The sequence below is a fragment of the Kitasatospora sp. NPDC086791 genome (genome assembly GCF_040685975.1).
GTDB lineage: Bacteria > Actinomycetota > Actinomycetes > Streptomycetales > Streptomycetaceae > Kitasatospora.
The window spans coordinates 1-55,464 of record NZ_JBFBOC010000014.1 but is presented as its reverse complement, the minus strand read 5'-3'; the positions used below and the strand labels follow the sequence as shown (position 1 = coordinate 55,464).

The window sequence follows — 55,464 nt, the reverse complement described above, 5'->3', positions numbered from 1 at the left end:
GGCACTCGGGCGGGAGAAGGACGCGGCGGACGACTTCGGCGCCCAGCTCGCCGAACTGCTCGGCTACTTCGACGGCTCGCAGCGGGCGCACCGCGGTGTGCGTGCCCGGCCCGCCGAGGGACTGCACGTCCCGGCCTTCGTGCTGGCCACCGGCGCGGGCGCCGACCTCGCCGCCGACGCCGGGCTGCCGCTGGTCATCGCCGCCGCGCACGGGGAGGACCGGATGCTCGAGGCGATCGACCGTTACCGTGCCCGGTTCCGGCCCTCGGCGCAGGCCGCCGAGCCGTACGTGGTGGTCTCGGGGACGGTCGCGGTCGCCGGGACCGCCGAGCGGGCCCGCGAGCTGCTCGTCCCGGAGGCCTGGTCCGGTGCGTACTCCCGCACCCACGGCGAGTTCCCGCCGCTGGCCCCCGCCGCCGAGATCCGCGCCCGGTCGATGACGGCACGGGAACGGACCGCGTACGAGCAGTCGCTCACGGGCCACATCGCGGGCACCCCGGAGCAGGCCGCCGCCGAACTGGCCGCACTGGTGGAGCGCAGCGGCGCGGACGAGTTCCTGGTCACCACCAGTACCTACGACCGCACCGCGCTGTTCGATTCCTACCGCCTGCTCGCCGAGGCGGTCGGCCAGGTCCGAGCCGGCGGTGATCTGCCCGGGCACGATTTCTGACCAGGCGTGATGACCTGCTACTGTTCTTCTTGTCGAGAGGGAGTGATCTTCCGGAGAGCGAATCTCTCGAACAGGCGTCAGCGGTGCTACCAGAGCACGTCCTACTTTCAGTAGGAAGAGTCCGTGCGACCCGGGCCTGGCGCTCCACCCGAAGGGGCTCGTTCCGTCCAGCGGAACGGGCCCCTTCGTCATGCCCGGCGTCCATGGCTGTCGTCCGTGGCTGCCGGCGATGAGCGTTCCTCATGGCGATTGCCATGAGCGCCTCTCATGTCGTGGTGCCCATGAGCGTTCCTCATGCGGCGCCCATGAGCGCCTCTCATGCCCTGGCGTCCATGAGTGTTCCTCGTGCCCGCCGCCATGAGCGCCCCTCATGGTCGGGCCCAGGTGTTCGCCTCTCGCGCGCCTGTCCCCTTATCGCATTTCGTGGCTCGAAACCTGCCGGCGCGGGCCGGTATCGGCCAAGGTCCCTGTGCCAGGTGGCCGAGGAGCGCCGTTCCCGAACGATCGACGGGCCAGCGGTTTTGCCTGTCGGCCGGATCTGATGCATCGTCATACCTTGGCCGGAACTAGCTGCTTCTGGTGTGAATATGCCATTGGAATGTTCGTCATACGTGATCCGGCAGTAGCCTTCCGTGTCGAACCTGCCACTGCTCGTGGCGATCCGGCCGGTGCCGCGCGGCGCCCGGCCGTCCAGACCCCGCGAAGGAGCCGGTGTGCCGGGTATCGACGAATGCCTCTCCGGAGCGATGGCGATCGCCGGAGCCCGGGCCGCGAGCCTGGTCGACTGGAGCAGCGGGCTCGCCCTCGGCAGCGTCGGAGACAGCCCGACGGGCGAGCACGAGACCTCCGCCGCCGAGGCAACGGACCTGGTGCGAGCGGCTGTTGAGAGCCAGACCTTCACGGTGGCGGAGGATCGGCGATCACCGCTGGAGGACATCATCGTCACTGCCGGCCGCAGTTACCACCTGATCCGCTTTATCGACACCGTCTTCGACAGCCGGCTGGTACTGCACCTCTGGCTCGACCGTACGGACGGCAATCTCGCCGTCGCCCGCTTCCGCCTCCAGGCGCTGGCCGAGGAACTGGTGCTGGGGTGAACCAGGCGACCGCGAGATCCGTTGACCGCCTGGCGCCCGTCGTGTTTCGGCCGTCGGCCCGCCCCTCCGCCGTCCTCAGATCCGACGCCCGAACCGAAGTCCGGCGGTGGCCCACATGACCACCGCTGCCACCGCTGCTACCGCCACCGCTGCTACCGCCACCGCTGGTACTGCCGCCACCGGTACCGTCCCGGCCCCGACCGAGTACGCCACGCCGCGGACGCCGGGTGAAGCGCTCGCCCTGCTCGCCGACCGCCGGGCCACCGGCGCGCTGCAGGGACCGCTCGGCACCATCCACCTCGTCGACGGCGAGGTGGCCGGCGCCGATTCCCCGCGCGCACCCGGCCTGGCCGACCTGCTCACCGGCTGCGGCCGGATCACCGCCGAGGACTGGGCGGAGCTCGTCCACGTCCACGGACCGCAGGCGCGGGTCGGCGACGAGCTGGTCGAACGGCGGCTGCTCACCCGGGGAGAGCTCGAACTCGGGCACCTGGGAACGCTGTTCGACGCGGCCTTCTTCGTCCTCGCCGATCCGGGCGGCGGCCTCTGGCGGTTCGAGCCCGATGTCTGGCACTGGCTCGGACCGGTCACGACCGTCGCCCCGGACCGGCTCTGCCGCGAGGTCGAACGCCGTCGCCGGCTCCTCGACCGGATCTGGCCCTGGGCACAGCTCGACACCGCACCGGTCCGCCCGGTCGAGCACAACCGTCGGCCCTCCCACCGGCCGCCGGGCCGCCGGCGGCGTGAGCTGCTCGACCACGCCGACGGCCGAAGAACCCCGGCGGACCTGGCCCGCCTGCTCGGTCGCTCCGGCTTCGGTGTCACGGCCGATGTCCGCCGTCTGGCCGCCGCCGGACTGCTCGACGCTCCGGGACCCGTCCTGCCGGGGCCCGTTGCGCCGGGGCCGGCCGCCCCGGGACCCGTCGTGCCAGGGCTCGTCGTCCCGGCTCCGGCCGCCGCGCAACCCGCCGCACGACCCGCCGAGACGCCGCCCGCCGAGGCCGGCCCGCCCGTCGAGACACCATCCGTCGAGACGCCGCCCGCCGTCCACCCGCCGCCCTCACCGCCGGCCGCCGATTCCACCGCCACGGCGGGAACGACGCCCGGCGGCCTGCACCGTCGGATTCCCGGCGCCACCCTGCGCGGCGTCCGGGCGACGAGCGTCACGGCGGCCGGTGCCGGGGCCACCGGTGCCGGGGCGGCCGGTGTCAGGACGACCGCTGCCACGGCCGCCTACGCCGCCTGGGCCGGCGCCGCGACCGCCCCGCCCCCGACGGAGTTCGCCGCGCCGACCGACGCCGGAACGTCGGCCCGCCCCGAACGCCAGCCCACCCCGGCAGCGGCCCACCCGCTGACCGTCCCCGACCCGGACATCGCGCTGCTGACCCGGGTCCGAGACCTTCTGGAGGCCCGACTTTGACCCATTCCCCGCCCACGACCCCGCCGTTCCGGCCATGAGGCGGGCGCTCAAGCAGCGTGTCGGAAGGAGACAACTGATCGCCTTGGAGACCGAGCTGCTCGCCGAACTCCGTGCCTGCAAGCACCGCGTCCCGCACCTCGCGGGCGGTCTGGTGGCCAGCGTGGACGGCTTGCTGGTCGCGCACGACACCCACGGGACCGAACCCACCGGCCTGGCCGCGATGACGGCGGCCTCGCTGTCGCTGGCCCAACGGCTCGCCGACACCACCGGCCAGGGTGAGTTCCGGGAGTCGTTGGTGCGCGGCGAGTACGGCTACGTCGCGACCTACGCGGCCGGCGGCAGCTGCGTGCTGACACTGCTGGCGCATCCGGACGTCAACGTCGGCCGCCTCCACCTGGAGGCGCGGCGCAGCGCCCGGCGCATCACGGGGCTACTCAACGACGCCCTCGTGTCCAAAGACCCGCGCGACGCGGGCTGACCCGAACCACCCATCTCATCGCACCACCACCCAACAACGAACGGGAGTTACCCAGATGACCGACGCACCCGGCGCACTCAAGCAGGCCATGACCAGCATCGAGGGCGCCATCGGCGCCGCCCTGGTCGATTACAACAGCGGCATGGCCCTCGCCACCCTGGACGGCCCCGGCGGCTTCGACCTCAACGTGGCCGCGGCGGGCAACACCGACGTGGTCCGCGCCAAGATGCGCACCATGGACATGCTCGGCCTGGGGGACGGGATCGAGGACATCCTGATCACCCTGTCCAGCCAGTACCACCTGATCCGCCCGCTCACCGGCCGCACCGGCAAGGGCCTGTTCCTCTACCTCGCCCTGGACAAGGTCCGCGCGAACCTGGCCATGGCCCGCCACCAGCTCACCAAGATCGAAGCCGATCTGGAGGTCTGACGCCCGCCCGGGCAGGAGGAGTCCCCGGCGGCGGCTCAGGCCCCGCCGGGCTCCCCCTCGCCTCCGGCGGCCACGGCGAGGCTCCCTCCGGCCTCCACCACGACCTCCACCACGGCCTCCACCACGACCTCCACCACGGCCTCCACCACGACGTTCACCGCGACGTTCACCGCGTCGTCCGCGGCTCCGGCCAGCGGACCTCGCCGCCCGCCAGGGCCTCGCACGCCACACCCCCCGCGGTCAGCACGCTCCACGGCGCGAGCTGCGCGTGCGGTGGGACGGACAGCGCGCCGCCCCCGGTGAAGCCCAGTTCCAGTCCGCCGGCCAGGGTGATCCGGGCGGTGGCGACGGTCCGCCCGACCAGGTCCAGCAGGGCGGCGCTCGGCTGGAAGGTCAGCGCCGGGAAGAAGTGCCCGACCTCCTCCGGCGCGGCGAACGACGGCGCCGCGAACCGGAATTCGTGCGACACCCGGACGGTCACCTCGCCGTCCAGCCGCAGGTCCAGCCGCCCGCCCCCGCTGACCGCCGCCACCCGACGACCGGCCAGCACCTGTGTGATCGCGTTCTGCATGCCCCCAGTCTGTCCCCACCGGAGCCCGGTCCGTTCACCTGTCGGGCAGCGCGTCCGCCCCGCCCTCCGGCGACCCGGCCGCCCCTCCGGCAACCAGGCTGCCCGCCCGGCTACCCGGCAGCGCGTCCGCGCACCAGCTCGACCGGCCCGCCCGACCCCTCCCGGTTGGCCAGCGCGGCGGCCGTGCGCTCCCAGGACGGCCCGGTCAGCAGTGCCCGCGCCTCGGCCGGATCGCAGAGCCGCCACTCCACCAGCTCCTCCTCCTGCAGCACGATCGAGTCGAGCATCCCGTCCGTCACCGTGCCCCCGTCGTACACGTACACCAGCACGGCGGTGTCCCGGCCGGTCGCCGGGTCCGCCCCCGGATCGGCCGCCGCCCCCGGCTGCCAGTCGAGGGCCAGCAGCGGCCCGGGCTCGACCTCCCACCCCAGCTCCTCGCGGGCCTCCCGCAGGGCGGCCGCCCGGGGCGTCTCCCGGTCCGCCTCGACCCCGCCGCCCGGCAGGGTCCAGTACGGTTCCTGCCCGCCCGGCCCGTCCCAGGGCCGCAGTCGCACCAGCAGCACCCGCCCGGCGGTGTCGGTGAACAGCGCCCGCGCCTTCGCCCGGATCCGCGGCAGGCGGGCGTAGTAGGTGTCCCGGTCCAGCGGCGGCTCCGACCGCTGCTCGACCTCCGGGTTCAGCCCCGGGGCGGCGGCCAGCCCGAGGTAGTCGGGCACCGGCCCGTCGGCGGGCAGCTCCCGCAGCGTGTGCCCGGCCGGCCGGCTGTCCTCCAGCTCCAGCGGCCCGGCCGTCCGCGGCACCCGCAGACAGGCCGTCACCCGGCGCGACAGCAGGGGCGGCAGCGCCTGGCCCGCCTGGTCCGCGGTCAGCCAGGTCCATCCGCCGATCTCGACGGCGTCCGGCCGGATCGCCGTCGCCTGCCGCTCCGTCAACGGCTCGGCCCAGTACAGGTACGCCACGATCGGCGGACGGTCCGGGTGCAGCGCCCAGTCGACGCAGGCGAGCGGCCCCAGCCGGGGAGTGAACCCGAGTTCCTCGCCGATCTCCCGCAGCGCGGTGTCCCGCGGCGACCGGTCCCTCGGCTCCCAGCCGCCGCCCGGGATCGCCACCGGATGCTCCCGGTCGTAGGGCAGCCGCACCACCAGCAGCCGCCCGCACCGGTCCGGGAACAGCACCCCGGCCGCCGCCAGGATCCCCCGACCATCCGGGCCAGTGCCCGCCACTCCGACCCCTGCCACGCCGACTCCCGCCACCCCGACTCCCTCCGCCGTGCGCTCTCCCCGGTCACGACAACCCGGGCCACCCCCATGGTTCCCAGCCGACGGCCGCGCCGATCACCACCGCCGGGTGACCAGGGGCGCCCCGCCCCCGTCGCGCGCCCGTCGTGCCCCCACCGCGCCCCACATCGCCCCCACCGCGCGCGCCGCGCCCCGCTGCCACGCGCCCCCCCGCCGCCTGGCCCGCCCGTCACCCCAGGGACGCCAGCGCCTGCGCCGCCGCCCGGGCCATCTGTTCGTCGTGCCGCCCGCTCGCGCCCCGCAGCCGGGCCGCCGCCTCGCCCGCCGCGAGCGCCAGCAGCCCGGGCAGCAGGTCGGTGCTGCGCGCCGCGACCCAGCGGGTGCCCTGGGTGGCCATCCACCACAGGTCGGCGCGCAGGCTCGGCGCCGGCTCGGCCGGTGCGGCGGTGGGCGGCGGGCCGAGCGGGTGTCCGGCCTCGGCGAGCAGTTCGTGGAAGCGGCGGGCGATCAGGTGGTGGCCCTCGGCGCTGGGGTGCAGCCGGTCCACGCTCAGCAGACGCCGTTCCTCCAGCCACGGCAGCTCGGCGAGGTGCAGGTGCACCGCCCGGTGGCGCACGGTGAGGGCGTGCACCACCGTGTTGACCGCCCGCATCCGCCGGGCCAGCGGACGGGTGAGCGCTGCCGGGAGCCCCAGCAGGGTGCCCGGGTCGGGCAGGCAGGCGGTCAGCAGGACGGCGCCGTGGCCGGACAGTTCGCCCAGGGTGGCGTCCAGTTCCAGCGTGGTGCGCCGGATGTCGAAGCCGCCCCGGAGGGTGTCGTTGCCGCCGACCACCACGGCCGCCAGCTGCGGCCGCAGTGCCAGCGCCCGCGGGAGTTGACGATCCGTCAAGTCGGTGGTCAGTGCGCCGCTGCACGCCAGGTTGGTGAACTCGACCGCCCGCCCGTCGGGCACCAGCGCGTGTGCCAGGACGGCCGCCCAGCCGCGCCAGCCCTCGCCCACCGCGTCCCCGACTCCCTCGGTCAGCGAGTCCCCGAGCGCGACGAACCGCGTCAACTCGCCCGCCGGTGAGCGATCCTCCGCCACCCGGTCAGGACCGGTGCCGAGCATGCTCATCCCAACCCCCTTCCACCGCGCCGCCGTTGCGGACACCGTCCACCGCGCCGCCGTTGCGGACACCGTCCGCCGCGCCGCCGTTGCGGACACCGTGCGCCGCGCCGCCGTAACGGACACCGTGCGCCGCCAGGAACGCCGCCACCGCAGCCGGCCAGCCGTAGCGCTCCGCCTGCGCCCGGGCGGTCGCGCGCCGCGCGCTCTCCGGCCGGCCCAGCAACTGGCGTACCGCGGAGGCGAATCCGCCTCCGGTGTCGGCCGCCGCCACACCGGCGAGCCCGACCAGCCCGGGCAGCGCGGAGGAGCGGCTGACCACGACCGGCGTCCCGCAGGCCAGTGCCTCCATCGCGGCCAGCCCGAAGGTCTCCACCGGCCCGGGTGCGAGCACCACGTCCGCGCAGCCCAGCAGCCGGGCCAGTGCCGCGCGCCCGCTCAGGTGCCCGAGGAAGCGCACCGGCAGCCGCAGCCGCGCGGCCCGCTCCGCCAGCCGCTCCCGCAGCGGACCGGTCCCGGCCACCACGAGGACGGCGGGCACCCGCCGGCCCCGCAGTACGGCCAGCGCCTCGATCGCCCGCTCGGGCCGCTTCTCCGCCGAGAGCCGCGAGCACAGCACCAGCAGCACCTCCTCCGGCGCGGCGTACCGGGCCCGCTCCGCCGCCCGGTCGTCCTGCGGCAGCGGCCGCATCGCCTCCAGGTCCACCCCGAGCGGCGCCCGGACCAGGTTCGGGGTGCCGATCCGCCGGAATTCCGCCGCCGCCCAGTCGGTGGTGCACAGCACCGAGTCGTACGCCCGGGCGGTCGCCGCGTTGAGCCGGTCGGCGGCCGCGTCCGCCAGCGGCCCGGGCACGCCCCGGGTGCGCAGCACCCCGGCGGCGCTCTCGTGCGACACCATCACCGAGCGCACCCCGTGCCGCCGGGCCCAGGCGCCGGTCCAGCGCAGCGTGGTGCGGTCGGACACCTCCAGCCGGTCGGGGGAGAGTCTGGTCAGCTCGGCGGCCACGGCCCGGCGGTCGGTGAGCAGCCGGTAGCCGCCGCTGGCCGGCAGCACCGGCCCCGGCAGGGTGAGCACGAGGCCCTGCTCGGTCTCCTCCGCGGAGCGCCGCTCGCCGGGCACGATCAGCACCGGCCGGTGCCCGGCCGCCCGGTAGCCGGTGCCGAGGTGGCGCAGCGCGGTGCGCAGGCCGCCGGAGACCGGGGTGACGAAGTTGGCCAGCCGCACGATGGTCAGCGCCTCGCCGGCCGGGGCGGAGGCCGGGCCGGCGGCTCCTCTCGGGGCGGAGATCATGCCGGCAACTCCTCCGGCAGGGCGGCCGCGGCCGCCGGGCCCTTCGGGAGCGGTCCGACCGGCGCCGGCGCGGGGGACGCCACCGGCACCCCCCGGTGCTCCGCCAGCACCTCGGCGTAGTGCCGCAGCAGCAGGTCCCCGACCGCCTCCCAGGTGCGCGCGGTCACCTCCGCCCGCCCCGACCGCCCGTACGCGGCCCGCCGCGCCGGGTCGGCGGCCAGCTCGGCGACCGCCCGGGCCACCGCGGCGCCGTCCCGGGGCGGCACCAGCAGCCCGGTGCGGCGGTGCGCCACCAGGTCCAGCGGACCGCCCGCGGCCGGGCCGATCACCGGCACCCCGCTCGCCATCGCCTCCTGGATGGTCTGACAGAAGGTCTCCAGCGGGCCGGTGTGCACGAACACGTCCAGCGTCGCGAAGCAGCGCGCCAGTTCCTCGCCGGTCCGGCGGCCCAGGAACACCGCGCCGGGCATCGAGGCCTTCAGCCCGGGCGCCGAGGGGCCGTCCCCGACGATCACCACCCGCACCCCGGGCAGCGCCGAGGCCGCCGTCAGCAGGTCGACCCGCTTCTCCGGCGCCAGCCGCCCGACGTACCCGACCAGCACCTCCCCGCCCGGCGCGAGCGCCCGGTGCAGCGCCTCGTCCCGGTGCCGGGGGTGGAACCGCACCGAGTCCACGCCGCGCGGCCACAGCTGCACCCGGGGCACCCCGTGTGCGGTCAGGTCCTGCGCGGCCGGGGTGGACGGCGCCAGGGTACGGGCGGCCGCCCGGTGCACGGCCCGGATCCGCCGCCACGCGGCGGCCTCGCCGAGCCCCCGCCCGGCCCGGTAGGCGTGCGCGTACCCGGCGAGGTCGGTCTGGTAGACGGCCACGGCGGGCACCCCGAGCCGCGCCGCCACCTGCCCGCCGCGCGCCCCGAGCACGAACGGACTGGCCAGGTGCACGATGTCCGGCCGGTGCCCGGCGACCGCGGCCGCCAGCTGCCGGCTCGGCAGCGCGATCCGCACCTGCGGATACCCCGGCAACGGCATCGACGGAATGCGCACCACGGGGATCTCCGCCGCCTCGGCAGTCCCGAAGGTCTCCGGCGGGCACTCCGCGCCCCGCGCCGGCGCGGGGGTGACGACGAGGGGCTGATGGCCCCGGCGGACCAGGTGCTCGGCCGTCCGCAGCACGCTGTGGGCGACCCCGTTGACCTCGGGCGGAAAGGACTCGGTGACGATGACGACACGCATGCCAGTGTTCTGTCCGCACCCGGCGTGCACCCGGCCAAAGGGATCTGTCGTACAAGCGAACGCGGGTCGGCGATTTGCACCACCGACCCGCGTCCCCTGCTGCCTGATGTCTGCTATCTGCTGTTCGACCTGCCGAGTGTCAACGGCCGACCGCTGCCGCCCCGGCCTCACACCGACCCGGCGGCCTCCTTGAGCTCCGCGTACGGCGCGAGCTTGCGGATCGACTCGATGCTCCTCAGGCAGTCGTCCTTGCTCTCCTCCGGGTCGCCGGTCACCACGACCGACCCGTTGCTCGCCTTGAGCCGGAACCGGTGCATCCCGGTCTCGTCCACGTACAGCTCGAACCTGCCCGCCATGTCAGCAACAGCCTTCCGCTCGGTTGACCCCCTGGCACCGCACCGTAGGCGCCGGCGCGGTGCGGGGCGCGCCGGAGGCGGCGTTCGAGTGGACTTCCCCTGGCGGCGCCCCGCGCCGGCCGCTCCGTTCCGACCGGTCCGGCCGGCGCGGGGCGCCGCCAAAGCGGCGGTGGTCAGCAGCCGTTGAGGATGCCGGTGAGCGCGGTCTTCTCGGCGCTGTCGACGCCGAGGCCGTAGTACTGCTTGACCTGGACCCAGGCGCGGGCGTAGGTGCAGCGGTAGGAGGCCTGGGGGAGCCACTCGGCGGGGTCGCGGTCGCCCTTGGAGCGGTTGCTGCCGGCGGACACCAGGAGCAGCTGGGGGCGGGTGACGTCGTTGGCGAAGGCCTGGCGCTGGGCGGTGGTCCAGGACCAGGCGCCGGAGGCCCAGGCCTCGGAGAGCGGCACCAGGTGGTCGACGTCGAAGGAGGAGGCGCTGGTGGTGGTGACGTTGTCGTACGGCGAGGACCAACTGCCGCTGGTGGCCTTGCAGGAGGTGTCGGTGGCGACGTCGGTGCCGTCCCGCTTGACCACCCACTCGCGGGTGTCGCAGGTGCCGCTGATGGTGATCCAGGCCGGGAACAGCGTCCGGTCGTAGGTGTTCCCGTGGGTCTCGGCGGTGGCGGGCATCGCGGCTAGGTAGGCGCGGGCGGTGGCCGCGGAGATCGGGGTCGGCAGGGCGGCCTGGGCCGGGGTGCCGGTTGTGAGCACGGTGGCGGCGGCGAGGGCGGCGGCGGCCGGGACGCAGGGCAGGAACCGGCGTATGGACGCGGTGGGGGCCATGGCGAACGCTCCATCATCTCATCGGATGAGCTGCTGAGTTGCGTGCGCCAGTGTGGCGAACCCGTCGGCTACGCGGGTAGACCCAGGAGGTGAAATCCTCGTGGATATCCGGTCTTTACCGGTCGATTGCCGGTCCATGGCCGGTGAATTGCTGACACGTGTCGGTCATTGCCGGGCAATTCCGGTATTCGGAAGAGGAGTTCGGGGCCGGCCCCGAACCGGCCCCGGGCATCGGCCGCCGCCGGGAGGTCAGTCGCGGCGGCGGCCCGCCATCCAGACGTAGACCAGGATCCCCGCGAAGAGGAACAACACGCCCTGGTAGACGGCGGCGTAGCCGGCCCCGGCCAACAGCCAGAGCGAGAAGGCGAAGCCGCCGAGCCCGAGGGCGGCGTCGCGGACGAGCCGGCCGTTGTCCACGGTGTCGGTGGCGCCGCGGACCAGCCAGTACAACTGGGCGGCGGTGGAGAGCAGATAAGGGACGGTGGCGGTGAAGGTGGTGACCAGCACCAGGATGTCGAAGGCACCCTTCGCCCCGCTGGCGAAGTTGAGGACGGTCAGCGCCGAGGCCAGGGCGACGCTCACCACCACGCCGAAGACCGGCACTCCGCGCCGTTCCTTCGCGAAGACCGCAGGGAAGAGGCCGTCCTTGGCGGCCGCGTACGGCGCCTGGGCGGCCAACAGGGTCCAGCCGTTGAGGGCGCCGGTCATCGAGACCAGTGCGGCGACGGCGATCGCCGTACCGCCCCAGGAGCCGCCGAACATGGCGTCCACGGCGTCCGAGAACGGCGCGGTGGAGTGGACGAGTCGCTCGTGGGCGACGCTGCCGAAGACCGCGAGGGTGCCCAGCAGGTAGACCACCGCCGCGCTGGCGGTGCCGAGCACGCTGGCTCGGCCGACGTTGCGCTCCGGGTCGCGGACCTTCCCCGCGCTCATCGCGGCCGACTCCACGCCCAGGTAACTGAACAGCAGGATCGCCGCGGCGGCGGTCATGCCGCCCGCCCAGCCCCGGCCGTTCCCGTCGAAGGGTCCGAGGTTCTTCGGGTCGAAGAAGCACAGGCCGCCCACCGAGACCAGTAGCAGCGGGATGAACTTCAGGACGGTGGAGACGAGTTGGACGGCTCCCACGTACCGCGTCCCGGCCAGGTTCGCCAGCGCGGGCAGCCACTGGAAGGCCAGCGCCGCGGTGATGCCGAACGCGGTGGAGTGGCCGACCGGCAGCAGCACGTCGAGGTAGCCGACGGCGGCGACGGCGAGCGCGGCGTTGCTGACCCAGGTGGTGATCCAGTACGACCAGGCGGACAGGAAGCCGGCGAAGTCCCCGAAGGCCTCCCGGGCGTAGACGTACGGCCCGCCGGTGCGCGGGTCGCGGCGGGCCAGTTGCCCGAAGACCAGCGCCAGCGCGATCGCGCCCACGGTGAGCACGGCGAAGGCGGCCAGGCTGACCGTCCCGTACGGGGCCACCGCGGCCGGGATCATGAAGATGCCGCCGCCGATGATGTTGCCCATCACCAGGGCGGTGGCGGTCGCCAGCCCGAAGCGGCCGTTCTTCGCGGGAGTCCGGTCGACCGGGGCCGGGGTCTCCGGGCCGTCCGGTCGGGTCGCCTGCCGGGGTGCGGCGGGACTGGTCTGCATGAGGGTGGTGCGCCTTTCGTGGTCCTGCTCAGGCTCCGGCGGCGCGCTCGGTGGAGCGTGCGGAGTGGGCGGAGCGACCGTTCATGCTCGGACCGGGCGGCATCGTGCACCAAATCGACGGGATTTGTTCAGTCGGTCCGGCGCTTCGCCGGAAGACTTGCGGTGGTACGGCGATCCGACGGGCACTCGTCCGGCGTGCTCCGACCGGCCGTTCGACCACGTACGCGAACGGGCCACCCGGTTCGTCCGGGAGGGGGAGTTGTGTCACCCGAATGCCTCAGCCGGGTTGCGATGGAGGCGGGTTCGTGCGGGTTCGTGTGCAAATCTGTGCCGGTGCCGCGGGGTGGCCGGGTGTGCTTGTGGCCGGCCCCGGGGCGCTTCTCCTCCCATGCCAGAGACCACCGACCACCCAAAGGACATCTGATGTCGTTTCGTGGAAACGCCCGCAAGCTCGCCGTGATCGCCGCCGTGACGGGCGCCGCCGCTCTCGCGGTGCCGGTGCCGGCGATGGCCGCTTGGCACGCGTCGGACTCGTCGACCTCGGCGAGCCTGGAGACGGGCTCGGCCGGTGTCGGCCTGTTCGGCCCGCACGCCCAGTGGCTCAACGCGCACGAGCACACCGACGACAAGTGCATCGGCGACTGCTGATCGACTGCTGATCGGCCGCTGATCGACGGGTGAGCCCGGGTGCCGCGCGGCGGCACCCGGGCTCACCCCTGCCCGCTCACCCCTGCCCGCTCGGCGGCGCCTGCGCGACCGCGCCGGGACGGGCCAGCCGCCCCGGCCACCACATGTGCCGGTCCAGGTCCATGGTGAGCGCGGTGACCAGCACCGAGCGCACGATCAGGGTGTCGAGCAGCACGCCGAGGGCCACCGCGAAGCCGATCTCGGCGAAGCCCACGATCGGCAGGGTGCCGAGCACGGCGAAGGTGCTGGCGAGGATCAGGCCGGCCGAGGTGATCACCCCGCCGGTGGCGGACAGCCCGTTCAACGCCCCCTGCCGGGTGCCGTACTGGGCGGACTCCTCCCGGATCCGGGTCATCAGGAAGATGTTGTAGTCGATTCCCAGCGCGACCAGGAAGACGAAGACGAACAGCGGGAACGCGTTGTCCTGCCCCTGGAAGTGGAAGACGTGCGCGAAGAAGAAGGCGCTGATCCCTAGCGCCGCCGCGTACGACAGCACCACGGTCGCGATCAGCACCAGCGGCGCCGTGACGGCTCGCAGCAGCACCGCCAGGATCAGCAGCACCACGCCGAGGACCAGCGGGATGATCGCCCGGTTGTCGTGCGCCGCGGCGCGTCCGGCGTCCAGCACCACGGCGGTGCTGCCGCCGACCTTGGCGTCCGCGCCCGGCACGGCGTGCACGGCGGCCCGCACCCGGTCGACGGTGTCCTTGGCGGCCCGGCTGTCCGGCGGATCGGCGAGGGTCGCCTGGAACAGGGCCTGCCCGCCGTGGACGACCGGTGGCGTGGTGGCCGCCACCCCGGCCGTCGTCCGGGCCGCCTCCCGGACGGCGGGGGCGCCGGCGTCGGTGGAGATGACGGTGAGCGGTGCGCCCGTTCCGCCGGGGAAGTGCTCCTCCAGCACCTGCTGGCCGACCACCGAGTCCGGTGTGCCGGTGAAGGTCCCGGCGGTGCTGAGGCCGTTGGCGTCGAGCGAGACCAGTCCGATGCAGCAGGCCGCGAGCGCCAGCGCCGTCGTCACCCACACCTTCCGGGGCCGACGGCCGATCCAGGTGCCGATGTGCGCCCAGCGGCCGGTCCTGGTCGGCTCCGGCGTGCCGTACCCGGGCCGGACCGGCCAGAACACCCAGCGGCCGACGATCACCAGCAGGGCGGGCAACAGGGTGAGCATCGCCACGAGGGCGACCAGGACGCCGATCGCGCAGACCGGGCCGAGGCCCCGGGTGGAGTTCATCTCGGCGACCAGCAGACAGAGCATGGAGACGATCACGGTCGCCGAGGAGGCGATGATGGCGGGCCCGGCCCGGTGCAGGGCGAAGGCCATCGCCTCGTGCCGGTCCTGGTGGCGGCGCAGCTCCTCCCGGTAGCGGGCGGTCAGCAGCAGCGCGTAGTCCGTCCCGGCGCCGAGCACCAGGACGATCAGGATGCCGGCGCTCTGCGCGTTGACGGTCAGTCCGGTGTGTTTCGCGAGCAGGTAGATGATCGCCTCGGCGACGGTCAGCGCCCCGGCCGCCGAGACCAGCGGCAGGATCCACAGCACCGGGCTGCGGTAGGTGAGCAGCAGCAGGATGATCACCACGCTGACGGTGGCGGTGAGCAGCGAGCTGTCGATGCCCGCGAAGGCCTCGGCCTGGTCGGCGCCGACACCGCCGGGGCCGGTCACGTGGGTGGTCATGCCGTTGCTGTCGGTGGCGGCGATCCGGCGCAGCTGGTCGACGGCGGGTTTGAGGTCGTTCCAGCCGTTGCTGCCGATGTCGATCGGCACGGTGGTCTGCATGGCCTGGCCGTCGGTCGAGACCACCGGTCCGTTCACCGGCCCGACGACGTGCGGCACGGCGGCGAACCGGACGGCGTCGCGGGTGGCCTCGGCCCGGTCGGCGGGGGTGATGCCGCTGGTCCGCTGGTACACCACGACGGCCTGGGCGGTGTCCACCGGCTGGAAGGCTCGCTGCTCGTCGAGCACCCGGGTGGACTCGGCGTTGCCGGGCAGCCAGCTGGACGCCTGGTTGTCCTCGGCGCCCATCAGCTTTCCGGCCAGCGGGCCGGCGGCCACCAGCAGCACCAGCCACAGGGCGAGCACCACCCACTTGCTGCGACGTCCGCACGGCAACTCGGCGAGTTTCCGGGTCGGAGACATGGAACGACCCCCATGGAAGGCAGGCGGCAGTGATCCGTACCAGCCTGCCACCGGCCCCGTCATCCGGCAGCTCCGGCGGCAGCTGCTCCGGCCCGCACGCGCGCGGTGCGGGCCGGGGGCCGCCGGCGCCCGGAGCCCTCAGGCGCGGACCTCGGCCCGCTCCCGCAGCCGCTTCAGCACGGCGATGTCCAGCGCGTGCCCGGTGCCGTCCCCGCCGTGCTTGCGGTCCGGGGTCTCCACCAGAAGGGGGACGCCGGCCGTCTCCGGGTGCTCGAACAGCTCGCGGAACGGCTCCGCGCCGATCATCCCGGCGCCGATGTTGGCGTGCCGGTCCTTGCGGGCGCCGACGACGTCCTCGGAGTCGTTGGCGTGGATCAGCCGCAGTCGGCCGGGGCCGGCGGCGGAGGCCAGGGCGTCCAGTGCGGCCGTCACCCCGCCGGGGACCGCCAGGTCGTGCCCGGCGGCGAAGGCGTGGCAGGTGTCCAGGCAGACTCCCACCTTCGGGTGACCGTCCAGGGCCTCCACGTACTCGGCCAGCTCCTCCAGCCGCGAGCAGAGCGAGCTGCCCTGACCGGCGGTCGGCTCCAGCAGCAGCCAGGGGGCGTCCGCGCCGAGCGCGTCGAGCTCGTCCAGCAGCGGCCGGACGTCCTCGCGGACCTGCGCCATCGCCTCGGTCCGGCGCGGGCCGCCGCCGGGTGCCGTACCGACCGCCGAGCCGGTGTGCAGGACCACCCCGAGCGCGCCGATGGCGTGTCCGCGGCGCAGCGAGTGCCGCAGCGAGTCGGCCGAGCGCTCGCGGGTGGCCGGGTTGTCCGAGCCGAAGTTGATCAGGTAGGGCGCGTGCACCCAGGCGGGGACGCCCTGTTCGGCGCAGGCGGTGCGGAACTGCTCGTCCTGCGCCGGGTTGCCCGGGGGAGTGGCCCAGCCGCGCGGGTTGGCGACGAACACCTGCACCGTCTCGGCGCCGACCCGCCGCGCGTACGCCAGACCCGTCCCGGCCAGCCCGCGGCCGGCCACCGGCACATGGGCGCCGATCGGGTTGCGGGCGGTGGCGACGGACGGTACGAGCGCGGTGGTCATGGCCCCGAGGATGTCACGCGCCGGGGCGACGGTGCGGGGCGGGGCGCGGCGGGCGCCCGACGGCAGGGCTTCCCGGCCCGGCGAAACCGCGCGCCACGCCGGGCCGTCCCCCGCCCGGCCGACGCCCCGTCAGTCCCGCAGCCCAGCCCTGGTGGCGACCCCACCCGGGCGACCGTACCGTCGACTCGGCCGCACCCACCGGCCGTCACCGCCCGCGCACAGCGCGTCAGCCCACACCGCCGCGCCGGGCCGGACACCCGACACCACCACGCACACCGCGACACACCACGAAGCACCCCGACACACCACCACGAACACCGCGCGCGCCGAAAGACAGGTCACCACTCATGCCCACGCGACGGGTCCACCACCTCGCCGCGGCCACCGCGGCCGCCACTGCCCTGACCACCGCCTTCGTCACCCTGGCCGCCGCGCCCGCGGCCCACGCCGTCGACCTCGGCCGACTGCACCTCGTCCAGTCGGGCGAATCGATTCAGCAGGCCGTCGACGCCGCCCGGCCCGGCGACACCGTCCTGGTGCTGCCCGGCACCTACCGGGGCAGCGTCCGCATCACCACCCCCCGCCTCACCCTGGTCGGCTCCGGCCCGGACAGCGTGATCACCCCCGGCACCGGCAAGGAGAACGCCTGCGCCACCGCCGGGCACGGCATCTGCGTCGACGGCACCGAGACGGACCCGCTGCCCGACGTCACGATCGAGGCCCTCGCCGTCACCGGCTTCGCCAAGAACGGCATCGACGCCAGCGGCACCACCGGCTTGACCGTCCGCCACACCTACGTCCACGACAACGCCCAGCAGGGCATCAGCCAGGAGATGTCCACCCGGGCCGCCATCCTCGACAACCGCTCCACCGACAACGGCCAGTCCGGCGTCTTCCTCGCCAACTACGCCTACCGCGAAGGCGGTTCGCCCGACACCGGCGGCACCGTGGTCGAGGGCAACGAGCTGACCGGCAACCGGGTCGGCGTCACCGTCCGCCGGCTGCGCGGACTGGCCGTCCAGGGCAACGACATCAGCGGCAACTGCAGCGGCGTCTTCGTGGTCGGCGACGAGGGCGTGCCCCGCGCCGGGAACCTGGACGTACGGCGCAACAAGGTCGTCGCCAACAACAAGTTCTGCCCGGCCAACCCGCGCCTGGGCGCCATCCAGGGCGCCGGCATCGTGCTCACCGGCACCGAGGACACCCGGGTCACCGACAACGAGGTCCGCGACAACACGGGCACCTCGGACTTCTCCGGCGGCATCGTCCTCTTCAAGAGCGTCGTCGGCATCTCCAACACCCGGGCCGTCGTCACCGACAACCGCCTGAGCGGCAACGGCCCGGCCGACCTCGCCGACCGCGACGCCGGCGCCGGCAACACCTTCGCCCGCAACACCTGCGAGCGCTCCGAGCCCTCCGGCCGCTGCTGAGCACCCCACCCCCTCGCCGCCCGACCCGCCCATCGTTTCCAGCCCCTCGCCGCCCACTCCCAAGGAACCGCGAATGACCACTGCACGCGTCCACACCGGCCCGCAGGCCGCGATGCGCCTGCGCGAACTCGTCTTCGGCGCCGCCTGCGCCGCCGCCGTCCGCGCGGCCGCCCGGCTCGGCGTCGCCGACGTGCTCGGCGACACCGCGACCACCGTCACCGACCTCGCGGTCGCGCTCGACACCGAACCCCGCCAGCTGCGCCGCCTGCTGCGCGCGCTCACCTGCTACGGAATCTTCGCCGAGAGCGGCGACGACCGCTTCGAGCACACCGAGATGTCCCGGCTGCTGCGCGAGGACGCCCCCAACTCCCTGCGCTACATCTCCCTCTGGTGCACCGAGCCGTGGACCTGGGAGGCCTGGCCGAAGCTGGACGAGGCGGTCCGCTCCGGCCGCAACGTGTTCCCGGAGCTGTTCGGGAAGGAGTTCTTCGACTACCTGCACAGCGAGGGCGGCGACTCGGCGAAGGTCTTCGACAAGGCGATGACCACCTCCAGCCGGCAGTCCGCCCGGGATCTCGCCGACTACCTGGACCTCACCGACGTCGACTCGGTGGTCGACATCGGCGGCGGCCAGGGCCACGTGCTGGCCAGCCTGCTGGAGAAGCACCCGGCGCTGCACGGCACCCTGCTCGACCTGCCCAAGGTCGTCGCCGGCGCCGATCCCCGGCTGCGGGAGGGCGGCGCCTTCGCCGCCCGGGCCCGGCTGGTGCCGGGCGACTGCCGGGTGGACATCCCGGTCCGCGCCGACCTGTACATCATCAAGAACATCCTGGAGTGGGACGACGAGAGCACCCGCCGCACCCTCGCCAACGTGGTGGCGGCGGCCCACCCCGGCGCCCGCGTCGTGGTGGTGGAGAACCTGGTCGACAACAGCCCGTCGATGCGCTTCACCACCGCCATGGACCTGATGCTGATGCTCAACGTGGGCGGCGCCAAGCACTCCGAGGAGAGCATGGTCCGGCTGATGGAGGAAGCCGGTCTGACGGTCACCGAGGTGTGCCCGGTCAACCCCTACCTGCACGCCTTCGAGGCCACCGTCCGCGGCTGACACCGACGTCCGGCGCAGGAGCCCGGCGCACGCGGCCGGTACGCGACGCCGCACACGACGACCGCCGGCCCCCGGGAGATCGGGGACCGGCGGTCGTTCGCGTGCGGGTGCCCCGCTCAGGCCGCCTTGGCGGAGGACTCCAGGTGCGCGAAGACCACCACGTTGTCCAGGTAGTCCCGCCGCTTCTTGTCGTACGTGCCGCCGCAGGTGATCAGGCGCAGCTGGGCGTCGGGGGTCTTGCCGTACACCCTCTTGTCGGGGAAGGCGTCCTTGGCGAAGGTCTCCACCGCGTCGACCGTGAACACCGCGACCGTGCCGTCCGCTCGGCTCACCTCGACCTTGTTCCCCGGCAGCAGCAGGCTCAGCAGCAGGAACACCGCCGGGCCCTTGGTGGTGTCCACGTGCCCGGCGACGACCGCGCTGCCGCGCTCGCCCGGGGTCACGCCGTCGCGGTACCAGCCGACCAGGTTCTTGTCGTCCGGCGGCGGCGCGTTGAGCTGGCCGGCCGGGCCGAGGGTCAGCTCGGTGAACGGCGCGTCCACGCCGATCTGCGGGATCCGCAGCCGGGTCGGCTTGGCGCGCTTGAGCGCCGGCGCACCCGGTGCGGCTGCCGCGGGCGGCGGGGAGGCGGCGGCCGACGGCCCGGGCACGGCCGGTGCGGCGGCCGCCGGGGGAGCGGCCTGGGTGGCCGCCGCGTCGGTGCTCGGCCCGGTGTCCACCGAGTTGTAGATCAGCAGCAGACCTACCGCTGCCGCGCCCATCCCGGCGCGCAGCAGCCGGGGCATTCCAGGGGTGGGACCGCCCGTCATTCCTGTCCTCCGCTCAACCGGTTCCGAACGGCCCGCCGCCCCCGAGGCGCCTCACCCCGGCCGGGGAGGCGCCCGGAGGCGGCGGAATCAGGGTGCGCGGTGTCAGGCGACCGCGCCGGAGGCACGGCGGCCGCGGCGCAGGGCGAAGGCGCCGGCCCCGAGGCCGCCGAGCAGCAGCACCGCGCCGGAGGCGAGCCCGCCGCCGGACAGTGCCAGACCGCCGCCGCCGGTGTGCACGCCGCCGTGCGGGGTCGTGTGGTCCTCGTCCTTGGCCTCGGTGCCCTTGTGTTCGCCGGAGCCCTTGTGCTCCTCGGAACCCTTGTGCTCCTCCGTGCCCTTGTGCTCCTCGGAACCCTTGTGCTCCTCGGAGGCGCCGCCCTTCTTGTCGTCGGCGGGCTTCGAACTGTCGGCAGCGCCCTTGTCGGGCTTGTCCTGCTTCTCCTGCCAGGTGAGGTTCTTGCCCTGGTCGGCGGCCCCGTCGGCGAAGGCCATGGGGGCACCGGCGGTGAGGACGGCGGCGACGGCCGCCCCGGCGAGCAGCGTGCGTGCAGAACGCATGAGGTTGTTCCTTCCGGCGCGCGGGCCCGCGACTGCCGGCACGGTGCCGGACAAGAGGACTCGCGGGGGGTGTGCGCCTGATCCACCGTCATCCACCGTGCCGCCGCCTGCCACCGGAGCGTGGCAGCGCCGGTACGGACCGTACGCCCTTCGGGTGGAGTCCCGGGTGTGTTCACCCGGCTGCCCGGGCGATCCGGGTGAAACCGCTCAAGGCGCCGGAGCGCCCGAGCCGTGCGTGTACGAGGCAGGGCGCTCGGGAGGCGGGGCGCTCGGGGGAACGGACCCGGGAAACGAGCCGGGCCCGCCCCCGGCACACGGCCGGGGACGGGCCCATCGGGGGCGCGCGGGTTCAGCGCTCCCAGCGGTAGAACTCCCGCGCCATCGCATCCTTCGGCTCACGCCAGGTGGCCGGGTCGTAGGCCTGCACGAAGGCGGTCAGGCGGTCACTCACGGAGCGGAACTCCGGGTGCCCGACGACCTTGGCGACGGCCGGGCCCGGCGGTCGGTCGGCCTCGATCAGGTGCAGGTAGACGTCGCCGAACTGGAAGAGGCTGCGACTGGTCACGCCGATCAGGTGCGGGAGTTCGCCCTGGTCGGACTCGGCGAACACCTCGGCGATGTCCGGCGCCGCCTCGGGCTTCATCCGGGCGACGATCAGGGCCCGGTGCATGCCGCTCACAGCTCGGCCGCCCGCTTCTCGACCTTCTCCCGGATCAGCTGCAGCTGGATCCGCGAGTTCTTGTTGATGTGGTCGACCATGCCGGCGTCGTCGACCGGGGCGGTGGGCTTCATCGCGAAGTCCTGGATCCAGCGCATCTTCGTGCCGGCCGGGACCTCCGCGTACTCCCAGCGGATGTCCATGAACTCGAACGGGCCGGGTTCGACCCGGCGGGCGCGCACCGCGAGCGAGGACTTGTCGGTGGTCCGCTCGGAGACCCAGCTCCACACCTGGCCGTTCTCGTCCGGGTGCATGGTGAGCCGGAACCGCACGCGGTCGCCGTCGCGCTCCAGGACGTCGACGGAGGCGTACTCGCTGAAGAGCTCCGGCCAGTTCTCCAGGTCGTTGGTGATCTCCCAGACCAGGTCGAGCGGCGCGGCGATGACGATCTCGTTGTCGGTGTGTCCGGGCATCTCAGGCACCGGCCTTCGCGGAGAGGGAGGAGTTGACCAGCGCGAGGAACTCGGCCGGGGTCTTGGCGGACTCGGCGCCGGAGGTGACCTTGAGGCCGTGCCGGTTCTCCAACTCGCCGACGACGCCGAGCAGTCCGAGTGAGTCGACGCCGAACGCGTCGAACTGCGCGCCCGGCTGCTCCAGGTCGGCCGGGGCGACGGTGACGCCGGCCCGGGCCTGCAGCAGGGTGGCGAGTTCCGGATAGCTGAGGGTGTTGCTCACGGGGTGTTCCCTTCGGAGGTGTGACGGAGCGGGGTGTGACGGAGCGGGGTGTGACGGAGTGGTCAGGACCGCTCGCCGCGCCGGAGCACCAGCGCGGAGTTGGAGCCCATCAGCCCGCGGCTGACCACCAGGGCGGTGCGCAGCTCGGCGGGGCGGGCGCGGTCGGTCACCAGCGCGAGGTCGTGGCAGACCTCGGTGACGTTGGGGGTGGGCGGTAGGACGCCGTCCTCCATGGCCAGTACGGCGGCGGTCACGTCCAACAGCGGGGCGCCGCAGTAGGCCCGCCCGGTACCGGTCTTGGGGGCGGTGACCGGGACCCGCTCGGCGGCCGGGCCGAGCGCGTCGGCCAGTGCCAGCGCCTCCGCCCGGTCGGCGGCCGGCACGCCCAGCGCGTCCGCGAAGACCACGTCGATCTCCTCGGCCGCGATCCGGGCCTCGTCCAGCGCGATCCGGATCGCGGCGGCCAGCCCGTCCCGGGACTCCTCCCAGCGGGAGGCCCCGGTGAAGGTGGCGCCGTGCCCGGTCAGGTACGCCCGGACGGTGGCACCGCGCCGTCGGGCGGTCTGCTCGTCCTCCAGCATCAGCATCGCGCCGCCCTCGGCGGGGGCGAAGCCGCAGGCCTTCGCGGTGAACGGCAGGTAGGCCTCCTCGGCCCGCTCGGCCAGGCTGAGTTCGGGGTAGCCGAGCTGGCAGACCATCGAGTACGGCGCCAGCGGAGCCTCGGCCGCGCCGACCACCACCGCGTCGGTGCCGCGCTCGATCGTGCGGGCGGCGTGCGCGAGGGCGTCCAGGCCGCCGGCCTCGTCGCTGGCGACCACCGCGCACGGGCCCTTGTAGCCGCCGCGGATCGAGATCTGGCCGGTGCTGGCCGCGTAGAACCAGGCGATGGACTGGTACGGACCGACGAACCTCGGGCCCTGGCCCCAGAGTTGCTGGAGCTCGCGCTGGCCGAACTCGCCGCCGCCGGAGCCCGCCGCGGTCACCACGCCGACCGCGAAGGGTTGTTCGGCGTCGGCGCGGAAGCCGGCGTCCTCCACCGCCAGATCGGCGGCGGCCATCGCGTAGTGCGTGAAGCGGTCGGTCTGCACCAGGTAGCGGTTGTCGATCGCCGACTGCGGCTCGAAGTCCTGTACCTGGCCGGCGATCCGGAGCGGCAGCCCGGTGCAGCCCTCGCGGGAGATCCGGTCGAGGACGCTCACGCCCTGGCGGGTGGCCTTCCAGAAGGCATCGGCCCCGACACCGTTCGGTGCCACCACGCCGAGGCCGGTGATCACCGCCCGGCGGCCCTGCTGACGTGACGTCATGGAACTCACCCCGTTCTGTTGAGCACGACGGCGGACTGGAATCCGCCGAATCCGCTGCCGACCGAGAGGATGTGGCTCAGCGGCAGCTCGCGCGCGGTGCGCGGCACGTAGTCGAGGTCGCACTCCGGGTCCGGAGTCTCGTAGTTGGCGGTCGGCGGCACGATGCCGTGGGCGAGCGCCAGGGTGCAGGCGACGACCTCGATCGCGCCGATCGCGCCGAGCGAGTGCCCGACCATCGACTTGATCGAGCTCATCGGCGTCCCGAAGGCGTGCGCGCCCAGCGAGCGCTTGACCGCGGCGGTCTCGTGCCGGTCGTTCTGCTTGGTGCCCGAGCCGTGCGCGTTGACGTAGTCGACGTCGGTGCGGTTGACCCGGGCGTGGTCGAGCGCGTGGTCGATCGCCCGGGACATCTCCAGCCCCTCCTTGGTGAGGCCGGTCATGTGGTACGCGTTGCCGAAGGTGGCGAAGCCGCCGACCTCGCCGTAGATCCGGGCGCCGCGGCGGCGGGCGTGCTCCAGCTCCTCCAGCACCAGGACGGCACCGCCCTCGCCGAGCACGAACCCGTCGCGGTCGGCGTCGAAGGGACGGGAGGCGTGCTGCGGGTCGTCGTTGCGCTCGCTGGTGGCCTTGATGGCGTCGAAGCAGGCGACCGTGATCGGCGAGATCGGGGAGTCGGAGGCGCCGGCGACGCAGATGTCGGCGCGGCCCTCCTCGACCGCCTGGAAGCCGTAGCCGATCGCGTCCAGACCGGAGGTGCAGCCGGTGGAGACGGTCTGCACCGGGCCGCGCGCGCCGGTCCGTTCGGCCACCGTGGAGGCCAGCGTGCTGGGGGCGAAAGCCCGGTGCAGCTGCGGCTGCGCCTGCCGGTGGTCCACGTCCCAGCGGGCGCCGGCGTCGCTGACCAGCGCGTAGTCGTGCTCCAGCCGGGTGGTGCCGCCGACGGCGGTCCCGAGCGAGACGGCGATCCGCCACGGGTCCTCGGCGGCGAGGTCCAAACCGGCGTCGGCGATCGCCTCGTCGGCCGCGACCATCGCGAACTGGACGTAGCGGTCGGCCCGTTGGACGTCCTCCGGGCCCAGCCCGTGGGCCGTCGGGTCGAAGTCGACCTCGGCGGCGATCCGGGAGCGGAACCCGGTGGGGTCGAAGAGCGTGATGCCCCGGGTCGCGGTGCGGCCGGCCGTGAGGAGGTTCCAGAACGCCGGGATCCCGACCCCGCCGGGCGCGACCACACCGATCCCCGTGACGGCGACGCGCCGGGTCACGAGGCCACCTTGGCGTGTTCCGGCGGGCCGGAGGTGGCGGACTCCTCGGTGGTCACGTGGCCCAGGTCGGGGCGCGGGGCGAGCGGGCCGAGGTGGAAGACCATCCGGGCCTCGGTGTCGCCGACGTTGCGGAAGCGGTGGCGCATGTTGATCGGGATCATCAGGCCCTGGTCGGGCTTGAGCGGGTGGGCCTTCCCGTCCAGGTCCACCTCCAGCTCGCCGGAGACGACGAACACGAACTCCTCGGAGTACGGGTGGTAGTGCTCGCCGATCCGCTCGCCGGGCCGCACGATCGCCAGGCCCATGAAGCCGCTGGTCGCCCCGCAGCTGGTCGGGGTGAGCATGGTGCGTAGCTCGGCGCCGTGCCGGCGGTTCTCCGGAGCCTCGTCGACGTTGACGATCCGTGGATACTGCGTGGTCATGGTGCTCTTCCTCCGGGAAATCGACGGGTGGTGACGGAGCGTCAGTTGGCACTGGGGTCGCTGGAACGGCGGTCGGTGACCGGGTTCATGGCGCGGGCGGCGAGGAAGGCGCTGAGCCCGGCGACGGTGCGCAGGTCGCCGTGCGGGCCGAGGTCGAGCAGCCGGGCGAGCTCGGCCGCGCCCTGCTCGTCCGCCACGCCGAGCGCCGCCGCCGGGTCGGCCTCGGCCGGCACCCGCAGGTCGACCAGGCGCACCACCACGTCCTCGCGCCGGAAGACGGTGCCCGCCGCGACGGGCCCGGTCGGGTCGGCGGTCGCCAGGTTGTCGTGCTCGGCCAGCAGCTCGGCCACCGCCTGTCCGGTGCCGGGGCGGACCGGGTAGAGCACGGCGTGCCGGTGCAGCCGGCCGGAGGCGGGCGAGCTGGCGATCGCCTGGTGCTTGGCGGGCAGCGCCGCCCTGGCGAAGAAGGCACGGGCCGCCTGCGGGTCGCCCAGCTGGCGGGCCTCCTCCAGGTACGGGTTGATCGCCTCCTCGACGGCCCGCACCTCGGGCTGCATCGCCACGTGGCGCAGCGCGTCGCCCAGGTTGCCGATCACCTCGACGGCCCGCACCACCCGGTTGCCGTGCATGAACAGCGAGGTGCGCCGCAGCCGGGTGTGCTGGTCCACCTCGGCCCGGGGGGAGGCGTAGCCGGAGAGGATCCGGGCCACCTCGGGCTCGCTGCCGGGCTTGACCGTGAAGGTCAGCGCGTGGCGGACCACGCCGTCCGGGCCCGGCTCGGCCTTCGGCGGGCCGACGTGGCCGGCGGGCGTGGTGGGCGGCAGCCCGGGCGGCACCTCCATCGGGGCCCGGGTGCCGGTGGAGCCGGCCGCCGAGGTCTCGCGCAGGACGGCGTAGCGCAGCGAGCGGAAGTTGTCGCTGACGCAGCCGTGCATCGGCTTGACCATCTCGCGGTGGGCCGGGCTGTCCACCCACTGCAGGAAGGTCTCCTGGTCCTCCCACTCGCTGGTGATCAGCCACTGGCGCGGGTCGTTGATCGACTGGCACAGCTGGTCGCTGACGTGGCCGGGGACCGAGGCCACCTGGTGCCGCAGCTGCTCGTAGACGTCGAGGAAGCGCTGCTGGGCGCCGTCCTGGATCTCCAGCATCAGCACGACCCGCAACCGGGTGTCGGACTCGGAGTGCTGCCTCGGCTGGGGTTCGGACAGAGTTGTCATGATCCACTTTCTGCTCTGGGCCGCACGCTGCGGGCCGTGTCGGCCGTGCCCGGCGGGCGCTCCCCGGCCTGGGATGGCGGTGCGACGGCGGTCGGCCCGGGCGGTCGGCGCCAGGCCTGAGGTCGATCGTGGGCGGCGCGGCGGGTGCGGCGCGAGATTTGCGGGCCATCCGGGCGAAGGGGCGGCACAGCCGGCCCCGGGCGGGGGATGGAAGAGCGGGGCCCCCGGCTGAGCGGGCCCGTCGAGGGCGGCGCCGACTCCAGTCGCCGGGCCGCGGAATCCCCTGACAGGGTGGAGCAACTGATGAATCCGAAGATCGACGACCGGGTGCCGGTCCTGATCGTGGGCGGCTCGCTGGTCGGGCTGTCGGCCTCACTCTTCCTCGGCCGGCTCGGGGTCGGACACCTGCTGGTCGAGAAGCACGCCGACACTTCGCACCACCCGCGCGGCCGCGGCAACAACGTCCGCACCATGGAGCTGTACCGGGTGGCCGGGATCGAGTCGGCGGTCCGCGAGGCCGCCTCGGTCCTCGCCCCCAACCACGGCATCCTGCAGGCACCCTCGCTGACCGGCAGCGAGCAGGAGTGGCTGTTCCGCGAGATCGACCCGGGCGGCCGGCTGGCCCGGTTCAGCCCCAGCTCGTGGTGCCTGTGCAGCCAGAACGACCTGGAGCCGGTGCTGCTGAGGGCGACCCGCGACCTGGGCGCGGACGTGCGGTTCGGCACCGAGCTGGTCTCCTTCGAGCAGGACGCCGACGGCGTGACCTCGGTGCTGCGCAGCCGGGAGGGCGGCGAGGAGCGGGTGGTCCGCTCGGAGTTCCTGATCGCGGCGGACGGCCCGCGCAGCCCGGTCCGCGAGCGGCTGGGCATCGGCCGGTCCGGCAAGGGCGAGCTGTTCCACAACGTCAGCATCACCTTCCGGGCCAAGCGGCTGGCGGAGGTGGTCGGCGACCGGCACTTCATCGCCTGCTACCTGACCAACCCGGAGGCGGACGGCGCGCTGCTGCCGGTGGACAACCAGGAGGAGTGGGTCTTCCACGCGCCCTGGCACCCCGAGCACGGCGAGCCGCTGGAGGCCTTCACCGACGAGCGCTGCGAGCGGCACATCCGCACCGCCGTCGGCCTGCCCGAGCTGGACGTCGAGGTGACCGGCCGGGCGCCCTGGCACGCCGCCGAGCGGGTGGCCGACCGGTACGGCGCCGGGCGGGTCTTCCTGGCCGGGGACTCCGCCCACGAGATGTCCCCGACCGGCGCCTTCGGCTCCAACACCGGCATCCAGGACGCCCACAACCTGGCCTGGAAGCTCGCCGCCGTGCTGTGCGGCTGGGCCGGGCCGCGGTTGCTGGAGACGTACGGGCAGGAGCGGCGTCCGGTCGCCCGGGTGACCAGCGAGCGCGCCTCGGCCCGTTCCGCCGAGCACAGCCACCCGGGCTACGCGGTGGTGCCGGGCGTCGGGCGGCAGGCCGGGGTGCTCGCGGTGGCGCTCGGCTACCGCTACCCGGTCGGCGCGGTGGTCGGCACGGACGGGGAGGGCGCCGTCGTCCCCGAGCAGTTCGAGTCGGCGGGCGAGCCGGGCAGCCGCGCCCCGCACCAGTGGCTGCTGCGGGCGGGCGTGAAGCTCTCCACCCTGGACCTGTACGAGCAGGCGATGGTGCTGCTCACCGGTCCGGAGGGCGGCGCCTGGCAGGCGGGCGCCCGGCGGGCGGCGGACCGGCTGGCCGTCCCGCTGGACGCCTACCGGATCGGCTCCGGCGCCGAGGACGACCTGGCCCCGGAGCCGGGCGCGGACTTCGCGGCGCTGCACGGCATCGGCCCGCAGGGCGCGGTGCTGGTCCGCCCGGACGGTTTCGTCGCCTGGCGCTCGCCCGGTCCGGCGCTGGACCCGGAGGCGGAGCTGGACGCGGTGCTGCGCGCGGTGCTGGGCCTCTGAGGCACGCGGAAGGGCCCGCCGGTCGTCCGGCGGGCCCTTCGGGTCAGGAGTGGGGTGCGGGGATCAGTGACCGCCCGCGTCGACCACCTCGACGTCGGCGACCTCACGCTGGATCGCCTCGGCCGGCAGGGCCACCCGGATCGCCCAGAAGTAGATGGCCAGCGAGAAGACCGCGACCAGGCCCATGTCCCACCACATCGGGATCCGGCCGGTGCCGTCGCCGAAGCCGCCCTGCCAGGAGACCAGGCCGAGGCCCAGCAGGTAGACCGGCAGCCACTGGGCGGACTTCCAGCTCAGCCGGGGCGCGTTCGGCAGTCCCTTGCGGATCGCGTAGGCCGCGTAGCCGCCGAGCAGGACGTAGCCGAGCACGATGGCCATGCCCAGGCGGGACAGGGTGTGCCAGCCGGACCAGTAGATGATCAGGCTGGAGACCACGAACGCGGCCGGGGAGATGACCCCGCCGAAGGGCAGCCGGTACGAGCGCTCGTGGTTCGGCAGCCGGCGGCGCAGGGCGCCGAAGGCCAGCGGGGCGCCGGCGTACATCAGCACGCTGGCGGAGGTGATGAAGCCGACCAGCTCCTGCCAGCTCGGGAAGGGCAGGAAGCAGATCACGCCGGTGATGAACGACATGACCAGGCCGAACCACGGCACGCCGTTCTTGTCCAGCTTCTCGAACGTCTGCGGCGCGTAGCCGTTCTTGCTCAGGCCGTAGGAGATGCGGGAGGTGGAGGTGGTGTAGATCAGGCCGGTGCCGCCGGGGGAGACGATGGCGTCGAAGTACAGCACCCAGGAGAGCCAGCCGAGGCCGACCAGGGTGGCGAGGCCGGCGAACGGACCCTCGATGCCCGGGAAGTCGAGCTTGTCCCAGCCGTTGATGAAGGAGCTGACCGGCAGCGAGCCGATGAAGGCGACCTGCAGCAGGACGTAGATCAGGGTGCCGATGGCGACCGAGCCGAGGACGGCGCGGGGGATGTCGCGCTTGGGGTTGCGGCTCTCACCGGAGATCTGGATGGCCTGCTCGAAGCCGAGCAGCGCGAAGATGATGCCGCTGGAGCTGATCGCGGCGAGGACGCCCTTGGCGCCGAACGGGGCGAAGCCGTGCGAGGTGAAGTTCGAGGCGTGGAAGTTGGTGATCGACAGCGCCAGGATCGTGAGCAGCGGGACGCCGATCTTGAGCCAGGTCGCGATCGAGTTGGTGGCCGCCAGGACCCGCACACCGAGGAAGTTGACCGCCACGAAGACGCCCATCAGCAGCACCGCGACGATGAAGCCGCTGGTGGTGAGGGTGCCGTTGGCGTTGAGGAAGCTCTTGGCGAACTGCCAGTGGCCCGCGTAGCCGATCATCGCCTCGACCTCGATCGGGGCGACGGTGGCGGCCTGGAGCCAGGAGAACCAGCCGAAGGACATGCCGGCGAGGCCACCGAAGGCGTAGTGCGGGTAGCGCGCGGTGCCACCGGCGACCGGGAACATTCCGCCGAGCTCGGCGTGCACGAAGGCGAGCAGCACGATCGCGACCGCGCCGATCCCCCAGGAGAGGAGGGCCGCTGGTCCGGCGGCGACGACGGCGTTCTTCGCGCCGAAGAGCCAGCCGGAGCCGATGATCGAGCCGACCGAGGCCCACATGAGGCCGATGAGGCCCACGTGGCGCTTGAGCGACCGGGTGCTGGTGCCGGATTCGGCGCCGGTGCTCTGTCCGGGCGGCGAGATCTGGTTGAGGGAAGCCATGGGCGATCTCTCTGTGTGTGGGGGCTCCGGGATGGGCGGAGCGCGGAGAGTTGCCACACAGTAGGGCTATTCATAGACCTCTGCACAGATTTCATTACTGAATGTTTACTTTCTTTGCCGGATATCCGTCCTGGTAGGAGGCATTCTGTTCAGTCGTCTGTTACGTTACTTGTGGGTAAGTTCAGGATTTGAGCCTCGATTGAGCTTCGCCCGTCGGGCCTGCATCATTGACACCCCCGGCCATTCATGGAAATGGCGTTCTCTGCATAGCGATGCGCCGGGGCCCCGGCGGCGCCGGAACGGTCCGAGTGGGGCGGGGTGGGTTCAGGCCCGGTCCACCAGGTCGGACGGGTCGGTGTTGGCGCCGCAGAGCAGGACGGCGACGCGCTCGCCCTCGGCCCGGTCGACGGCGGCGAGGGCGGTGGCGGCCGCGAACTCGACGGCGATCCGGCGGTCCTCCCACAGCCGGCGGCGGGCCCGCACGATGGCCTCGTCGTCCACCAGGACGGAACGCACGCCCTCGTGCCCGGCGGCCTCGACGGCAAGCGCGGTGGCGCGGCGGGCGCCGAGCGCGTCCTGTGCCACCGAGTCGACCGGGACGTCCACCGGGTGGCCGGCCGCCAGTGCGGCGTTCAGGGCGCGACTGCCGGTCGGCTCCACCGCGAGGACCCGGACGCCGTGCTCGCGTGCCGCCACCGCCACCCCGGCGAACAGGCCGCCGCCGCCCACCGACAGCACCACGGTGTCCAGTCCGGGCACCCGGGCGCGGATCTCCGCCAGTACCGTCCCGGCGCCGGCCGCGATCAACGGGTGGTCGTACGCGTGCGAGGACAGCGCGCCGCTGCCCGCCGCGAACTCCTCGCACGCGGCCAGCGCCTCCGCGTACTCCCGGCCCGCCAACCGCACCTCGGCGCCGTAGCGGCGCAGCCGGGCCAGCTTCACCGGGGAGGCCGTCTCCGGCAGGAACACCGTTGCCCGCACGCCGAGTTCGCGCGCCGCCCAGGCGCAGGCCAGCCCGGCGTTGCCGCCCGAGGCGATGGTCACCCCGGTGTCCGGGAGGGTGCCCGCCTCGGCGTGCGCGAGCAGGAAGTTCTGTGCCCCGCGGGCCTTGAAGCTGCCGGTGTGCTGCAGGAACTCCAGTGCCAGCCACGTCCGTTCGCCGTCGTCCCCCGGCGCCACCGCCACCGGGCGCACCCGTCCGGCGATCCGCCGCCCGGCGGCCTCGATCTGATCATGCGTCAGCTGGTCCATCGCGTTTGCTCCTTCGCCGAGAGGCGCCGAGAAGGGCGTTTCGGGGGCGTTGTGAGGGTGTTGAGACGGCGTTCCGTTCGGGCCCGACGGTACGTCGTGCGGCCGGCCGGACGGAAGATCACCGCCACCGCAGGCGTACCCTGGCCCCATGCGTCACGTGATCCTCCCCCCGCCGGCCCGCTAAGCGGGCGGCCCGCTCCACCCACCCCGGCCCGGCGGGACTCAGCCCGCCGCCGGGGCGATGACTGCCGCCCGCGCGCACCCCGCGGACCCGAACCGGCCCTTCATCGTGGAGTACCGACGCATGACCTCCTACGTCGCCGTGCCCTTCCGGCGTGGCCTGTTGTCCATTTCCGCCGCCGCCGTCGCCTGGGGTGCGGGCGGTGCCGTGGCCGCGCTGCTGATGCGCACCAGCGGCCTCGGTCCGGTGGCCGTCTCCTGCTGGCGCTTCGGCGTCGCGGCGCTCTGCCTGGCCCTGCTGCCGACCGGTGGCCGCCGGGCCGACGGGGGAGCCTCCCGGCCCGGTGCCGCCGTGCTGACCGGGCTCGGCCTGGCGATCAGCCAGTGCGCCTACTTCGGCTCCGTGCGCTACGCGGGTCTGGGGCTGGGCACCCTGATCACCATCGGTGCCGGCCCGGTGCTCACCAGCCTCGGGGCGCACCTGCTGCTCGGCGAGCGCCTGACCCGCCGCGCGCTCGCCGCCGTCGCGCTGGCCCTCGCCGGGCTGGCCCTGCTGGTCGCCGCCCCGGCAGCCGGCCCGCGCCCGGCGCTGGGCGTCGCGCTGGCCGTCCTCGCCGGCGCCGGGCAGAGCGGCCTCACCCTCTGGGCCCGGGGCGGCGGTTCGGCCCGGGCCGGTACCGGCGCCTTCGCCACCGGGCTGCTCTGCCTGCTCCCGCTCGCGGCCACCCAGGGCGTCCTGCCGACGGCCGGGGACCCGGCGGTGACCGGCGGCGCGCTGCTCTTCCTCGGCACGGTGCCCACGCTGTTCGCCTACCGCTGGTACTTCACCGGACTGACCGCCGTCCCGGGCGTGACGGCGGCGGTGCTGGTGCTGCTGGAGCCGGCCGCGGCGGCCGTGATCGGCGTGCTGTTCCTGGGCGAGCCCGTCACGGCAGGCCTGCTGGCGGGCTCGGCGCTGCTGCTCGGGGCGATCGCGGCGTTGGCCCGGGCGTAGCGCGCCCGGGTGGAGGGCACCGCGGCCGGTGCGGTCCGGCCGCACCGGCCGTTCCGGCGGCCACCCGGCCGGGCGTCCCGTGGTCGCAGCGGGCGCGCGGCCGTGCTGGGCTGGTCCGCATGAACCGCTCACGCCTGGCCCGGGTGGCCGCCACGACCGCGTCCGTCGTCCTGCTCACCACCGCCGCCGGGGCCGCGGCCGCCGCTGCCCCGGCGGCGGCGACCGGGCTCCGGGACGTCACCGCCGAGCAGTGCCGGGGCGCGGGCGGGCACGTCGAGGGCAGCGGCTACTGCACCGAAGCGGTCGGCGACGACGCCTGGGGCCAGCCCATCGACTACCAGGCGATCAACCCGGACCCGCGCCCCGGGGATGAGTGAGCGCCCGACCCGGCGGCCGGGCGCACCTCAGGGCACCGGCCGCAGGGTCACCGGGGCCGGGGTGAGGGCGCGCAGGACCAGGTCGATACGGACCGTGGCGGCGCCCGCGCGGTGCAGGGCCGCGGCGATCATCCGTAACTCCTCCGGGCCGGTGCAGGCGAGCCGGAGCTCCAGGTCGGCCTCGCCGGCGAGGGCGAGGCCGCTCTGGACGGCCGGGAACTCGGCCGCGAGCCGGTCGAAGTCGAGCGGGACCGGGCCGTAGCTGACCCGGGCGATCGCGTGCAGCGACCGGGCCGGCCGCAGGTGGCCCTCGGCGGCCAGGCCGCCCGGGACGAGCTGGAGCGGGGCCGTCACCGGTGCTGGAGCTGTGCGGTCGGGGCCGGGGCGGGCGGCGCGGCGGGGCCCGCGACGGGCGGGGCGACCAGCCTCGGGTCCAGCACCAGGGCGTCCACCCCGAGCGGGGCGGTGAGGTCGCGCAGGGCGGGTTCGCCGATCTCGGCGGAGGCCTGCTCCGGCCCGAGGAGGGCGGCGAGGGCCTCGGGGCTGGAGAATCCGACCGCGCAGCGGCGACCGTCGCGCAGGCGGAACAGCCGGAGTGCGGTGGTGCCGCGGGTGCCGGAGGTGGTGACCGGTACGTGCCAGACGCTGGCCATGCGGATGCTCCCGGGTGGGGTGGTGGTGCCTGCCGGAACTGCCTCCCTCGACGCTAGGTCGGCCAGCCCCCGGCGTCGCCGGTCCTGACGCGGCATTGACCGAATGGGGTGGTGCGTTGACGCACTCCTGACGTTCGGCTCACCCGGGTGGATCACGCCACCGGCCGGGGCGCTCCGGTTGCCGCCCGTCCCGGCTCGGACGACCGTGGATTCCGGCCCCCGGCCCGGCCGTGGGAGCGCCTCCGGCCCGGCCGCGGGAGCGCCCCCGGGGAGACCGGCGCGCGCTCCGGGGCGGGGGGAGGTGGAGCGAGGGGCCCGTGACGAGATATCTTGACGTCAAGACGTTGGAGACGTGAAGCGGAGTACCGATGACTGACTCGACCATCATCTATACGCACACCGACGAGGCTCCGGCCCTGGCGACCTACTCGTTCCTGCCGGTGGTGCAGGCGTACGCCTCGACCGCGGGTGTGCGGGTGGAGACCCGCGACATTTCCCTGGCCGGGCGGATCATCGCGAGCTTCCCGGAGCGTCTGACCGAGGCGCAGCGGATCGGCGACGCCCTGGCCGAGCTGGGTGAGCTGGCCAAGACCCCGAGCGCCAACATCATCAAGCTGCCGAACGTCTCGGCCTCCGTGCCGCAGCTGAAGGCCGCCGTCGCCGAGCTGCAGGCCCAGGGCTACGCCCTGCCGGACTACCCGGACGACCCGCAGACCGACGAGGACAAGGACGTCCGAGCCCGGTACGACAAGATCAAGGGCAGCGCCGTCAACCCGGTCCTGCGCGAGGGCAACTCCGACCGCCGCGCCCCGCAGTCGGTCAAGAACTACGCCAAGACCCACCCGCACCGCATGGGTGCCTGGAGCGCCGAGTCCAAGACCAACGTCGCCACCATGGGCGAGAACGACTTCCGGTCCACCGAGAAGTCCGCCGTGATCGAGGCCGACGGCGCCCTGCGCATCGAGCTGGTCGGCGAGGACGGCACCACCACGGTGCTGCGCGAGAAGGTGCCGGTGCTGGCCGGCGAGGTCGTCGACGCCTCGGTGATGCGCGCCGCCGCCCTGAACGAGTTCCTGGCCGCCCAGGTGGCCCGGGCCAAGGCCGAGGGCGTGCTGTTCTCGGTGCACCTCAAGGCCACCATGATGAAGGTCTCCGACCCGATCGTCTTCGGCCACGTCGTGCGCGCCTTCTTCCCGAAGACCTTCGCCGCCCACGGCGAGGCGCTGACCGCCGCGGGTCTGAACCCGAACAACGGCCTCGGCGGCATCCTGGCCGGCCTGGACGCGCTGCCGAACGGCGCCGAGGTCAAGGCCTCCTTCGAGGCCGAGCTGGCCGAGGGCCCGGCCCTGGCCATGGTCGACTCCGACAAGGGCATCACCAACCTGCACGTGCCGAGCGACGTCATCGTCGACGCCTCGATGCCGGCCATGATCCGCACCTCCGGCCACATGTGGGGCCCGGACGGCCAGGAGGCCGACACCCTCGCCGTGCTGCCGGACAGCAGCTACTCCGGCGTGTACCAGGCCGTCATCGACGACTGCCGCGCCAACGGCGCCCTCGACCCGGCCACCATCGGCTCGGTGCCGAACGTCGGCCTGATGGCGCAGAAGGCCGAGGAGTACGGCTCGCACGACAAGACCTTCGAGATCGAGGCCGCCGGCACCGTGCGCCTGGTCGACACCGAGGGCAACGTGGTGCTGGAGCAGGCCGTCCAGCCGGGCGACATCTTCCGCGCCTGCCAGACCAAGGACCTCCCGATCCAGGACTGGGTCAAGCTGGCCGTCACCCGCGCCCGCGCCACCGGCGACCCGGCGGTGTTCTGGCTGGACGAGACCCGCGCCCACGACGCGGTGCTGATCGAGAAGGTCAAGCAGTACCTGCCGGAGCACGACACCACCGGCCTGACGATCGAGATCAAGTCCCCGGTCGAGGCCACGAAGTTCTCGCTGGAGCGCATCCGCCGCGGCGAGAACACCATCTCGGTGACCGGCAACGTGCTGCGTGACTACCTGACCGACCTGTTCCCGATCCTGGAGCTGGGCACCAGCGCCAAGATGCTGTCGGTCGTCCCGCTGATGGCGGGCGGCGGCCTGTTCGAGACCGGCGCCGGCGGCTCCGCCCCGAAGCACGTGCAGCAGCTGGTCAAGGAGAACTACCTGCGCTGGGACAGCCTGGGCGAGTTCTTCGCGCTGGCCGCCAGCTTCGAGCACCTGGCCACCACCACCGGCAACGCCCGCGCCCAGGTGCTGGCCGACACCCTGGACCGCGCCACCGGCACCTTCCTCAACGAGGACAAGTCGCCGAGCCGTCGCCTCGGTGGCATCGACAACCGCGGCAGCCACTTCTACCTGGCCACCTACTGGGCCCAGGAGCTGGCCGGGCAGACCGCCGACGCCGAGCTGGCCCAGGCCTTCGCCGGCCTGGCCGAGGCGCTGACCGCGCAGGAGCAGGTCATCGTCGACGAGCTGATCGCCGTCCAGGGCTCGCCGGTCGACCTCGGCGGCTACTACCAGCCGGACCCGGCCAAGGCCGCGGCCGTGATGCGCCCGTCGAAGACCTTCAACGAGGCGCTCGCCAACCTCGGCTGAACCCGGCGGGGCCGAACCGGGCCCGGCCGAGCCGAAGTGCAGCACCGGGAGGCCCCCGGGTCCGTGCGAACGGACCCGGGGGCCTCCCCGTGTTCCCCCTGGCCGTCGCGGCCTTCCCGGCCTTCCCCGCTTCTCCCGGCCTTCCCTGCTTCTCCCGGCCCCGGGCGTTCGGCGGCGGGCCCGGTCAGGAGCGGCCGAGCACGGCCAGCGCGGTACCGACGGCCTCGCGCAGTAGCGGGTACGGGCCGTGCGCCAGCGGTCCGTCCGCGCCGAGCACCTCGGCGGGCGCGCCGGCCCGGCGGGCGGCGAGCGCGGAGCGGACGGTGTGGAAGCCGCTGGTGATCACCGTGCACCGGTAGCCGGGGCGCTCGGCGGCCATCAGGACGGCGCTGAACCGGAGGTTCTCGGCGGTGTTCGCGGCCCGCTCCTCGCGCCGGATCCGCTCGGCCGGGACGCCCCGGGCGGTCAGGTAGCGGGCCATCGCGGCGGCCTCGGTGCACTGCTCGTGCGGGCCCTTGCCACCGGTCACCAGCACCAGCGGGGCGTACCCGGCGGCCTCCTCGGCGGCGAGGCGTGCCAGCGCGGCGTCCAGCCGGGTCGCCAGGGTGGGCCCGGGCTCGCAGCCGTCCAGTGCGGCGCCCAGGACGACCAGGTAGTCGGCGCCGACCGGCGCGGGCCGGTGGTGCCGGCGCACGGCCAGGCCGAGGAAGCCGAGCAGCCAGAGCAGGACGTACCCGCAGAGCAGGGCGACGACGGTCAGCAGGGCGCGCATACCCGTTCGAACGCGTACGGCGGAACCCCCGTTCCGGAGGTGGAACGGGGGTCCTCGGGAACGGGGGTTCCGGTGCGGCGCCGTAGGTCAGCCGGCCTCGGCGGCCGGTGCGCCGGGAGCGACCGCGGGAGTAACGGCCGGAGCGGTTGCGGGAGCGGCCGCCGGGGTGCCCGGGGCCGTGCCCGTCCCGCGGGGCCGGTCGCGCTTGTGCAGCGAGGCCAGGTAGGCGTTGTAGGCCTCCAGCTCGGCGTCGCCCGAGCGCTCCTCGGCCCGGTCGCGGCGGCGGGCCTGCCGCTGCTCGGAGCCCATCCACTGGTAGACCAGGGCGATCAGCACGATCGCGGTCGGGATCTCGCCGAACGCCCAGGTGATGCCGCCCGCCAGCTTCTGGTCCTCCAGCAGGTTCGTCCCGGGCGGCGACCCCTCCGCGGTGAAGGTGGTGACCAGCGGGTGGCTCGCCATCATCACCGCCACGCCGAAGAAGGCGTGGAACGGCATCCCCATGAACAGCTCGATGATCCGCATCACGTGGCCGGGGCGGTGCGGGCCAGGGTCCACGCCCATGATCGGCCAGAAGAAGGCCAGCCCGGTGAGCAGGAAGTGCACCATCATGAAGATGTGCCCGAGGCGGTACTGCATCAGGAAGTCGAACAGCGGGGTGAAGTAGACCCCGTAGAGGCTCGCGATGAACATCGGGATGGTGAACGCCGGGTGCGAGACGACCCGGACGTACCGGCTGTGCAGCAGCGCCACCAGCAGCTCGCGCGGCCCGCGCGGGCGGCCCTTGCCGGCCGGGCGCAGCGCCCGCAGCGCCAGCGTGATCGGGGCGCCGAGCAGCAGCAGGATCGGCGTCAGCATGGAGAGCACCATGTGCTGGATCATGTGCGCGCTGAACAGCACCATGCCGTAGTCGTTCAGCCCGCTGCAGGTCACCAGCAGCAGGGTGGCGACGCCGGCCGCCCAGCCGACCATCCGGCCGATCGGCCAGCGGTCGCCGCGCCGGTACAGCCGGACCACGCCCGCCGCGTAGAGCCCCAGGACGACCAGGCCGCCGAGCAGGAAGACCCAGTCCGGGGACCAGGTCCACACGGTGGAGAAGGTGTACGGGCCCAGCTCGGTCATCCCGCCGTGGTGGTGCATGCCTGACATTCCGTCGCCCATCGGCGGGTCCTGCTTTCCGTCCTCGTGGTCCCTGGTGCGGGTCCGGTTCGCCCGCTTTGCTCGGCATACAGCCTAGGTGGGCCTTACCTCGGGCCCTGCCCCGCCCCCTCCGTACGGCTCCCTCCCCGCCGGGCGGCCCGCTGGCTAGACTGACCGGCCGGTCGGCAGGGAGGCCCGGGCATGGCGACGGAAGCACGGACGGCGACGGAACCGTGGACGGCGACGGAACCACGGACGGCGGCGGAGCGGGGAATGACGGCAGGGACCACGGTCGCGCTGACCGGAGCGAGCGGCTTCATCGGCTCCGGGGTCCTGGCGGCCCTCACGGCCCGCGGCGTCCGGGTGCGCGCGCTGACCCGCCGGGTGCCGGAGGCAGCCGGCCCCGGCATCACCTGGGTGCCTGGCGACCTCACCGACGGAGCGGGGCCGGCGGAGCTGTGCGAGGGCGCCGCGGTGCTGGTGCACCTGGCCTCCCGGGTGTCCGGCGGCGCCGAGGAGTGCGAGGCGGTGAACGTCCACGGCACGGCCGCGCTGATGGCGGCCGCCACCCGCGCCGGGGTGCGCCGGATCGTCCACCTGTCGACGGCGGCGGTGTACGGCGAGGGCCCGCACGCGGGCATCGAGGTGGACGAGGTGCCGCCCGCCCCGCTGTCCGAGGCCAGCCGCACCCGGCTGCTCGGCGAGCGCCACGCCCTGGACGCCGGCGCGCACGTGCTCCGCCCCGGCCTGGTGACCGGGACGGGCGACCGCTGGGTGGTGCCCGCCCTGGCGGAGCTGGTCCGCCGGGTGCCGGTCCGCTGGGAGGGCGGCGAGGCCCGGCTCTCGGTCGTGGACCGCGCCGACCTGGCCCGGCTGGTCACGGCGCTCGCCCTGGACGCCCACCAGGCCCCGCCCGGCGTCCACCACGCCTCCCACCCCGAGCCGGTCCGAGCCGGCGACCTGCTCGCCGCCCTGGCCGCGCTCGGCCTGCTGCCCGCCCCGGCCGGCCCGGCGGTGCCCTGGGAGGAGTGCCGCCGGCTGCTGGCCGGCACGCCCGGCCGGGTCTCGGAACGCCAGTTCTCCCTGGTCGCCCGCGACCACTGGTACCGCAGCGAGGCGGTCTGGCGCCTGGCCGCCTGCCCGCCCGGCCCCGGCCCGCTCGCCCGCCTCCCGGAGGCCGCCGGGTGGTACCGCGAGGCGCTCGGCGCAGCGCGCCGCTGAGCGCCCGCCGCGCCGGGCGGGCGGCCCGCCGGGCCGGTCCCGCCCCGGCTGAGCGGCTCTGGCCGAGCGCGCCGTACGCGAGGTCCGCTCGACCGGCCGCCCCGTCGCCCATGTGGCCCGCGACCTCGGCATCCACAAGGAAGCCCTCAGGTCCTGGGTCCGTCAGGCCGAGGCCGACGCCGACGAGCGCGACGACCGCCTCACCACCGCCGAGCGCGACGAGCTGAAGGAACTCCGCAAGGAAGTAGCCGAGTTGAGGCGGGCCAACGAGATCCTCAAGGCCGCCAGTGTGGTTCTTGCCCAGGAGATCGACCGTCCCCGGACGAGGCCGAGCTGGGGGTGCCCCCTTTGGGGGAGTGATCGACCACTCGCGCGACGGCTTCGGGGTCGATCCCGTCTGCCGGGTGCCGGAGCTGTCCCCGTCGACGTACTTCGCCCGCGAGCAACGACCGAAGTCGGCCCGCCGCCTGCGCGACGAGGAACTGATCCCGCTGGTCACAGCCGCGTGGGAGGACTCCGGCCGCACCTACGGCGGCCGCCGCACCACCGTCCCGGAGCCGGCCGCCCCGCGCCCGCCGGACCCGGTCAACCGACGGTTCACCGCCCAGCGTCCGAACCAGCTCCGGCTGGCCGACCTGACCCACATCCGCACCTGGTCGGGCCGGGTCCACGTCACGTTCGTCCTGGACGCGTGCTCGAGCCGGATCGTGGGCCGGCAGGCCGCCGTCCTGGGATCACTGCCTCGCTGTGCGTGTGCCCGGTCATCGCGGACCGTCTTGGGCCGGTCGGGAGCCGGAGCCGTGCTGTTCTCGGGTCACCGGCGTCCATGCGCCGAAGCGAACGGGTACGCCCGTCGAGTAGAGGACGCTTGTCGGCGGCCCGGAGACATCGACGCCCGCGGCGCTGGTCAGATCTTGAGCCAGGTCGGTGAGGCCGGCCTCGTACAGCGGCCACGGGGGATGATCGGTGGGCAGGTAGACGGTTCGTCGCCTCACCTGGTTGTGCAGGCCCCAGCGGGCTGTCAAGAAGTCTGCCAATGGGCCGGGGCGCTCAAGCCGCTCGCCGATGTGGGCAGTAAGCAGGCACGTTGCCTCAGGGCTGGAGACGCGTCGGGTTCTCGTTGCGAGGCAGTAGAGGTCGCGCTCCACGGCGAGCCGTGTCGACGACCACCTGTACGGAAGTGCGAACACAGCCCGCGCGGTCATGACGGCTGCGAGCCGGGGGCAGTCGAGCGACCTGAACACGACTCCGCGGCGACCCTGCCGGTCCACGGAGTAGAGCCTGACATTCACCTCGGGGAAGCTGCCCAGGTACGGAACTCCCGGCCAGCGGCCTGGGCCGAGGCGTTCCATGGAGAAGGCCACCAGGCCGACCCAGCTGGTTCCGTTCCAGACGTCGGGGAAGACTCCCGGCGGCATCAGGTGCGAGACCGCGGCGGGGCTGACCGGCCAGTGGAGAAAGAGGACGTGTCGCCAGTACTGCGAAAGCAGCGGCCGCGCGACCGGTCGGGCCGGGGCCACCGTCACCGGTTCGATGATCATCGGGATCCCTTCCGCGCTCAGCACGGGTTCCAGCATGCGTGGGAAGCCACAGGAACAGGAACTCGCATCGTTGGTGCAGCAGAGACAGGGCTCGATGGATGCCGCCCGTGCCCTGCGTATCCGGGCCGCGCGGACCGCACCGTCGGTCGCCGTACACGGCATGCGACGAACCCTCGGCTTCGTGGACTGGACCGGCCGGGAGCCCGGTTATGGCCAGGTCTGTCCTCCTGTTCGCGACCAGAGACCTGGCCCCGCAGATCCCAGCTGCGGGGCCAGAAAGGCCGGAACCAGCCAGATCATCCGGCTTTCTCGCTCGGGTGGTCGAGCCAGGCGCTTCGGGAGCTCTTGGCAGGGGCAGCCGCCTGCTCCTCGTAGCCGGCGAGCGCCAGGCCGAGCCCGAAGAACGTGGGCGCCCATTCGCCGACGAAGATGCCCCACCGGTCTGCCCGCTCGACTCCGGCCTGTTCGGCCTTCATCGATGCGACCCAGCTCAGCAGGGACAGGCCGATGGATCCGAATGCTGCCGCGTAGGCGTGTTCACTGGTGATTCCGGCTTCGTGGAGCCGACGGACGATGTTCATGACTACTCCGATGGGTCTTTGCTGCCCTGATTCCTGCTCCTCCAGGCTGGCTGCGGTCCTCGGTCCACACCGGTCGCATCGTTGATGCATCGGCCGGGCAGAAGGCGATCCGGGCGGCAAGCAGCACCTTGCGCGTGCCGCCGGCCGGCCGCCCTGAACGGCTGGCACTCAGTCGGCGCGAAGACCTGCGAGCCGACGGAAGACGAGCGCGAGCAAGATCGCGCAGGTGCCTGCAGCCGCGTACAGGACGCAGGCGGCGGTCAGAGCCGCCAGCACCGAGGCCCAGGCGGCGAGCAGGCGGCACCAGCGACCTGCTCACCGACCCAGATCCGGCGATCCGCGCCCTCGCCGCCCCCGCCCCGCTCCCCGCTGACGACCCGCGCCTCACGGCCGTCCTTCTGGAACCACTGTCGGACCCGCATGCCGCGGACCACCGGTTCGACCCCGAAGCCCTTCGATGTGGGCCATCGCTGTTCAGCCCCGGAGTCGACAGCCGCGGCCGTGCCGTGGTGAGGAGCGGCACCGGGGCCTCCAGAAGGCGCGGAAGCTGCCGGCCGTCAGTCCGGACGGCTCATCGGCAGCCGCCGTTCCGGCGGACGATGTCGGCGTTGAGGGTGGTGGCGAAGGCACACCAGGCCGCATAGGGGGTCAGAGCCGCCGCGGCGGTCCGGTCGACGCGGGCGGTCACCCGCAGGACGTCCAGAGTGCTCAGGGTAAGGAGGGCGGTGCCGACGAGACCGGCCCGGGGGCTCCTGGCAGCAAAGAACAGCCAGTTCCAGGACGCGTTGAGGGCCAGGTTTGCCGCCAGTGCCCCGACCAGCCGACGGCGCTCGCCGCCACCTGTCCGGTTCGCGGCGTGCCCGGCGGCGAAGGCGATGCTCCCGTACAAGGGGGTCCACACTGCGCCGAACGCCCACGGGGGTGGCTGCCACGGAGGTTTGGACAAGGTTGCGTACCAGGTGCTGTTGGGATCCACGGCTCGCGCGCCGGTCACCGCCGTAGCCGTCACCGCAGCCGCAGCCAGCGCGTAAGCGGGCCAGCGGCGCTTCGCCTCACGACGCCTGGAAGGTGCCAGAACTCGCATAACGGATATATGCCCCGCGGCGTGCGGGGTGAGACCTGACCCGATTCTTCGCCGTCCGTCCGGGCGGGGGGAAGTCTGGTGTCGCTGCCCGCGCATCCGCCCGGCCGTGATCCGCGGGACCCCAGGACGGCCCTGTCGAGATCGCGCTACCGTTGCTTCGGGGGAGTCTTCGGGCGATGTGAAGAGGGCGGTGATCCTGTTGATGGACAACCTGCCTTGCCATGCGGCAGGTCGCCCGTGCGCCGCTGCCGTGGCCGACGACAGCGTGAGCGGGCGGCGGTGACCGGCGGCGGCCGCGAGACACCTTGGCGGAAGCAGGTACCGGGTCTTTCGGTCCTTGGTTCGCCTGCTGCGTCGCGCCGACAGGAGCGGCCACGTACCACGCCGGCGACACCGGAGCTGCCGACCGGAGTGTCCGCGCTGTTGCTGGATCTAGTGGATCAGGCCGTCGTGGTCTGCGACGCGTCCGGGTTGCCGAGCTGGTGCAACGTCCAGGCGGAACGACTCTTCCCTCAGCTGCGCATCGGTGAGCCGCTCCACGGGCCGCTGTCGCGTGCCATGGCCGAGGGTGCGGACTGCTTCGAGACCGTCTCCGACGGGCGCCGGTTGTCAGGGCGCCGGGTGGTGCTGCAGGGCCACGGAACTCCCGTCGGTCACTGTGTGTGGTTGGTACGCGACGACAGTGAGGTCCATGAGCGCCAGAACGAGCTGATGGCCGAGCGGGCCCGCTCGGCCTTCCTGGCGGAGGCGGGGAAGCAGCTCGCGGCCTCCCTCCACCACGGCCGTACGGTGCGTGCGGTGGTGCGGGTGGCGGTCCCCGCCCTGGCGGACACGGCCATCCTGTTCCTGCCGGTCCGGGGACGTTGCGTAGCCTGGCACCTCTACGGGCCGGACGAGCGCGCCGGCCAGTTGCCGGCAGCGGCGTTGGACCAGGCCCCGCCGGTGGCCCACGCCCTGAGAGGGTTGGTGGAACAGCCCGTACTGTGCGACTGGCAGGAAGTGGCGCGGTTGGGCGGAGCGCTGCCGCAGGATCCGAATCCGCCTGGTCAGGCCCTGGTGGTCACGCTCCCCGGGCCCGGGATGCCGGCCGGCGTACTGGTGCTGGCGCACGGGCCGCAGCACACGGGCTTCGGCGCGGCGGACGTCGAGCTGGCGCGGCAGTTCGCCGCGCGTGCGAGCATCGCGCTGGCGGCCGCGACGTTCTATGCCGAGCAGGTGCACACCGCTGCCGTGCTGCAGGACGGGCTGGAACCCGACCCGCTTCCGCACGTGGCGGGAGTCCACCTCGGGGCTGCGTACCGGCCCGCCCGCGAAACTCTGTGGCTCGGCGGCGACTTCTACCAGGTCCGGGCGGACGCCGAGGGCGGTGTCAGGTTCTTTTTCGGCGACGTCTGCGGCAAGGGAGTCGAGGCGGCGGTGTTCGCCGGACGGGTGCGGCAGAGCCTCCGATCGCTGGCTCTGGTGGAATCCCGGCCCGTGAGGATGCTGCAGCTGCTCAATGAGGCGCTTCTGGAGGGAGGTCCCACTCCTTTCACCACACTGGTGACGGGGTCCGCCGACTCGGCGCGAGACGGCGCGCTGGACGTCGTGGTGGCAGGTGGCGGGCACTTGCCACCACTGGTGCTGCGCAAGGACGGCAGGGTGGACGAGGTGCACATCGGTGGGACGCTGGTCGGCGCCGTGCCCGACCCGGACTTCCACCAGACGGAGATCCGGCTGGCAGCCGGCGAACTGTTGCTGTTGTACAGCGACGGTGTGACCGAGGCCCGCGGTGGGCCGACGGAGCAGGAGATGTACGGCGAACGGCGGTTGATGCGCGACCTGGCCGCCTGCCTCGGCATGCCGGCCGGCGCGGTCGCCGAGCGTATCGACCTGCGCACCGGGCAGTGGCTGGCCGGAGGCGACCACGATGACCTCGCCGTTCTCGCCGTGCAGGCTCCCGCCCTCGCGCCGTCAGCGGACGTGGAGCAGCCGCGGTGACCGCCGAGCGCTTTGACGCCATCGAGAGTGTTCGCACGGCCTTCGACGACCACCTGGCCCGAGCGGACGAGACCGCCGCCGTGGCGCTCGTCCTGGACCTTCTCGCTCGTGGCGTCAGCGCCGAGGACGTGCTGCTCGACTTGATCGCACCCGCCCAGGCAGCGGTCGGCGAGCGCTGGGTGACCAACGAATGGAGTGTGGCCCAGGAACACGCGGCCACCCATGTCAGCAACCGGGCCGTCTCGGCACTCGCCGCCGCGACCGTGGCCCCCGACCATCCTCTCGGGAGCGTGGTGGTGGCCTGTCCGGACGGCGAATGGCATACCCTGCCCGCCCATATTGTCGCGGAGGTGCTACGGCTGCGCGGCTTCGCGGTACGGTTCCTCGGTGCCGGTGTACCCACCGCACACCTGATCTCGTATCTGCATCAGAACGGCTCTGATCTGATCGCCCTGTCGTGCATGCTGGCGGTGCGCCTGCCCCGGATGTACCGCACGATCGAGGCGTGCCGACTGGCGCGTGTACCGGTCCTGGTCGGTGGGGCCGGCTTCGGACCGGACGGCGTCTGGGCTCGCGCGCTGGGTGCCGACCTGTACGCGCGCACCGCGGTGGACGCCGCGGAGCTGCTGGTGGAGCAGTGGCCGCCGCCGCTGACCGGGGCGCCCGCACTGGACCACCTGGCCGACGGGGAGTACGCCCAACTCGTCAGCCGCCGCGGTGACCTTCTGCGGCACCTGGTCGACCACCTGCGCCGATGCTTCCCGCCGATGCGGCGATGTGCCGACGACCGGTACGAGGCCGCTGTCGAGGACCTGGGGTTCCTGGTGGACTTCCTCGCCGCCGGTGTCTTCGTCGACGACCCGCGCGTTTTCACGGACTTCCTGGTGTTCCTCGCCGATGTGCTGGCCCCCCGCGGGATACCGCCGGCCGGCCTGGACCTGGTGGTCCGGGCCCTCTGCGAGCCGTTGAGCGACCTTCCCCGCACCCTGACCCACCTGGCAGCGGGTCGAGGACGGCTGGCGCGGGCCGGACACACCTGGACGGACGCCTGATCCCTGCGGCAGGTTACGGGAGACGCACGCTGGTGGCGGCCCGGGTTCGCCCCTGGCCCGGACGACGGGCCGCGCTTCACCCACGGGGACTCCGGAGGAAGTGGAACATCCTTGCAGCGGGAGTGTGCGGCACGTCACCTGCGTACTCCCGCTCGCGTCGCTGCGTCTCACGCGCCTCTCACGGACTGGATGTCATGAGGTGGCATCAGGCGTCATGCGGGGTGGACGGGAGGCCCTGACCCGCGCGATCGGGACTGGTGAGCATCAGCCGGATGCCCGTTTCAGCGCTGGGGGTCACGTGGTTCTCGGAGAGGCGGGTCTTCGATTCGTCCGGTGTTTCGGTCTGTGAGACCCGGCCCCGGCCGGTCGTCCAGTTCACGCTACGAGGTCCGGGCCCTCGCGGGGTCAGGCTCTCGGGACGAGGGTGTTCTCGTTGGTGCGGCCGGCGGCGTAGTCGTCGATGTTGCGGGCGGTGGCGTCGATGATCTGGCTGACGGCGGTGTGGGTGAAGTAGGCCTGGTGGCTGGTGACGAGGACCTGCGGGAAGGTGACGAGGCGGGCGAGGGTGTCGTCGGTGATGCCGTGGATGGAGCGGTCGGTGAAGAAGACACCGGTCTCCTCCTCGTAGACGTCGAGGCCGACGCCGGACAGTCGGCCGGCCCGCAGCGTCTCGACCAGGGCGGCGCTGTCGAGGAGGCCGCCGCGGCTGGAGTTGATGAGGATGGCGTCGTCCTTCATCCGGGCGAGGGCAGCGGCGTCGATGAGGTGGTGGGTGGCCGGGAGGAGGGGGACGTGGAGGCTGATCAGGTCGGCGCGGGTGAGGAGTTCGGGCAGTTCGGTGTAGTGCATGCCGAGGTCGAGGCAGGCCGGGTTCTCCGCGATGTCCCAGCCGAGGAGGTGGGTGCCGAAGCCGGCGGCGATGCGGGCGAAGCACTCGCCGATCTTGCCGGTGCCGATGACGCCGACGGTCATGCCGTGGATGTCGCGGCCGAGCAGGCCGTCGAGGCGGAAGTCGAACTCGCGGCTGCGGGTGGCGGCGCGGGTGAGGCGGCGGTTGACGGCGAGGGCGAGCGCCCAGGCGTGTTCGGCTACGGAGTACGGGCTGTACTGGGAGACTCGGGCGATGGTGAGGCCGAGCTCGGCGGCGGCGTCGAGGTCGATGTTGTTGAAGCCGGTGGAGCGCTGGGCGATCAGCCCGGTGCCGCCCTCGGCCAGCACCACGAGCGTCCCGGCGTCCAGGACGGCGTTGACGCTGCTGCTGACGACCGGGTAGCCGCCGGCCAGCGGCGCGGTGTCCCGGTTGAGGAACACGTCCAGGCAGCGCAGTCCGTGCCGGCCCGCGAAGGCCCGTTCCAGCAGCGGCCGTTCGTCGGCCTGTACCCCGTACGCGAGGATTTCCATCCGCGGTCCCTCCGGACTCGGCTCCGGTGGCCGGCGCTGCGGCCACGTCTGCGGACACGCTAACGGGCGGGGCGCGCGGGTGCCCGCCGGTCGCGCGAAGACCCCCGGACCGTACGGGGCGGGGTCCGGGGGCCTGCGCGGAGGGCGGGCGGTCGGGTGACCGCGGGCGGGCGGGCGGTCAGATGACCGTCTCGGCCTCCAGGTAGCGCTCCTGCGGGACGGTCTTCAGCTCGGCGACGGCCTCCGCGAGCGGCACCAGGTTGATGTTGGTGCCCTGCAGCGCGGTGATGTGGCCGAAGGCGCCCTTGTGGACGGCCTCGACGGCGTGCCAGCCGAAGCGGGTGGCGAGCACCCGGTCGTAGGCGGTCGGGGTGCCGCCGCGCTGGGTGTGGCCGAGGATGACCGGGCGGGCCTCCTTGCCGAGGCGGTGCTCCAGCTCGCGGGAGAGCTGGGTCGCGATGCCGGTGAAGCGCTCGTGGCCGTAGATGTCCTTGGTGCCCTCCTCCCAGTGCATGGTGCCGGCCTCGGGCTTGGCGCCCTCGGCGCAGACCACGATGGCGAACTTCTTCTGGCGGTCGAAGCGCTCGCGGACGACGGCGGTGAGCTTGTCGATGTGGAACGGGCGCTCGGGCACGACGATGGCGTGCGCGCCGGCCGCCATGCCCGCGTTGAGCGCGATCCAGCCGGTGTGCCGGCCCATGACCTCGACGACCATGACCCGCTGGTGGGACTCGGCGGTGGTCTTCAGCCGGTCCAGCGCCTCGGTGGCGACCGACACGGCGGTGTCGAAGCCGAAGGTCACGTCGGTGGCGGCGATGTCGTTGTCGATGGTCTTCGGCACGCCGACGATCGGCAGGCCCGCGTCGCTCATCAGCTTGGCGGCCTTCAGGGTGCCCTCGCCGCCGATCGGGATGACCGCGTCCAGGCCGAGGTCCGCGCAGTACTTCTTGGCCCGCTCGACGCCGTCCCGCAGGTGGCTGGGCTGGACCCGGGAGGAACCGAGGATGGTGCCGCCCTGGGCCAGGATGCCGCTCACCGAGTCCAGGGTCAGGGGGCGGTGGTGACCCTCCAGGAAACCGCGCCACCCGTCCTCGAACCCGATGATCTCGTCGCCGTGGTCGACCACCCCCCGGTGGACCACGGAACGGATCACGGCGTTCAGTCCGGGGCAGTCACCGCCGCTGGTCAGCACTCCGATACGCATTTGCTTTGCAACTCCCGAGCAGAACCGAGGAACGGCCGGACCACAGGCTGGGACGACGAGCCGTCACCGTAACGGGGCGCCACCACGCCGGGGCGGCGGGGAGGTGGCCGTGGGGTGAAGGACCGGCCGATCCGGACGAAACGCCCGGAACCGGCCGCGAAGTCGAGCATACGGCCCCTGGTCCGGCCGGGCAGGAGCCGACGCGGGAGCGGCGCCGTCGGCGCCCCCGCGCGGAAAGTGCAGCCTGCTGCCGAGGAGGGTGTGCAGTAGGCAGCCCCATTGTCGTACGTCCGGAGCCGCCCGCGGGCCGGGTGACCGCATCGCGGGCACCCGGCCGGGGCGTACCGGCGTGCTACGCGGGGCGCGTCGCGGCCGCGATGCGCTCGGCGCGCAGCGCGTCGTACCAGGTGGTGTCGGCCGGCGGCAGGGCGTTGACGTCCAGTGCCAGCTTGATCAGCATGTCGGCCACGGCGGGGTTGCGCGCCAGCACCGGGCCGTGCAGGTAGGTGCCGAAGACGGTGTCCCGCCAGGCGCCCTCGGTGCCGTCACCGGTGCCGTTGCCCCGGCCGACGCTGACCGTGGCGAAGGGCTGGACGCCCTGACCCAGGTGGGTGACGCCCTGGTGGTTCTCGAAGCCGGTCAGCTGCGGCAGGCCGAGCCGGGGGTCGACGTCGGCGAGCACGTCGCCGACGCAGCGGGCGCCCTCGCCGCGCGCGGTCCAGACGTCGAGCAGGCCGAGGCCCGGCTCGCGCTCGCCGAGGTCGTTGATGAACTCGTGGCCCATGATCTGGAAGCCCGCGCAGACGCCGAAGATGATCGCGCCGTTCTCGGCGGCCCGCACCAGGCCGCTGTCGGCGCGCAGCCGCTCGGCGGCCAGGCGCTGCGGGCGGTCCTCGCCGCCGCCGATCAGGTAGATGTCCCCGCTGGTGGGGATCGACTGGTCGGAGCGGACGTCGATCCGGGTCACGTTGAGATGGCGCTGGCGGGCCCGGCGCTCCACGACCAGGGCGTTGCCGCGGTCGCCGTAGGTGCTGAGCAGGTCCGGGTAGACCCAGACCACGCGCAGGCTGCTCTCACTCATCCTCGAAGGCCTTCCGTCACGAAAAGACTGGTGTGCGGGCGCGGCATCAGCCGGCCACGACCTTCCGCAGCTGCTGGAAGGCGGTGTAGTTGGCGATGGCCTCGATCCGGCCGGGCGGCGCCATCCGGACGGCCTGCTCCAGGGTGTCCACCACGTGGAACTGCAGCCCGGCGACCTCCAGACGGACGGCCAGGTCCAGCTTGCGCTGGCCCATCACGAAGACCGGGTGCCCGGCGAGGCGCTCGTAGTCGACGTCCCACAGCCAGGAGGTGTCCGTGCCGTCGGCGTCGAGGGCGTTGACGGACAGGATCACCGGGGCGGGCGGGCCGTCGATCAGCGAGAAGGTCTCCAGCCAGCCGGCCGGGTTCTTGGCCAGCAGCAGCCGGATGTCCCGGCCCTGGTACTGGACCACGTCGTAGCGGCCGGCCACCGCGGTCACCGAGCGCATCCGCTCCAGGGCGACCTGCGGGGAGACGCCGAACACGGCGGCGACGGCGGCCGAGCTGGTGGCGTTGGCCAGGTTGGCCCGGCCCGGCAGCTGCAGCTGGATCGGCCAGGCGCCGCGCTGCGGGTCGATCACGTGGGTGCCCTGGAGCGCCCAGTGCGGGTTGGGGCGGCGGAAGCCGCACTCCTGGCAGAACCAGTCGTCGCCGGGGCGCTGCATGACACCGCCGCAGGCGGGGCAGGACCAGGCGTCCTCCTTCCACGCCTGCCCGGCGGCCACCCAGACCACCTTCTTGCAGGAGGAGGCGGCCCAGGTCACCAGCGGGTCGTCGGCGTTGGCGATGACCACGGCCTCGGTGTCCTGCAGGCCCTCGCGCCACTTCTCGGCCATCATCCGGGTCTCGGCGGCGCGGTCGAGCTGGTCGCGGGAGAGGTTGAGCAGCGCGATCGCCTTGGGGCGGGTGTCGCGGGCGACCGTCGCCAGGTACTTCTCGTCGACCTCGATCACGCCGAAGCGGGCCTCGTTGCCGCCCGCCAGGGCGGAGGTGATGCCGGCCGGCATGTTGGCGCCGAGGGCGTTGGAGACCACCGGGCCGGCGGCGCGCAGTGCCTCGGCGATCAGGCGGGTGGTGGTGGTCTTGCCGTTGGTCGCGCTCACCAGGACGACGTCGAGGTGGTCGGCGAGGGTGGCGAGCAGGTCGGGGTCGAGCTTGAGGGCGACCTTGCCGCCGATCACCGAGCCGCTTCCGCGTCCGGCCTTGCGCGACACGGCGGCGGCGACCCGGCCGGCCGTGACCGCGATCTTGGCGCGGGCCGGCAGGGAGGCGTCGCGTGCGCCTGTGGGCTCCGATTCGGTGCCTGCCATGCTCAGTGGTTCCTCCTTGCTGCGGCACCACCCGGGGCCGGATAACGGGCCGTCGGGCGGCGGGGACGGGGTCAGCCTACCGACTCCATAGCCCGACCGGACGATCCGGACCCCGCGCCGCCTGCTGCGACGCGGTGGCGGCGCCTGCTGACGGGCCGTCAAGGACGGCGGTGTACGGAGGACCCTTTACCGCTTGATGACGCTCCGCGGCCGCTACCGGGTTCCCGGTAAGGATCTGGTGAAGAAATGATCAGCGGCCCGGATGGTGGGCGCGGACGGCCGGACCGTCGGCGCCCAGGGCCGCGGTGATCACCAGGGTGCCGCCCTCGGACCGGAAGTCCAGCGGCGCGGCCAGCCGGCGCATCGCGGCGATCAGGCCGGTGTTGCTGCAGTGGGTCAGCGCGTACACCGTCCCGACCCCGGCCGCCCGGGCCGCCGCCGACAGCCGCCGCAGCAGCGCCAGGCCCAGCCCGCGGCGCTGCCAGGCGTCCTCGACCAGGACGGCCAGCTCCGCCTCGCCGTCGTCCCACATCAGGTGCCCGAGGGCGAGGATCCGTCCGTCCGGGGCGGCCACGGCGAGGCTGCGGCCGTGCCGGGGGTTCAGCAGGTGGTCGACGTAGCGGTCGGCGTCGCGGACCGGGCCGTGGTAGCGCAGCCGCAGCGCGGCGGGGGAGCAGCGGCCGTGCATCGCCAGGGCCGCAGCCTTGTCGGCCGGACCGGCCGGGCGCAGCAGCAGCTCGGTCCCGTCCGGCAGGGACAGCCGGGACGGCGCCTCCGGGGCTCCGGCGGCCGGGCCGTGCCGGGGGCCGTGCTGCGGGTGCGGCTGGGGGTGGGGCTGCGGGTGCGGTTGCGGGTGGGGCCGGGCGGCCCGGGACGGGCCGTCGGCGGGCGCCACCGGCCGGGCGGCCTGGCCCGCGGGCGCCGCGCACCTGCGATCGGACCTGCGGAAAGGCCGCTGCCAGAGCCGTTCGGGGCGAGTGCGTGGTGCCGTCATGCGGGTGACGCTACCTACGCTTCGCTTCCGCTCGGTTACGTGATCGTGAACGCCCGAATGCCGGGGCCGCGCCGGGGCCGCGCCGGGGCCTTTCCCGGGGCCGGCGGGGACCGGCCGGGGGTCGTGCCCGGGACCGGCCGGGCCGCGGGCCGGGACGGAGCCGAAACAGGTCCAGACCGCTGCCTCAGGCGGGCGGGACAACGGGCGGCCGACGGTGGGATCCGTGCCCGGCGCTCCTGGTGAGCAGGTCGCCGGGAGTCCGTTCCGCCAAGCACCGAAGGCGATTCCCATGCGCATCACCCCGTCCGTCTCCGCCGCCACCCCCGCCGTCCCGCACGCCCGCCGCGCCCCGGTCGGCACCGCGCTCACCGGTCTGCTCGACCGGCAGGCGCACACCCGGCCGGACGCCCCGGCCGTCCTCGGCGAGGGCACCGGCCTCACCTTCCGGGAGCTGTCCGGGACCGCCCGCCGACTGGCCGCCGAGCTCCGCCGCCCGGGCGCCGGCGCCGACACCTGCGTCGGCCTGTACGTCGAACCGTCGGTCGAGCTGGTCGCCGGGGCCTGGGGCGTCCTGTACGCCGGGGCCGGCTACCTGCCGCTGTCGCCCGAGTACCCCGAGGACCGGCTCCGCTACATGATCGAGGACAGCGGTACCCGGATCGTGCTCACCCAGGAGCACCTGCGTGCCCGGCTGGTCGGGCTGGCCCCGGCCGGAACGGCGATCGTCACCGTCGAGGAGGCCCTCGGGCGCGACCGCACCGCGCCGGAGGAGGCCGCCGAGGAGGCCCGGCCGGAGTCACTGGCCTACGTGATCTACACCTCGGGATCCACCGGCCGTCCCAAGGGCGTGGTGATCGAGCACCGCGCGGTGGTCTCCCAGCTGCGCTGGATGCTCGACGCCGGGCACCTCGGCCCCGAGGTCACCGTGCTGCAGAAGACCCCGATGAGCTTCGACGCCGCCCAGTGGGAGATCCTCGCCCCGGCCGTCGGCGCCCGCGTGGTGGCCGGCACCCCCGGCCTCCACCGCGACCCGGAAGCCCTGGTGGCCGCCGTGCGGCGGCACGGCGTGACCGCGCTGCAGTGCGTGCCCACCCTGCTCCGGGCGCTGCTGGACACCGAGGGCTTCACCGACTGCACCGGCCTGGCCCGGCTGTTCTCCGGCGGCGAGGCGCTGTCCCGGCGGCTCGCCCGCGACCTGGGCCGGGCCCTGCCCGGGGCGTCGCTGGTCAACCTCTACGGCCCCACCGAATGCACCATCAACGCCACCGCGCACCTGGTCGACCCGGCCGAGCCGGGCGACGGCGCCGGTTCGGTGCCGATCGGCCGGCCGGTCGACCGCACCCAGTGCCACATCCTGGACGAGCGGCTGATGCCGGTCGGCGCCGACGCCGTCGGCGAGCTGTACATCGGCGGCGTCCAGCTGGCCCGCGGCTACCTGAACCGGCCGGAGCTGACCGCGGAGCGGTTCGTCCCCTCCCCGTTCGCGTCCGGCGAGCGGCTGTACCGCACCGGCGACCTCGCGCAGTGGAACCGGGACGGCACCATCCAGTTCGCCGGCCGGGTCGACAACCAGGTCAAACTGCGCGGCTACCGGGTCGAGCTGGACGAGATAGCCCGCGCGATCGAGGAGCACACCTGGGTGCGCCGCTCGGCCGCGGTCGTCACCGGCGACGAGCGCACCGGCCACCAGGACCTGGTCGCCTGCGTCGAGCTCAACCCGCGCGAGGCCGCCCTGATGGACCAGGGCAGCCACGGCGGCCACCACCAGTCCAAGGCCAGCAAACTGCAGGTCAAGGCGCAGCTGTCCGACCCCGGTCTGCGCGAACCGGCCCGGCTGGCCGGCCGCGAGCGGGTCGAGCTGCCCGGGCGCCGCGAGAGCGGGGCCCAGCGCCGGGAGACCTTCGCGCGCAAGACCTACCGCTTCTACGACGGCGGCCCGGTCACCCGCGAGGACCTCGCCGCGCTGCTCGCCCCGCGCCCGGTCGGCGCCTTCGGCCGGGACCTGGAACTGCTGAGCTTCCCCGAACTCGGCCGCGTCCTGCGCTGGTTCGGCCAGTTCCACAGCGAGGAGCGGCTGTTGCCCAAGTACGCCTACGCCTCGCCGGGCGCGCTGTACGCGACCCAGCTGTACCTGGAGACCGGCGGCCTGGACGGGCTCGCGGCCGGCCTGTACTACTACCACCCGGTCGAGCACAGCCTGGTCCGGATCGGTCCCGCCGGGACCCGCGGGGAGCCGTACCTGACGCTGCACTTCTCCGGCAGGCACGGCGCCGTCGAGCCGGTGTACAAGAACAACATCCGCGAGGTGCTGGAGTTCGAGACCGGCCACATGCTGGGCGTCTTCGAGGAGGTGCTGCCCGAGTACGGGCTGGACGTGCGGCCGGCCGGCCTCGACCCGGCGGTCAAGGAGCGGCTGGACGTCGCCGAGGAGGACCACTACCCGGGCGGCTTCGCGGTCGTCCGCAACGACGGCACGGCCCGGCCCGAGCGCACCGAGCTCTACCTCCAGGTCCACCCGGGCCGGGTGGACGGCCTGCCGGGCGGGCTCTACCGGTACGCCGACGGCGAGCCGGAACGGATCTCGGACGCGGTGGTGGAGTCCCGGCACGTGATCGCGATCAACCAGTCCGTCTACGCCCGGGCCGCGTTCGGCATCACCGCCGTCAGCCGCGCCGAGGAGGAGTGGCTGGAGTACATCGCGCTCGGCACCCGGCTGCACCACCTGCAGCGCAACGGTCTGGGCCTGGGCTTCATGTCCTCCGGCTACAGCTCCAAGTCGGGCCACCCGCTGCCCGCCGCGCGCCGGATCGACGAGATCCTCGCCGGCCGCGGCATCGCCACCGGCCCGTCGTACTTCTTCCTCGGCGGCAAGGTGAGCGAGGAGCAGATCCGCAGCGAGGGCATGCAGGAGGACGCCGTCCACATGAAGGGCCCGGCCGAGATCATCAAGGACGAACTGGCCACCCTGCTGCCCGACTACATGCTCCCCAACCGGGTGCTGGTCGTGGACGCCCTGCCGCTCACCGCGAACGGCAAGGTCGACCTCAAGGCCCTCGCCGCCTCCGAGGCCGTCCGCACGGCCGGGATCCGCAGCGAGTACGTCGCCCCGAGCACCCGGTACGAGCGGTGGCTGGCCGAAGCCTGGGGGCAGGCGCTGAGGTACGAGGAGGTCTCGGTGGCGGACGAGTTCTTCGCGGTCGGCGGCAACTCGCTGATCGCGGTGGCCCTGGTCAACCGGATCAACCGCGGGTTCGGCATCGCGCTGCCGCTGCAGGTGCTGTTCGAGTGCCCGAGGCTGGGCGACCTGGCCGCGCGGATCGAGCGGGCCTGCGGCGCGGGTGGCGCGGGTGGCGCCGAGGCTTCCGGCTCCCGGCTGATCCCGCTGCACCCGGGCGGGTCCGGCCGGTCGGTGTTCTGCTGGCCCGGCCTGGGCGGGTACCCGATGAACCTGCGCCCGCTCGGCCGGGAGGCGGCCGACGGCCGTGCCTTCTACGGCATCCAGGCGCACGGCATCAACGAGGGCGAGACGCCGTACCCGACCATCCGGGAGACGGCCGCGGCCGACGTCGCCGAGCTGCGCCGGGTGCAGCCCGAGGGCCCGTACACGCTGTGGGGCTTCTCCTTCGGCGCCCGGGTCGCCTTCGAGGCCGCCTGGCAGCTGGAGCAGGCCGGCGAGCGGGTGGAGAACCTGCTGCTGATCTGCCCCGGCAACCCGAAGGTGCGCCAGGACGAGGGCCGCCGGTGGGGCCGCGAGGCCTCGTACGCCAACCCCGCGTACGTGACCATCCTGTTCGGGGTGTTCACCGGCCGGATCGGCGGCCCCGAGCTGGAGCGCTGCCTGGCCGAGGCGGTGGACGAGGACGGCTTCGTCGCCTCCGTGCACCGGCTGCTGCCGGAGCTGGACGAGGAACTGATCCGCCGGATCACCGGAATCGTCGGCGAGACCTACGAGTTCGAGTACAGCTTCCGCGAGCTGGCCGAGCGGCGGCTGGACGCCCCGGTGACCATCTTCAAGGCCGCCGGCGACGACTACTCCTTCGTCGAGGGCAGCAGCGGCTACTCCGCCGCCCCGCCGGCCGTGGTCGACCTGACCGGGGACCACTACGGGGTGCTGAAGGAGCACGGGGTCGCCGAACTGGCCGCCGCGATCCGGGCGGTGGAGCGAGCGACGCGGTGACCGACGCAGTGAGCGACGCGGTGACCGCGCGCTGACCGGACACGCTCACGGATGGCCCTGAATCCGCGGGCGGGGGAGCCCCTTCGGATAGGGATGGCTCGGCTTTCCGCCGATCCCACCTCGAACCGAAGGGGTTCCCCGTGTTCCAGAAGTCCGTACGGGCCGCCGCGTGTTGCGCGCTGCTCCTCGTGGCCCCGCTCGCCCTCGCCCAGCCCGCCGCCGCCATCACCTCCTCCACGGTCACCTCCTCCGGCAACAACGGCCCCAAGACCCCGCAGGAGGCCGCCGCCTGCAAGTCCGTCACCAGCGCCCTGCTCGGCGGCTTCGGCTCGATGCTCGGCAACGCCGTCTGCGTCGTGCAGCCCGCCGGCAAGGGCTGATCCTCCGGAGACTCCGGTGATCCTATCGCCCCACGTCACACCCCCTCCTGACGGCCAGTCACCGGCGGTCCGTCGGCGCATCCCCCGATGAGGTCGACGGCGGGG

General features: G+C 73.7%; 50 protein-coding genes and 2 pseudogenes (1 of these 52 only partly in view). 18 read left to right on the top strand and 34 right to left on the bottom strand.

Annotated elements, in window-relative coordinates:
- The 5 genes from AB0Q99_RS20210 to AB0Q99_RS20190 form a co-directional block, all read left to right on the top strand.
- Positions 1-670, top strand: the 3' portion of a protein-coding gene (locus AB0Q99_RS20210) for an LLM class flavin-dependent oxidoreductase (RefSeq protein ID WP_363573651.1). The gene continues 371 nt to the left of window position 1, outside the view; 670 of the gene's 1,041 nt are visible here — the last part of the coding sequence; the start codon falls outside the window, past its left edge; the stop codon is at positions 668-670.
- A 713-nt stretch (positions 671-1,383) separates the two neighbouring features.
- Complete coding sequence (locus tag AB0Q99_RS20205) at positions 1,384-1,767, top strand: hypothetical protein (RefSeq protein ID WP_363573649.1); 384 nt, start codon at positions 1,384-1,386, stop codon at positions 1,765-1,767.
- Between the two features lie 115 nt (positions 1,768-1,882).
- Positions 1,883-3,187 (top strand): hypothetical protein, encoded by a 1,305-nt coding sequence (locus AB0Q99_RS20200; RefSeq protein ID WP_363573647.1) that lies wholly within the window; start codon positions 1,883-1,885, stop codon positions 3,185-3,187.
- A 34-nt stretch (positions 3,188-3,221) separates the two neighbouring features.
- A complete protein-coding gene (locus AB0Q99_RS20195) occupies positions 3,222-3,665 on the top strand; it encodes a roadblock/LC7 domain-containing protein (RefSeq protein ID WP_363573645.1) in 444 nt (147 codons plus the stop codon).
- A 55-nt stretch (positions 3,666-3,720) separates the two neighbouring features.
- A complete protein-coding gene (locus AB0Q99_RS20190) occupies positions 3,721-4,095 on the top strand; it encodes a hypothetical protein (protein WP_363573643.1) in 375 nt (124 codons plus the stop codon).
- Positions 4,096-4,130: 35 nt separating this feature from the next.
- On the opposite strand, the gene AB0Q99_RS20185 is transcribed toward AB0Q99_RS20190, so the two are convergent.
- The 9 genes from AB0Q99_RS20185 to AB0Q99_RS20145 form a co-directional block, all read right to left on the bottom strand.
- Positions 4,131-4,265 carry a hypothetical protein gene (locus AB0Q99_RS20185; protein ID WP_363573641.1) on the bottom strand — a complete coding sequence of 45 codons (135 nt, stop codon included), beginning with the start codon at positions 4,263-4,265 and terminating at the stop codon, positions 4,131-4,133.
- Complete coding sequence (locus AB0Q99_RS20180) at positions 4,262-4,666, bottom strand: DUF6188 family protein (protein ID WP_363573639.1); 405 nt, start codon at positions 4,664-4,666, stop codon at positions 4,262-4,264. The genes AB0Q99_RS20185 and AB0Q99_RS20180 overlap by 4 nt, the downstream gene beginning before the upstream one ends.
- A gap of 110 nt (positions 4,667-4,776) precedes the next feature.
- On the bottom strand, positions 4,777-5,904 hold the full coding sequence (locus tag AB0Q99_RS20175) for an NUDIX hydrolase (RefSeq protein ID WP_363573637.1): 1,128 nt from the start codon (positions 5,902-5,904) through the stop codon (positions 4,777-4,779).
- A gap of 229 nt (positions 5,905-6,133) precedes the next feature.
- Positions 6,134-7,012, bottom strand: a complete 879-nt coding sequence (locus AB0Q99_RS20170) for an SGNH/GDSL hydrolase family protein (protein ID WP_363573809.1) — start codon at positions 7,010-7,012, stop codon at positions 6,134-6,136.
- Complete coding sequence (locus AB0Q99_RS20165; protein ID WP_363573635.1) at positions 6,993-8,300, bottom strand: glycosyltransferase; 1,308 nt, start codon at positions 8,298-8,300, stop codon at positions 6,993-6,995. Before AB0Q99_RS20165 ends, AB0Q99_RS20170 begins: the two co-directional genes overlap by 20 nt.
- On the bottom strand, positions 8,297-9,532 hold the full coding sequence (locus tag AB0Q99_RS20160; protein ID WP_363573633.1) for a glycosyltransferase family 1 protein: 1,236 nt from the start codon (positions 9,530-9,532) through the stop codon (positions 8,297-8,299). Before AB0Q99_RS20160 ends, AB0Q99_RS20165 begins: the two co-directional genes overlap by 4 nt.
- A gap of 167 nt (positions 9,533-9,699) precedes the next feature.
- Positions 9,700-9,888 (bottom strand): DUF1508 domain-containing protein, encoded by a 189-nt coding sequence (locus AB0Q99_RS20155; RefSeq protein WP_363573631.1) that lies wholly within the window; start codon positions 9,886-9,888, stop codon positions 9,700-9,702.
- 173 nt (positions 9,889-10,061) lie between these two features.
- Entirely contained in the window at positions 10,062-10,709 is a 648-nt protein-coding gene (locus AB0Q99_RS20150) for an HNH endonuclease family protein (RefSeq protein WP_363573629.1), read from the bottom strand.
- A gap of 249 nt (positions 10,710-10,958) precedes the next feature.
- Entirely contained in the window at positions 10,959-12,341 is a 1,383-nt protein-coding gene (locus tag AB0Q99_RS20145; RefSeq protein ID WP_363573627.1) for an amino acid permease, read from the bottom strand.
- 423 nt (positions 12,342-12,764) lie between these two features.
- Here AB0Q99_RS20145 and AB0Q99_RS20140 point away from each other — a divergent pair, with 423 nt between their 5' ends.
- On the top strand, positions 12,765-12,989 hold the full coding sequence (locus tag AB0Q99_RS20140; protein ID WP_363573625.1) for a hypothetical protein: 225 nt from the start codon (positions 12,765-12,767) through the stop codon (positions 12,987-12,989).
- 76 nt (positions 12,990-13,065) lie between these two features.
- Here AB0Q99_RS20140 and AB0Q99_RS20135 read toward each other — a convergent pair whose 3' ends face one another.
- Together AB0Q99_RS20135 and AB0Q99_RS20130 are read right to left on the bottom strand one after the other, a co-directional pair.
- Complete coding sequence (locus AB0Q99_RS20135; RefSeq protein ID WP_363573623.1) at positions 13,066-15,162, bottom strand: MMPL family transporter; 2,097 nt, start codon at positions 15,160-15,162, stop codon at positions 13,066-13,068.
- Positions 15,163-15,300: 138 nt separating this feature from the next.
- Positions 15,301-16,242, bottom strand: coding sequence for a deoxyribonuclease IV (locus AB0Q99_RS20130; protein ID WP_363573621.1), 942 nt, complete (start codon positions 16,240-16,242; stop codon positions 15,301-15,303).
- Between the two features lie 347 nt (positions 16,243-16,589).
- On the opposite strand from AB0Q99_RS20130, the gene AB0Q99_RS20125 reads away from it, so the two are divergent.
- Both AB0Q99_RS20125 and AB0Q99_RS20120 read left to right on the top strand, forming a co-directional pair.
- Positions 16,590-17,672 carry a right-handed parallel beta-helix repeat-containing protein gene (locus AB0Q99_RS20125; protein ID WP_363573619.1) on the top strand — a complete coding sequence of 361 codons (1,083 nt, stop codon included), beginning with the start codon at positions 16,590-16,592 and terminating at the stop codon, positions 17,670-17,672.
- A gap of 73 nt (positions 17,673-17,745) precedes the next feature.
- A complete protein-coding gene (locus tag AB0Q99_RS20120; RefSeq protein ID WP_363573617.1) occupies positions 17,746-18,780 on the top strand; it encodes a methyltransferase in 1,035 nt (344 codons plus the stop codon).
- A gap of 116 nt (positions 18,781-18,896) precedes the next feature.
- Here the strand turns inward: AB0Q99_RS20120 and AB0Q99_RS20115 are convergent, their stop codons facing one another.
- The 9 genes from AB0Q99_RS20115 to AB0Q99_RS20075 form a co-directional block, all read right to left on the bottom strand.
- Positions 18,897-19,589: a class F sortase gene (locus AB0Q99_RS20115; RefSeq protein ID WP_363573615.1), complete on the bottom strand. Its 693-nt coding sequence runs from the start codon at positions 19,587-19,589 to the stop codon at positions 18,897-18,899.
- 102 nt (positions 19,590-19,691) lie between these two features.
- On the bottom strand, positions 19,692-20,147 hold the full coding sequence (locus tag AB0Q99_RS20110; protein ID WP_363573613.1) for a hypothetical protein: 456 nt from the start codon (positions 20,145-20,147) through the stop codon (positions 19,692-19,694).
- A gap of 349 nt (positions 20,148-20,496) precedes the next feature.
- The gene (locus AB0Q99_RS20105; protein WP_363573807.1) at positions 20,497-20,817 is read right to left on the bottom strand and encodes a TcmI family type II polyketide cyclase; all 321 of its coding nucleotides are present in this window, start codon (positions 20,815-20,817) and stop codon (positions 20,497-20,499) included.
- 5 nt (positions 20,818-20,822) lie between these two features.
- Positions 20,823-21,278, bottom strand: coding sequence for an SRPBCC family protein (locus tag AB0Q99_RS20100; protein WP_363573611.1), 456 nt, complete (start codon positions 21,276-21,278; stop codon positions 20,823-20,825).
- A 1-nt stretch (position 21,279) separates the two neighbouring features.
- Positions 21,280-21,540, bottom strand: a complete 261-nt coding sequence (locus tag AB0Q99_RS20095; protein WP_363573609.1) for an acyl carrier protein — start codon at positions 21,538-21,540, stop codon at positions 21,280-21,282.
- 62 nt (positions 21,541-21,602) lie between these two features.
- Positions 21,603-22,844, bottom strand: a complete 1,242-nt coding sequence (locus AB0Q99_RS20090; protein ID WP_363573607.1) for a beta-ketoacyl synthase N-terminal-like domain-containing protein — start codon at positions 22,842-22,844, stop codon at positions 21,603-21,605.
- Between the two features lie 5 nt (positions 22,845-22,849).
- Complete coding sequence (locus tag AB0Q99_RS20085; protein ID WP_363573605.1) at positions 22,850-24,106, bottom strand: beta-ketoacyl-[acyl-carrier-protein] synthase family protein; 1,257 nt, start codon at positions 24,104-24,106, stop codon at positions 22,850-22,852.
- The gene (locus AB0Q99_RS20080; protein WP_363573603.1) at positions 24,103-24,528 is read right to left on the bottom strand and encodes a cupin domain-containing protein; all 426 of its coding nucleotides are present in this window, start codon (positions 24,526-24,528) and stop codon (positions 24,103-24,105) included. The genes AB0Q99_RS20085 and AB0Q99_RS20080 overlap by 4 nt, the downstream gene beginning before the upstream one ends.
- Before the next feature lie 41 nt (positions 24,529-24,569).
- Positions 24,570-25,745, bottom strand: coding sequence for a SchA/CurD-like domain-containing protein (locus AB0Q99_RS20075; RefSeq protein WP_363573602.1), 1,176 nt, complete (start codon positions 25,743-25,745; stop codon positions 24,570-24,572).
- 303 nt (positions 25,746-26,048) lie between these two features.
- On the opposite strand from AB0Q99_RS20075, the gene AB0Q99_RS20070 reads away from it, so the two are divergent.
- Positions 26,049-27,674: an FAD-dependent monooxygenase gene (locus AB0Q99_RS20070; protein WP_363573600.1), complete on the top strand. Its 1,626-nt coding sequence runs from the start codon at positions 26,049-26,051 to the stop codon at positions 27,672-27,674.
- 63 nt (positions 27,675-27,737) lie between these two features.
- Here AB0Q99_RS20070 and AB0Q99_RS20065 read toward each other — a convergent pair whose 3' ends face one another.
- Positions 27,738-29,399, bottom strand: a complete 1,662-nt coding sequence (locus tag AB0Q99_RS20065) for an APC family permease (protein ID WP_363573598.1) — start codon at positions 29,397-29,399, stop codon at positions 27,738-27,740.
- Between the two features lie 324 nt (positions 29,400-29,723).
- Entirely contained in the window at positions 29,724-30,650 is a 927-nt protein-coding gene (locus AB0Q99_RS20060; RefSeq protein WP_363573596.1) for a threonine/serine dehydratase, read from the bottom strand.
- Between the two features lie 304 nt (positions 30,651-30,954).
- On the opposite strand from AB0Q99_RS20060, the gene AB0Q99_RS20055 reads away from it, so the two are divergent.
- A complete protein-coding gene (locus AB0Q99_RS20055; protein ID WP_363573594.1) occupies positions 30,955-31,824 on the top strand; it encodes a DMT family transporter in 870 nt (289 codons plus the stop codon).
- Positions 31,825-31,943: 119 nt separating this feature from the next.
- Entirely contained in the window at positions 31,944-32,201 is a 258-nt protein-coding gene (locus AB0Q99_RS20050; RefSeq protein ID WP_363573592.1) for a hypothetical protein, read from the top strand.
- A 27-nt stretch (positions 32,202-32,228) separates the two neighbouring features.
- Here AB0Q99_RS20050 and AB0Q99_RS20045 read toward each other — a convergent pair whose 3' ends face one another.
- Positions 32,229-32,555 (bottom strand): hypothetical protein, encoded by a 327-nt coding sequence (locus AB0Q99_RS20045; RefSeq protein WP_363573590.1) that lies wholly within the window; start codon positions 32,553-32,555, stop codon positions 32,229-32,231.
- Complete coding sequence (locus tag AB0Q99_RS20040) at positions 32,552-32,854, bottom strand: SAV_915 family protein (RefSeq protein WP_363573588.1); 303 nt, start codon at positions 32,852-32,854, stop codon at positions 32,552-32,554. Before AB0Q99_RS20040 ends, AB0Q99_RS20045 begins: the two co-directional genes overlap by 4 nt.
- Positions 32,855-33,222: 368 nt before the next feature.
- Here AB0Q99_RS20040 and AB0Q99_RS20035 point away from each other — a divergent pair, with 368 nt between their 5' ends.
- Positions 33,223-35,442, top strand: coding sequence for an NADP-dependent isocitrate dehydrogenase (locus AB0Q99_RS20035; RefSeq protein ID WP_363573586.1), 2,220 nt, complete (start codon positions 33,223-33,225; stop codon positions 35,440-35,442).
- Positions 35,443-35,626: 184 nt separating this feature from the next.
- Here the strand turns inward: AB0Q99_RS20035 and AB0Q99_RS20030 are convergent, their stop codons facing one another.
- Positions 35,627-36,214, bottom strand: coding sequence for a YdcF family protein (locus AB0Q99_RS20030; protein WP_363573584.1), 588 nt, complete (start codon positions 36,212-36,214; stop codon positions 35,627-35,629).
- Positions 36,215-36,301: 87 nt separating this feature from the next.
- Positions 36,302-37,354, bottom strand: coding sequence for a cytochrome c oxidase assembly protein (locus AB0Q99_RS20025; protein WP_363573582.1), 1,053 nt, complete (start codon positions 37,352-37,354; stop codon positions 36,302-36,304).
- A 273-nt stretch (positions 37,355-37,627) separates the two neighbouring features.
- On the opposite strand from AB0Q99_RS20025, the gene AB0Q99_RS20020 reads away from it, so the two are divergent.
- Positions 37,628-38,575, top strand: coding sequence for an NAD(P)-dependent oxidoreductase (locus tag AB0Q99_RS20020; RefSeq protein ID WP_363573580.1), 948 nt, complete (start codon positions 37,628-37,630; stop codon positions 38,573-38,575).
- A gap of 112 nt (positions 38,576-38,687) precedes the next feature.
- Positions 38,688-38,774: pseudogene (locus AB0Q99_RS20015) on the top strand (transposase); the annotation flags it as partial.
- Between the two features lie 562 nt (positions 38,775-39,336).
- Here AB0Q99_RS20015 and AB0Q99_RS20010 read toward each other — a convergent pair.
- The 3 genes from AB0Q99_RS20010 to AB0Q99_RS20000 form a co-directional block, all read right to left on the bottom strand.
- A complete protein-coding gene (locus AB0Q99_RS20010; RefSeq protein WP_363573578.1) occupies positions 39,337-40,152 on the bottom strand; it encodes a DUF2071 domain-containing protein in 816 nt (271 codons plus the stop codon).
- A gap of 260 nt (positions 40,153-40,412) precedes the next feature.
- Positions 40,413-40,697, bottom strand: coding sequence for a hypothetical protein (locus AB0Q99_RS20005; RefSeq protein ID WP_363573576.1), 285 nt, complete (start codon positions 40,695-40,697; stop codon positions 40,413-40,415).
- A gap of 571 nt (positions 40,698-41,268) precedes the next feature.
- Complete coding sequence (locus AB0Q99_RS20000; protein ID WP_363573574.1) at positions 41,269-41,781, bottom strand: TspO/MBR family protein; 513 nt, start codon at positions 41,779-41,781, stop codon at positions 41,269-41,271.
- A 411-nt stretch (positions 41,782-42,192) separates the two neighbouring features.
- Here AB0Q99_RS20000 and AB0Q99_RS19995 point away from each other — a divergent pair, with 411 nt between their 5' ends.
- A complete protein-coding gene (locus tag AB0Q99_RS19995) occupies positions 42,193-43,761 on the top strand; it encodes a PP2C family protein-serine/threonine phosphatase (protein WP_363573572.1) in 1,569 nt (522 codons plus the stop codon).
- Positions 43,758-44,813 (top strand): cobalamin-dependent protein, encoded by a 1,056-nt coding sequence (locus tag AB0Q99_RS19990; protein ID WP_363573570.1) that lies wholly within the window; start codon positions 43,758-43,760, stop codon positions 44,811-44,813. The genes AB0Q99_RS19995 and AB0Q99_RS19990 overlap by 4 nt, the downstream gene beginning before the upstream one ends.
- A 405-nt stretch (positions 44,814-45,218) precedes the next feature.
- Here the strand turns inward: AB0Q99_RS19990 and AB0Q99_RS19985 are convergent, their stop codons facing one another.
- The 5 genes and pseudogenes from AB0Q99_RS19985 to AB0Q99_RS19965 all read right to left on the bottom strand — a co-directional run.
- The gene (locus tag AB0Q99_RS19985) at positions 45,219-46,214 is read right to left on the bottom strand and encodes a 2-hydroxyacid dehydrogenase (protein ID WP_363573568.1); all 996 of its coding nucleotides are present in this window, start codon (positions 46,212-46,214) and stop codon (positions 45,219-45,221) included.
- 178 nt (positions 46,215-46,392) lie between these two features.
- Entirely contained in the window at positions 46,393-47,418 is a 1,026-nt protein-coding gene (locus tag AB0Q99_RS19980) for a 6-phosphofructokinase (RefSeq protein ID WP_363573566.1), read from the bottom strand.
- Between the two features lie 352 nt (positions 47,419-47,770).
- Positions 47,771-48,499 carry a glutamine amidotransferase gene (locus tag AB0Q99_RS19975; protein ID WP_363573564.1) on the bottom strand — a complete coding sequence of 243 codons (729 nt, stop codon included), beginning with the start codon at positions 48,497-48,499 and terminating at the stop codon, positions 47,771-47,773.
- Between the two features lie 46 nt (positions 48,500-48,545).
- Positions 48,546-49,808, bottom strand: coding sequence for a MurT ligase domain-containing protein (locus AB0Q99_RS19970; protein WP_363573562.1), 1,263 nt, complete (start codon positions 49,806-49,808; stop codon positions 48,546-48,548).
- Positions 49,809-50,058: 250 nt separating this feature from the next.
- Positions 50,059-50,568 (bottom strand): annotated as a pseudogene (locus AB0Q99_RS19965) (GNAT family N-acetyltransferase); the annotation flags it as partial.
- 523 nt (positions 50,569-51,091) lie between these two features.
- Between AB0Q99_RS19965 and AB0Q99_RS19960 the strand changes: the two are divergent.
- Both AB0Q99_RS19960 and AB0Q99_RS19955 read left to right on the top strand, forming a co-directional pair.
- A complete protein-coding gene (locus AB0Q99_RS19960) occupies positions 51,092-54,979 on the top strand; it encodes an amino acid adenylation domain-containing protein (protein WP_363573560.1) in 3,888 nt (1,295 codons plus the stop codon).
- 140 nt (positions 54,980-55,119) lie between these two features.
- The gene (locus AB0Q99_RS19955; protein ID WP_363573558.1) at positions 55,120-55,359 is read left to right on the top strand and encodes a hypothetical protein; all 240 of its coding nucleotides are present in this window, start codon (positions 55,120-55,122) and stop codon (positions 55,357-55,359) included.
- The last annotated feature ends 105 nt before the right edge of the window (positions 55,360-55,464 follow it).

Excerpts from the sequence above, each read along its gene's own strand:
- AB0Q99_RS20145 (WP_363573627.1), bottom strand. The coding sequence starts at position 12,341 with ATGCAGACCAGTCCCGCCGCACCCCGGCAGGCGACCCGACCGGACGGC.
- AB0Q99_RS19980 (WP_363573566.1), bottom strand. The coding sequence starts at position 47,418 with ATGCGTATCGGAGTGCTGACCAGCGGCGGTGACTGCCCCGGACTGAAC.
- AB0Q99_RS20125 (WP_363573619.1), top strand. The coding sequence starts at position 16,590 with ATGCCCACGCGACGGGTCCACCACCTCGCCGCGGCCACCGCGGCCGCC.
- AB0Q99_RS20170 (WP_363573809.1), bottom strand. The coding sequence starts at position 7,012 with ATGCTCGGCACCGGTCCTGACCGGGTGGCGGAGGATCGCTCACCGGCG.
- AB0Q99_RS20035 (WP_363573586.1), top strand. The coding sequence starts at position 33,223 with ATGACTGACTCGACCATCATCTATACGCACACCGACGAGGCTCCGGCC.
- AB0Q99_RS19960 (WP_363573560.1), top strand. The coding sequence starts at position 51,092 with ATGCGCATCACCCCGTCCGTCTCCGCCGCCACCCCCGCCGTCCCGCAC.
- AB0Q99_RS20130 (WP_363573621.1), bottom strand. The coding sequence starts at position 16,242 with ATGACCACCGCGCTCGTACCGTCCGTCGCCACCGCCCGCAACCCGATC.
- AB0Q99_RS20160 (WP_363573633.1), bottom strand. The coding sequence starts at position 9,532 with ATGCGTGTCGTCATCGTCACCGAGTCCTTTCCGCCCGAGGTCAACGGG.
- AB0Q99_RS20200 (WP_363573647.1), top strand. The coding sequence starts at position 1,883 with ATGACCACCGCTGCCACCGCTGCTACCGCCACCGCTGCTACCGCCACC.
- AB0Q99_RS20100 (WP_363573611.1), bottom strand. The coding sequence starts at position 21,278 with ATGCCCGGACACACCGACAACGAGATCGTCATCGCCGCGCCGCTCGAC.
- AB0Q99_RS20080 (WP_363573603.1), bottom strand. The coding sequence starts at position 24,528 with ATGACCACGCAGTATCCACGGATCGTCAACGTCGACGAGGCTCCGGAG.
- AB0Q99_RS20150 (WP_363573629.1), bottom strand. The coding sequence starts at position 10,709 with ATGGCCCCCACCGCGTCCATACGCCGGTTCCTGCCCTGCGTCCCGGCC.
- AB0Q99_RS20140 (WP_363573625.1), top strand. The coding sequence starts at position 12,765 with ATGTCGTTTCGTGGAAACGCCCGCAAGCTCGCCGTGATCGCCGCCGTG.
- AB0Q99_RS20040 (WP_363573588.1), bottom strand. The coding sequence starts at position 32,854 with ATGGCCAGCGTCTGGCACGTACCGGTCACCACCTCCGGCACCCGCGGC.
- AB0Q99_RS20110 (WP_363573613.1), bottom strand. The coding sequence starts at position 20,147 with ATGCGTTCTGCACGCACGCTGCTCGCCGGGGCGGCCGTCGCCGCCGTC.
- AB0Q99_RS19975 (WP_363573564.1), bottom strand. The coding sequence starts at position 48,499 with ATGAGTGAGAGCAGCCTGCGCGTGGTCTGGGTCTACCCGGACCTGCTC.
- AB0Q99_RS20055 (WP_363573594.1), top strand. The coding sequence starts at position 30,955 with ATGACCTCCTACGTCGCCGTGCCCTTCCGGCGTGGCCTGTTGTCCATT.
- AB0Q99_RS20190 (WP_363573643.1), top strand. The coding sequence starts at position 3,721 with ATGACCGACGCACCCGGCGCACTCAAGCAGGCCATGACCAGCATCGAG.
- AB0Q99_RS20120 (WP_363573617.1), top strand. The coding sequence starts at position 17,746 with ATGACCACTGCACGCGTCCACACCGGCCCGCAGGCCGCGATGCGCCTG.
- AB0Q99_RS20075 (WP_363573602.1), bottom strand. The coding sequence starts at position 25,745 with ATGACAACTCTGTCCGAACCCCAGCCGAGGCAGCACTCCGAGTCCGAC.
- AB0Q99_RS20065 (WP_363573598.1), bottom strand. The coding sequence starts at position 29,399 with ATGGCTTCCCTCAACCAGATCTCGCCGCCCGGACAGAGCACCGGCGCC.
- AB0Q99_RS20090 (WP_363573607.1), bottom strand. The coding sequence starts at position 22,844 with ATGACGTCACGTCAGCAGGGCCGCCGGGCGGTGATCACCGGCCTCGGC.
- AB0Q99_RS20195 (WP_363573645.1), top strand. The coding sequence starts at position 3,222 with ATGAGGCGGGCGCTCAAGCAGCGTGTCGGAAGGAGACAACTGATCGCC.
- AB0Q99_RS20070 (WP_363573600.1), top strand. The coding sequence starts at position 26,049 with ATGAATCCGAAGATCGACGACCGGGTGCCGGTCCTGATCGTGGGCGGC.
- AB0Q99_RS20005 (WP_363573576.1), bottom strand. The coding sequence starts at position 40,697 with ATGAACATCGTCCGTCGGCTCCACGAAGCCGGAATCACCAGTGAACAC.
- AB0Q99_RS19985 (WP_363573568.1), bottom strand. The coding sequence starts at position 46,214 with ATGGAAATCCTCGCGTACGGGGTACAGGCCGACGAACGGCCGCTGCTG.
- AB0Q99_RS20030 (WP_363573584.1), bottom strand. The coding sequence starts at position 36,214 with ATGCGCGCCCTGCTGACCGTCGTCGCCCTGCTCTGCGGGTACGTCCTG.
- AB0Q99_RS20135 (WP_363573623.1), bottom strand. The coding sequence starts at position 15,162 with ATGTCTCCGACCCGGAAACTCGCCGAGTTGCCGTGCGGACGTCGCAGC.
- AB0Q99_RS20010 (WP_363573578.1), bottom strand. The coding sequence starts at position 40,152 with ATGCTGGAACCCGTGCTGAGCGCGGAAGGGATCCCGATGATCATCGAA.
- AB0Q99_RS20180 (WP_363573639.1), bottom strand. The coding sequence starts at position 4,666 with ATGCAGAACGCGATCACACAGGTGCTGGCCGGTCGTCGGGTGGCGGCG.
- AB0Q99_RS19970 (WP_363573562.1), bottom strand. The coding sequence starts at position 49,808 with ATGGCAGGCACCGAATCGGAGCCCACAGGCGCACGCGACGCCTCCCTG.
- AB0Q99_RS20115 (WP_363573615.1), bottom strand. The coding sequence starts at position 19,589 with ATGACGGGCGGTCCCACCCCTGGAATGCCCCGGCTGCTGCGCGCCGGG.
- AB0Q99_RS20105 (WP_363573807.1), bottom strand. The coding sequence starts at position 20,817 with ATGCACCGGGCCCTGATCGTCGCCCGGATGAAGCCCGAGGCGGCGCCG.
- AB0Q99_RS20165 (WP_363573635.1), bottom strand. The coding sequence starts at position 8,300 with ATGATCTCCGCCCCGAGAGGAGCCGCCGGCCCGGCCTCCGCCCCGGCC.
- AB0Q99_RS20050 (WP_363573592.1), top strand. The coding sequence starts at position 31,944 with ATGAACCGCTCACGCCTGGCCCGGGTGGCCGCCACGACCGCGTCCGTC.
- AB0Q99_RS20020 (WP_363573580.1), top strand. The coding sequence starts at position 37,628 with ATGACGGCAGGGACCACGGTCGCGCTGACCGGAGCGAGCGGCTTCATC.
- AB0Q99_RS20060 (WP_363573596.1), bottom strand. The coding sequence starts at position 30,650 with ATGGACCAGCTGACGCATGATCAGATCGAGGCCGCCGGGCGGCGGATC.
- AB0Q99_RS20155 (WP_363573631.1), bottom strand. The coding sequence starts at position 9,888 with ATGGCGGGCAGGTTCGAGCTGTACGTGGACGAGACCGGGATGCACCGG.
- AB0Q99_RS20000 (WP_363573574.1), bottom strand. The coding sequence starts at position 41,781 with ATGCGAGTTCTGGCACCTTCCAGGCGTCGTGAGGCGAAGCGCCGCTGG.
- AB0Q99_RS20025 (WP_363573582.1), bottom strand. The coding sequence starts at position 37,354 with ATGCACCACCACGGCGGGATGACCGAGCTGGGCCCGTACACCTTCTCC.